The organism is Pseudomonas sp. PA-5-4B (assembly GCF_021606215.1).
In the GTDB taxonomy this organism is placed as follows: domain Bacteria; phylum Pseudomonadota; class Gammaproteobacteria; order Pseudomonadales; family Pseudomonadaceae; genus Aquipseudomonas; species Aquipseudomonas edaphica.
Genome location: NZ_WKDB01000028.1, coordinates 1 through 53,813, shown reverse-complemented (window position 1 = coordinate 53,813; position 53,813 = coordinate 1). Strand labels below are relative to the sequence as shown.

The following is a 53,813-nucleotide window of genomic DNA, read 5'->3' as shown; positions in this document are numbered from 1 at the left end:
GTGGTGAAGGGCGCCCACGCCTGTGGCCATGAAATTCCCGGCAGTTACGTCGAGCAAATGCTCACCATGACCGACACCATGGCTGACTACCTGCCCAGCATGTACCACGACCACGTGCACAAACGCCCGCTGGAACTGGCGGCGATCTACGCCCGGCCATTGGCCGCTGCCAAAGCGGCGGGCTGTGAATTGCCACGCATGCAGGCGCTCTACCAGGCCTTGAGTTTTATTGATCGGCGCAATCGCTGAATTGGGGAGAAACACTATGGCGAAAGGATTGGGCGACAAACTGGTGCTGGCGATTTCGTCGCGGGCACTGTTCGACCTGAGCGACAGCCACAAGATCTACCTGAACGAAGGGGTGGAGGCGTATCGCAAATACCAGATCGAACACGAGGAAGAAACCCTCGAACCCGGCGACGCCTTCCCGCTGGTCAAAAAGCTCCTTAGCCTTAACGCCAGCCTCGGGCGTGCCCGCGTCGAAGTGGTGTTGGTGTCACGCAACAGCGCCGACACCGGATTGCGCGTGTTCAATTCGATCCAGCATTACGGCCTGGATATTTCCCGCGCCGCTTTCGTAGGAGGGCGTAGTCCATATCCTTATTTGGCCGCGTTTGGTTGCCATTTGTTTTTGTCGACCCATGCTGAAGATGTGCGCAGCGCCCTGGATGCTGGTTTCGCTGCGGCGACGATTCTGTCCGGCGGCGCGCGCCGGGCATCGAGTGAAGAACTGCGCATTGCATTCGACGGCGATGCGGTGCTGTTTTCCGATGAGTCGGAGCGCGTGTATCAGGTCGGTGGGATAGAGGCGTTTCATGCCAGCGAGCGCGAGTCGGCACGCGAGCCTTTGCACGGCGGTCCGTTCAAGGGCTTCCTGGCGGCGCTCAACCTGTTGCAGCGCGAGTTCGCGGACGACGCCTGCCCGATCCGCACCGCCCTGGTCACCGCGCGTTCGGCACCGTCCCATGAGCGGGTGATTCGCACCTTGCGCGAATGGGACATCCGCCTGGATGAGTCACTGTTCCTTGGCGGCCTGGAGAAATCCGCGTTTTTGGAGGCGTTCGCCGCCGATGTGTTTTTCGATGACCAGGCCGGTCATTGTGAGAAAGCCAGGGAGGTGGTGACCACCGGGCATGTGCCCCATGGCATCAGCAATGAGTTGAAAATCCAGACCGAGAGCTAGCTGCTAAGCTCAATCAATCCCCGCCATCCTGGCAGTCCAGGAGGTTCTATGATTCGTTCGATGTTGTATGCCACGGACCTCGGTCTGTATGCGCCGTATGTCATGCAACATGCGCTGGCGCTGGCCCGGACGTTCAAGGCGGATTTGTATGTGATTCATGTGGTCGAGCCGATCGGGTTGTTCGCCGAATCGGTGTTGCAAAGCTACCTTGATGAGAAGGCTCTGAGTGAATGGCAGAGCCAGGGCCTGAACACGGTGATGGCGACCATCGAGCAACGGGTGCTCGACAGTTTTCGCGAGGAGTTGGGGGAGGGCGAGCAAGACCTGCAGTTGATTCGCTCGGTGCGCGTGATCCAGGGGGACCCGTGCGAGGTGATTCTCGACCAACTGCGTAAACTTTCCGTTGACCTGTTGATCGTAGGTAGTCATAGCCACACAACCGCGACCGCCACACCGCTTGGGCGCACGGCGGCGCGGGTACTGCAACTGGCCACAGTGCCGGTTTACATGGTGCCGTCGCTACAGCGTCGACGCACTGATGACACGTGATGGGTAAAAACGATAAAAAGTTCTAGATTTATCTGTCTGACCTTTAATATAGTTATATACCGTCGCTGATACCCGTGGCGTCTATCCGCTTTGAGGGACATATATGAAGCTTCAACAACTGCGCTACATCTGGGAAGTGGCGCACCACGACCTCAACGTTTCCGCTACCGCTCAAAGCCTTTACACCTCGCAACCCGGTATCAGCAAGCAGATCCGCCTGCTCGAAGACGAGCTGGGCGTCGAAGTATTCGCGCGCAGCGGCAAACACCTGACCCGTGTGACCCCGGCCGGTGAGCGCATTATCACCACCGCCGGCGAGATCCTGCGCAAAGTCGAAAGCATCAAGCAGATCGCCCAGGAATTCTCCAACGAGAAGAAAGGCACCCTGTCGATCGCCACCACCCACACCCAGGCGCGTTATGCCTTGCCGCCGGTGATCCGCGATTTCATCAAGCAATACCCCGATGTGGCCCTGCACATGCACCAGGGTTCGCCGATGCAGATCGCCGAGATGGCTGCTGACGGCACCGTCGATTTTGCCATCGCCACCGAAGCCCTTGAGCTGTTCGGCGACCTGGTGATGATGCCGTGCTACCGCTGGAACCGTTGCGTGGTCGTGCCCCAGGGCCACCCGTTGGCCAAGCTGCCGAAGCTGACCCTCGAAGCCCTGGCTGAATACCCGATCGTCACTTACGTATTCGGCTTTACCGGCCGTTCCAAGCTCGATGAAGCCTTCAGCCATCGCGGCCTCACGCCGAAAGTGGTGTTCACCGCCGCTGACGCCGACGTGATCAAGACCTACGTGCGCCTGGGCCTGGGTGTGGGTATCGTCGCCAAAATGGCGGTCGACACCAACCTCGATAAAGACCTGGTCGTGCTCGACGCCAGCGAATTGTTCGAGTCCAGCGTGACCAAGATCGGCTTCCGCCGTGGCACCTTCCTGCGTGGTTTCATGTGCGACTTCATCGAGAAGTTTGCACCGCACCTGACCCGTGAAGTCATGGCCAAGGCGATCCAGTGCCATAACAAGCAGGAACTGGAAGAGCTGTTTGACGGCGTTGAATTGCCCGTCCACTGATATTGATTATTGCAGGTGTGGCGAGGGAGCTTGCTCCCGCTGGGCTGCGTAGCGGCCCCAAAAAGCTTGCGGGCGCTGCGCACCCGAGCGGGAGCAAGCTCCCTCGCCACGGTAAGCCCCTGTGCTTAGAGTGGTTTACTTGGCCTCGGTAACCGTGAAGTGTTGCCGGGCGCCCGCCACCAGAATCTCCACCTCATCACCCTCGAACTTGCCCAGCAGGCTTTTGCCCAGGGGCGAGCGCGGGGTGATGACGGTCACCGGCTGGCCCACCACATCGACTTTCAAGCCTGCCGCATCCGGCGCCAGGAACAGCCACTGCTGGCGGCTGTTCTCGTCCTCCAGGCCTAGTAGCGTGCCGACCTCAATCCCGCGTTGATCATCGTAGGCGCGTAGTTGCAGGTTCTGGCACAACGCCAGCGCTTGCTTGATCTCTTCGACGCGTTTGGCTTGCCCGGCCGCGAGGTAGGAAGCTTCCAGCCCCAAGGTGTCGTACTTGTTCTCCGCGATGTTTTCTTCGTGGGTCGCGGTTTCGTAGGCGGTCTGTGCGGCACGCTGAGCGATGTCGAGGTCGACGCTGAGTTTTTCCAGGATCAACTGGTGAACGGCATGTTTATTCATGAGTGTGCTGGGTCATTCGCAAAATTGCAGGACATTCGCCTTGCTCTTTTCATTGGGCGCGTTCTGGTCTTGTTGCAGCCAGAACTGGCATTTGGGGTTAGACAGGTTGCGCGCATTGTTGCGCGCCTGGTCCAGGGTTTGTTGTTGTTCCTGCTTGCGCAGGTTCTCGGTGTATTGCTCGAACATACGGTTCGGCGGCTCCGGCGCCACAGCGGCCGGTTTGCCCATCTGTTGAACGGCTTGTTGAACCGCTTGAGCCACGGGTGCGAGGCTTTGCGGGAACAGGTAGCGCGAGGCCAGCCAGGCGGTCAGCACAATGGCGATAAACCCCAGCCACAGGCCAAAGGCCACGGCAGCACTGAGCTTGAACAGCGACAACGGACGTTCGGACATGTTGGCCTCCTGGCAGGCATTGACGGCGTGGCGGCGATTGTCGCACAGCCACTGTGCAGAATAATCGCGATCAAGCCTTCTGCATCGGCGCATTTATGCGGACAATCGAGCCTTTGAATGTTGGAGCCCGGAATGAAAGCCCGCTGGGATATTTTTTGCAGCGTCGTCGACAACTACGGCGACATCGGCGTGACCTGGCGCCTGGCCCGGCAGTTGGTGGTTGAGCATGCGTGCGAAGTGCGCTTATGGGTCGACGACCTGCGCGCCTTCGAACGCATGTGCCCCGAAATCGAGGTGCAGCGCGATCAGCAATGGCAGGAAGGCGTTGAAGTGCGTCACTGGTCGGCCGACTGGCCGCAGACGCCACCCGCCGACGTTGTGATCGCCGCCTTCGCTTGCCAGTTGCCGCCCGATTATATGGAGGCCATGGCCGCGCGCGAACGCACGCCGTTGTGGATGAACCTGGATTACCTCAGCGCCGAAGACTGGGTGGTGGGTTGCCACCGTCTGCCGTCGGTGAAGTTCAAGGGCGTGCAAAAGTACTTCTTCTTTCCGGGGTTTCGTCCGGGCACGGGCGGGCTTTTGCGTGAAGGCGGGCTGTTGGAGCAGCGTCAGGCATTTCAGCATGACGGCGCAGCGCGACAACAATTCCTGCAGTCGATAGGCGTCGTTCCGGCAGCCGGTGCGCGGCTGATGTCGTTGTTTGCCTATGAAAATGCCGGGCTCGCCAGCTGGCTGGACGTGTTGGCGACGGATGGGCATGCCACTCATCTGTTGGTGCCGGAAGGCCGCATCCTCGGCGACGTGCAGCGCTGGCTCGGTGTCGAGGCGCTGGCGGTGGGCGATGTGCATCAACGCGAGGCGCTGACCGTGCAGGTGCTGCCGTTCGTGCGCCAGGAACAATATGACCGCCTGCTGTGGTGCTGCGACTTCAACGCCGTGCGCGGCGAAGACTCGTTCGTGCGTGCCCAATGGGCGGGGCGGCCGTTGCTGTGGCACATCTACCGCCAGGACGAAGACATCCACCTGGACAAGCTCGACGCCTTTCTGGCGCTGTACACCGCCGCGTTGTCGCCCGCCGCCAAGGTCGCTGTGGTGACCCTGTGGCAAGCCTGGAACGCTGATGGCGATATGGCACAAGCGTGGAAAATGCTCATGGAACACTGGCCGGAGGTACACCTGCACGCGCAAACCTGGTGTCTGGAACAAGGCTTGCAGGCCGATCTTGCGACGGCGCTGGTACAGTTTTATGAAAGTTGGATATGATACGCCACCTTGAATTTTGTAAATCCCATCCAAATTTCGGATATATGCAATGAAAACTGGTAAAGAACTGAAACCCGGTACAGTGATCCGTCTCGAAAACGACCCTTGGCTGGTTCAGAAAGCTGAGTTCACCAAGTCTGGTCGTAACAGCGCAATCATGAAGACCAAGCTGAAGAACCTGCTGACCGGTTACAAGACCGAGATCGTCTACAGCGCCGATGACAAACTGGACGACGTGATCCTCGACCGCAAAGAAGCGACCCTGTCCTTCATCAGCGGCGACACCTACACGTTCATGGACACCACCGACTACACCATGTACGAGCTGAACGCTGAAGATATCGAAGCCGTTCTGCCGTTCGTGGAAGAAGGCATGGAAGACGTCTGCGAAGCGATCTTCTTCGAAGACCGTCTGGTTTCCGTAGAGCTGCCGACCACCATCGTGCGTAAAGTTGCCTACACCGAAGGTTCCGCTCGCGGCGACACTTCGGGCAAGGTGATGAAGCCTGCCAAACTGGCTAACGGTACCGAGCTGCAGGTTGCTGATTTCATCGAAATCGACGACATGATCGAGATCGACACCCGTGAAGGTGGTTCGTACAAAGGTCGCGCCAAGAAGTAATTCTGGCCAAACCGTACGACAAAAAAAGCCCGACCTGGTGTCGGGCTTTTTTGTGCGCGCTTGTAAATCAGACCGTCACGTGCAGGCGCACATCGACGTTGCCACGGGTGGCGTTGGAGTACGGGCAGACCTGGTGCGCGGCGTCGACCAGGCTTTGCGCCTCGTCTTGTGCCAGGCCCGGCAGGCTGATGTGCAGGTCGATGTCCAGGCCGAAACCGCCGGGGATTTGGCCGATGCCGACGTGGGCGGTGATCGAGGCGTCATCCGGGATTTTGCGTTTTGTCTGGCTGGCGACGAATTTCAGCGCGCCGATAAAGCAGGCCGAATAGCCGGCGGCGAACAGTTGCTCGGGGTTGGTGGCCTGGCCGCCAGCGCCGCCCAATTCTTTTGGGGTGGAGAGTTTGACGTCGAGGATGTTGTCGCTGGAAACAGCGCGACCATCACGGCCGCCGGTGGCGGTGGCTACTGCGGTATAGAGCGTTTGCATGGTGTCGTCCTCTTGTGGTTTAGCGCTAAATGTTTGCGCGCTAAGTAGTTGGTGAGGCGAATATATAGCGCTAATATTTAGCGCGCAAGATAAATATAAAAAATGTTTTGTTGAGTACAAAGATCCCAAAATGTGGGAGCGGGCTTGCCCGCGATGGCGGTGAATCAGTTAGCACATCTGGCGACTGACACAACGCTATCGCGGGCAAGCCCGCTCCCACATTCAGATTTTTAGTGTTTGGAAAATCGCGTCAGACAGCACCCTGCAAATTACTACGCAACGCAATCAGATCCGCCTGCAGCTTGCGCAACTGCTCAAGCTGCATACCGCTCGCCCCCAGAATGCACTGCGGAATCCCCATCGCCTTTTCCTGCAAGGCACGTCCCGCTTCGGTCAGTTCCACCACCACCACCCGCTCATCTTCACGCTTGCGGGTGCGGCTGAGCAGGCCTTCGGCTTCCAGGCGTTTGAGCAATGGCGTGAGGGAGCCCGGGTCGGTGAGCAAGCGGTGGCTGATTTCGCCGACGGTCAAGCCATCCTCTTCCCACAGCACCATCATGGCCAAGTACTGCGGGTAGGTCAGGCCGAGGGCTTGTAGCAGCGGCTTGTAGACTTTGGTCATCAGCAACGAGGTGGAGTGCAGGGCGAAACACAGCTGGTTGTCCAGCATCAGGTTTTCGCACGGGTTGGGATTTTTACTCATGGTGCTGCCTTAAAAAGCGTGTATGCCCAGGAATCTAGCGGGCAAACCTTTAATGCGCCAGATAATTCTGGCGCAGCGGTCAGACCAGGCCGCTTTGCAGCGCCAGATCCCATGGCGGCACAGGGCTGAAACGCGATTTGAGGTATTCCAACAGCAAACGGCTGCGCGCATTCGGTTGCTGTTCCAGGCGCAACGCGTAGATGCCAGCGGTTTCCGGGCTGGGCAGGCCGTTTTCGCAAAACAGCGGCAGCAACTCGCCGCGCACCAGGTATTCGCTGGCCAGCCACGTGGGCAGGTGGGCGATACCCAGCCCGGCAAGGGCGCCAGACAGTAGGGCTTCGGCGTTGTTGGCGCTCATGCGGATACGCCGCGGTCGGTAGAGGGTGCGGCGCCCATCCAGTTCGAAGCGCCACGCGAACATCGGCGCCAGGCCGTCCCAGTCCAGGCCATCGTGCTCGCTCAGCTCGCGTGGGTGGCTGGGCGTGCCATGGCTTTTGAGGTATGCCGGGCTGGCACAGGCGATGCGCACAATGCTCGCCAGGGGCGTGGCCACCAGGCGAGTGTCAACGATATGCCCGGCGCGCAGCACCAAATCGACTTTGCCCAGGTGCGCGCCCTGCATATCGACAAAGCTGTCGATCAAGTGCAGGTGCACATCGAGCCCAGGGTACACATTCAAAAAGTCGGCAATTACCGGCGCCAAGTGCCGTCGACCAAAGGCGGCCGGGGCGTCCACCCGGATCAAGCCTTCCGGCGCATGGCTCAAGGACACGGCTTCGGCACGGGCCAGCTGCAATTCGCTGACGATCCGCCGCGCCCGCTCGGCGAAGGCCAGGCCGGCCGGCGTGGGCAGCACCGCGTGGGTGCTGCGCTGGAACAGGCGGCTGCCCACCGAGCTTTCCAGGCTGTCGATGCGGCGCGCCACCGCCGAGGGTGTCAGCGGATGGCGGCGTGCGGCGGCGGAAAAACTGCCGGTCTCCAATACGTCCAGAAACAGGCTCAGTTGATCAGTCAGGGCATTGGGGTTCATGGGTGTACGCTTATGCGAGATTGGCATAGCCATTGTGCGTTGCTGTGCGTTTCCACGCTAGAGCCGACTGCGTAGCATGCAAGGCTTGGGTTTGTGGAGTGGCGAGCGTGGTGGATTTGGTAATGTATCTGGTACTGGGCGCAGCGCTCGGTACGGTCGGCGGCTTGTTCGGCATTGGTGGCGGGTTGATCGCAATCCCGGTGCTGGGGGTGCTGTTTGGCCTGGATCAACAGATTGCCCAAGGCACGGCCTTGGTGATGGTCGTGCCCAACGTGATGCTGGCCTTGTGGCGTTACCACCAACGCAACCGGATTGAATTGCGTCACGCGCTGCCGCTGGGGGTCATGGGCTTCAGCTTTGCCTGGCTGGGTTCGATCTGGGCGGTGGGCCTGGACGCCGGGGCCATGCGCATCGGCTTCATCGCGTTCTTGCTGACGCTGGCGGCGTACAACCTGCTGCGCCTGTTCACCCGCAACGCACCGCCGTCTGCGCAAATGCGTTATTCCTGGCCATGGCTTGGCGTGCTGGGTGCTGCGTCCGGTTCCATGGGCGGCTTGTTCGGCGTGGGCGGCGCGGTGGTTGCCACGCCGGTACTGACCAGCCTGTTCGGCACCACCCAAGTGGTTGCGCAAGGCTTGTCGCTGGCCCTGGCATTGCCCAGCACCAGTGTGACGCTGGTCACCTACGCCTGGCACCATGAGGTGGACTGGATGATCGGCGTGCCGCTGGCGGTGGGTGGCCTGCTGAGCATCAGTTGGGGCGTGAAAGTCGCCCATGCGTTGCCGGAGCGTGTGTTGCGCGGGCTGTTCTGCGCTTTCCTGGCGGTGTGCGCGGTGATGTTGACCTTTAAAGTCTGAAGCCTTCGACGATGTATTGCGCCAGGCATTCGGTGATCGGCGAGGTCATTGCCGGGTTGCGTAACAAGTGCAGGTTCATCGAGGGCAGTGGCGGGAAGCCGTCGTCGCTGCTCAGGATTCGCAAGTCGTCGGTCACCAGGCTTTCCATGCACACCATCACTGCCAGGCCAGCGTTAACCACCGCCTGGATCGCCGCCACATTAGAGCTGTGGTAGGCCATGCGATAATCACGCCCGGCCGCATCCAGCGCTGCACGGGTCCACTGGTAGTAAAGGCAGTCAGTACCGGAACCGGCCAGGGGCAATGCATCGTGCTCGTCCACGCAGAAGCAGGGCGCGGCCGCCCACACCATGCGCTCGGTGCGCAACAACTCGCCGATTTCCTTGCCGGGTTCACGGCTGATGACGGTCAGCGCCAAGTCTCTGCGCTGCATCAACACCGATGACGACTCACAGTGCATCTCGATCTGGATCAGCGGGTAGGCCTTGGAAAACTGTTTGAGAATGCCCGGCAGAAAGCGCATCACGTAGTCATCCGGCGTGCCGATGCGCACCAATCCCACCATATGTGGCTCGCGCAAGGTGTTGAACACTTCACTGTGCAGTTTCAGGATGCGCCGTGCATAACCCAGTAATACCTCGCCTTCCGGCGTGAGCCTTACTTGGCGGCCATCGCGCTCGAACAACTTGCGTTGCAGCACGTCTTCTTCCAGCCGCTTCATCTGCATGCTCACCGCCGATTGCGTGCGGTTGACCAACTCGCCGGCGCGGGTAAAACCGCCCTGGTCGGCGATGGCGACGAAGGTGCGCAGTACGTCGGTGTCAATGCTTGGGTAGCTGGACAATTGATCAATCTCAGAGATGTATTGCATAAGAAACATTCGTTGGATTGATCATAAGGCCAGGCACACACTTGCGCCATCCCCACTGGAGGGCGAGAAGATGAAAGGTCAGAAAGGTTTTGTGTTGCTGGGCAAGCGCCCGTTTTCCGTGCTGCTTCGCAGCATTGCCCGCTGGCAGGCGCTGCATGAGGAGCGCCATGCCCTGGCAAGCTTGAGCGATGAAGCGCTTAAGGATATTGGGCTTAACCGCAGCGATGTCGAGCAGGAGCGTCATCTGCATTTCTGGCAAGACCCGCTGCGAAAATAAGCCAGGATGCAGTAGGGTGGTCGGCGAGCTCACACGGAGAGACCCATGCCCGTCGACCTGTCGTTTTCCCTCAAGCAAGCACGCCGCATGGCGCTGGTGGCCCAGGGATTTTCCGGGCGCCAAGCGCCAGCATTGATCAAGGCTGCGCACCTCAACCGTTTGATTGAGCGGTTGGGGGTATTGCAGATCGATTCGGTCAACGCCGTGGTGCGTTCGCATTACCTGCCGCTGTTTTCGCGCTTGGGCCATTACTCCCCGTTGATCCTTGAACACGTTGCCTGGAGCCAGGGCCGGCGCCGCTCGTTGTTTGAGTATTGGGGCCATGAGGCCTCCTTGCTGCCCATGGCGCTGTACCCGTTGATGCGCTGGCGCATGGAGCGGGCAAAGTTAGGGCAGGGCATCTATTCGCAGATGGCGCGCTTTGGGCGTGAGCAGCAGGCCACCATTCAGCGCGTGCTGCACACCGTCGAGCAGCAAGGCGCATTGGGCGCGGGCAGCTTGTCGACCCGCGAGGAGCGTGCCGGCCCCTGGTGGGATTGGAGTGAGGAAAAACACGCACTGGAATGGCTGTTCGCCGCCGGTTTGGTCACCGTCGCGGGCCGGCGCGGTTTTGAGCGGCTCTATGATTTGCCGGAACGGGTCATTCCCGCCGACATTCTTCAAGCGTCTGTGAGCGAAGCCGAAGCTCAGCGCGGTTTGCTGCTGCACAGCGCGACTGCATTGGGCGTCGCCACCGAAAAAGACCTGCGCGACTATTTCCGCCTGGACCCCGCCGACAGCCGTGGCCGCCTGGCCGAGTTGGTCGAGGATGGGCAGTTGCAGGTGTGCCAGGTGCAGGGCTGGAAGCAGGCGGCTTACTGCCTGCCTGAACCCAAAGTGCCACGCAAAGTGCCCGCAAGCGCCTTGCTCTCGCCGTTCGATTCATTGATCTGGGAGCGCAGCCGCACCGAGCGTCTGTTCGATTTTCGTTACCGGCTGGAGATCTACACCCCGCAACACAAACGGGTGTATGGCTACTACGTGCTGCCGTTTTTGCACAATGAGCGGATTGCCGCGCGGGTTGACCTGCGCGCCGAACGCGCCAATGGGCGCCTGGCAGTGCACGCGGTGCACGAGGAAGAACCGGGGCTGGATGAGGAAGGGATGCAGGCGTTGGCCCTGAATCTGCGGCAGATGGCGGGCTGGCTTGGGTTGGAGCAGGTGCAGCTCAACTGCCAGCGGCCGAGTGCGGCGCGGCTTCGGGTGGCGATGCTCAGCTTGGGTGTTGAACTTTAGGACGCCATCGCGGGCAAGCCCGCCTCCCACATAAAAATTGCATTCCCCTGTTGGAATGCATTCCCCTGTGGGAGCGGGCTTGCCCGCGATGGCGTCGGCCCAGGCAACCCAAACCTCAGCGTTTGACTTGCTTCAACGTCTCGGCAATCAGAAACGCCAATTCCAGCGACTGATCGGCATTCATCCGTGGGTCGCAATGCGTGTGATAACGGTCAGACAAGCCATCTTCGGTAATCGGCCGCGCGCCGCCAATGCATTCGGTGACGTTCTGCCCGGTCATCTCGATATGGATCCCGCCGGCATAGCTGCCCTCGGCCTGGTGGACCTGGAAGAACTCCTTCACCTCGCCAAGAATCTGCGCAAAGTCGCGGGTCTTGTAGCCGCTGCTGGCCTTGATGGTGTTGCCGTGCATCGGGTCCGAACTCCACAGCACCTGCTTGCCCTCGCGCTGTACCGCACGAATCAGGTTGGGCAGGTGGTCGCCGACCTTGCCGGCGCCCATGCGCGCAATCAGGTTGAGGCGGCCTGGGTCGTTGTCCGGGTTGAGGATGTCGATCAGGCGGATCAGGTCCTCAGGCTTCATGCTCGGGCCGACCTTGACCCCGATCGGGTTGTTGACCCCGCGCAGGAACTCGACGTGGGCACCGTCCAGCTGACGGGTGCGGTCGCCGATCCAAAGCATATGGGCCGAGCAGTCGTAGTAGTCGTTGGTCAGGCTGTCGCGGCGCACGAAGGCCTGTTCATAGTTCAGCAGCAGCGCTTCGTGGGCGGTGAAGAAGCTGGTTTCGCGCAATTGCGGCGAGCTGTCCATACCGCAGGCGCGCATGAACGCCAGGGTTTCGTCGATGCGATCGGCCAGTTGGCTGTATTTTTCGGCCAGCGCGGAGTTGGCGATAAAGTCCAGGTTCCACTTGTGCACCTGGTGCAGGTCGGCAAACCCGCCCTGGGCAAACGCGCGCAGCAAATTCAGGGTGGCAGTGGACTGGTGGTAAGACTGCAGCAGTCGGTCCGGGTCTGGCACGCGGCTTTTTTCGTCGAAGCCGATGCCGTTGACGATGTCGCCACGGTAGGCGGGCAGGGTGACGCCGTCGATGGTTTCATCGTTGGCCGAACGCGGCTTGGCAAACTGGCCGGCCATGCGTCCAACCTTGACCACCGGGCAACCGGCGGCGAAGGTCATCACGATCGCCATCTGCAACAGTACTTTGAAGGTGTCGCGGATTTTTGCAGCAGAAAACTCGGCAAAGCTTTCGGCGCAATCACCACCTTGCAACAGGAAGGCGCGGCCCTGGGTCACTTCGGCAAACTGACGGCGCAATTCGCGTGCTTCCCCGGCAAATACCAGTGGCGGGTAGCTGGCCAGGCTTTGCTCCACTTGCAGCAAGTGCGCAGCGTCCGGGTACTGGGGTTGTTGCTGGATCGGCAGGGCGCGCCAGCTGTCGGGGCTCCAGGGTTGGCTCATCATGAACTCGATAGGTTGATTGACGGTCGGGCGCCAATGTTAGCAGCAATTAGTGCGTGACCTGTTGCCGCCGCTTGGCCGACAATCGCGCCTTTGCCGTGCGGTAAACCCTTTAGGAGTAGTGATGAGCGAGGAGCGTGTCGAGCGCCTGCTGGCTGAAGTCCATGATGATTTCGGCATGATTCGTGTGCTCGAAGTGGCTGATTACCGTTTTCTCGAGTTTGGCGATGCCATCGAGCAAAGCTGCGTGTTTACCGCCGACCCGAGCTGGCTCGAGTACGACTACACCCGCGCGATGTTGATTGGCGCGTTGTGCCATGAGCAACCGGAAAGCGCGCTGTTCCTCGGCCTGGGCGCCGGTACGCTGACCCAGGCGTGCCTCAAGTTTCTGCCGCTGGAAGACGTCGAGGCCATCGAGCTGCGCCCGGATGTGCCGCGCCTGGCCATCGAGTACCTGGGGCTGGATGACGACCCGCGCTTGTACATCCGTATTGGTGACGCGTTGCAATTGCTCGATACCGCCGAGTCGGCCGACCTGATTTTCGTCGACTTGTATACGGATGTTGGCCCAGGCGTCGGGCACCTGGCCTGGACCTTTCTGGAAAACTGCCAGAAAAAACTCAACCCGGGTGGCTGGCTGGTGATCAACCAGTGGGCGACCGATGACGGTAAACCATTGGGCGCGGCGTTGTTGCGCGGGTTGTATCACCGGCATTACTGGGAACTGCCGGTGAAGGAGGGCAATGTGATTTTGCTGGTGCCTTCGGAGCTGGATCAGGAACTGGATATGGCAGCGTTGTCGGACCGCGCCGAGGCGTTGGCGCCGCGGTTGGGGTATTCGTTGCAGGCGTTGATCAAGGCGATTCGGCCGGCGACTTAGTTGCCCGTACTGACGCCATCGCGGGCAAGCCCGGCTCCCACAGTTGAATAGCATTTTCCGGTTGAAATGCATTCCACCTGTGGGAGCGGGCTTGCCCGCGATGAGGCCCGCACAGCCTACTCAAATCCCCTTGAACACCCCCGGCCGCTTCTCAACCATCGCCCGCACACCTTCTTTGGCATCTTCACTGTTCAACAGTTTCTCCACCACCACCTGCAACCCGGCCGCCGCCACGGCTTCACCTTCCATGCGTGCCTGGCGCGCCGACATCAACGTCGCCTGCACGCCCAGCGGTGCCTGGCGGGCAATGCGGCTGGCCAGTTCGATGGCGCGCGGCAGCAGGTCTTCACTGGCCATCACTTCCTGCACCAACCCCAGACGCAGCGCCTCATGGGCGTCGAACTCATCGCCGGTCAGCAGCCAGCGCATCGCGTTGCCCCAGCCGGCGATCTGATGAAAGCGCAGGGTCGCGCCGCCAAACGGGAAAATCCCGCGCTGCACTTCCATCTGCGCAAAGCGCGTATTGCTGGCACAGAGGTTGATATCCGCCGCCAGCATCAATTCGATGCCGATGGTCAGGCAGTAACCCTGGGCCGCGACGATCACCGGTTTATTGACGCGGGGGCCGGCAAACACGCCCCACGGATCGCAGCCGCCCAACGGTGGTTGCCAGCCTCCCGACATCACGCCACTGACATTGGCCAGGTCCAGCCCGGCAGTAAAATGTTCGCCGTGGGCGAATACCACGGCCACGCGAGCGTCGTCGTTTCGATCAAATTCGCCATAGGCCAGGCTCAGCTCATTGAGCAGGTCCAGGTCAAAGGCATTGCGCTTGGCCACTCGATCCAGTCCCAACAGCAGGACATGACCCTGTAATTCACGGCTGACGCGACTGCTGCTGGCTTGATTCATCGGGGGTGGCCTCGGGGGCTTGGGTAGGGTTTTAGACCAGTGGGCCTTAATGGGCAGGTGAACCGTTTAAGTGTTGTGACCAACAGGGCCGGGCCTTTGAAAAATAGACCTTGGCGCGGGTATACGCAAAGAAGGTGACGCAGCGCGGTATATCGGCACTTTCGGATAAAAAAAGCTCCCTTTTTCAGCTATTTCCGGTATAGTGCGCGCCGGCCTTTAACCGGGCCGCGTTTAGGTAGCGCAATTCCCCGAAGTCAGCTTCGGCTGCACGTCCGCACAGCGGACTCTCCCTTGACGAATCTTTTTCATTCATTCGTTTTCGCAAATCCCCGCCGACAAAGCAGCCAGGGCGACTCTTGAGTCTCAACACGGCATGCGCAGCTTTGGAGCATGGGTCTTTGCGGATGCACTTAGAGGCAGACCCATGACCCAGGAAACCGGCGGCTTCGCCGCTTTTAATCTTAACCCGAACATTCTCGCTGCCGTCATCGCGACCGGCTACGAAGAACCTTCGGCTATTCAGCAGCAATCGATCCCGATCATCATGGCCGGCCAGGACATGATTGGCCAGGCGCAAACCGGTACCGGTAAAACCGCCGCGTTCGCCCTGCCTATCCTGCACTGCATCGATCCTGCCAAGCGCGAGCCGCAAGCCCTGATCCTGGCGCCAACCCGTGAGTTGGCGCTGCAAGTAGCAACCGCTTTTGAAACCTACGCCAAGCAAATGCCTGGCGTAACCGTTGTGGCCGTTTACGGCGGCGCGCCTATGGGCCCACAACTTAAAGCAATCCGTAACGGCGCACAGATCGTTGTCGCCACGCCGGGCCGTCTGTGCGACCACCTGCGTCGTGACGAGAAAGTGCTGTCGACCGTGAACCACCTGGTTCTGGACGAAGCTGACGAAATGTTGAAGCTGGGTTTCATGGATGACCTGGAAGTCATCTTTAAAGCGCTGCCACCGACCCGTCAGACCGTACTGTTCTCGGCCACCCTGCCACAGTCGATCCGTGCCATTGCCGAACGCCACCTGCGCGATCCGCAACACGTGAAGATCCAGACCAAGACTCAGACCGTTACCGCGATCGAACAGGCTCACCTGTTGGTTCACGCTGACCAGAAGACCTCGGCTGTATTGAGCCTGCTGGAAGTCGAAGACTTCGACGCCCTGATCATGTTCGTGCGCACCAAGCAAGCGACCCTGGACCTGGCCAGTGCCCTGGAAGCCAAAGGCTACAAAGCCGCTGCGCTGAACGGTGACATTGCCCAGAACCAACGTGAGCGCGTGATCGACTCCCTCAAGGATGGCCGTCTGGACATCGTTGTGGCGACCGACGTTGCCGCCCGTGGCCTCGACGTTCCACGTATCACTCACGTGTTCAACGTTGACATGCCTTACGATCCAGAGTCCTACGTTCACCGTATCGGCCGTACCGGCCGTGCGGGTCGCGAAGGTCGTGCACTGCTGCTGGTGACTCCGCGTGAGCGCCGCATGCTGCAAGTGATCGAGCGTGTAACCGGTCAGAAAGTTGCCGAAGTCCGCCTGCCGGATGCCCAGGCCGTTCTCGATGCTCGCATCAAGAAACTGACCAACAGCTTGTCGCCGCTGGTGGCTGACGCTGAATCGACCCACGGCGACCTGCTGGACCGCCTGACTGCCGATATCGGTTGCACCCCACGTGCCCTGGCTGCAGCTCTGCTGCGCAAAGCCACCAACGGTCAGGCCCTGACCCTGGCAGCGATCGAGAAAGAACGCCCACTGGTACCGAACAACGCGCCACGCGGTGATCGTCCAGAGCGTACCGGTGACCGTCCAGACCGTGGTGATCGTGAGCGTCGCGCTCCGGTTCCATTGGCTGAAGGTCGTGCTCGCTGCCGTACCGCGCTGGGCGCGCGTGATGGCATCGCCGCCAAGAACCTGCTGGGCGCTATCCTCAATGAGGGTGGCCTGGCACGTGAAGCCATCGGTCGCATCCAGGTTCGTGACAGCTTCTCCCTGGTGGAGCTGCCGGAAGACGGTCTGGAAAAACTGCTGGCCAAGCTCAAAGACACTCGCGTTGCCGGTAAGCAGCTGAAGCTGCGTCGCTACCGCGAAGATTGATCCGCCTTTGGGCTGATTGATCGCATATAAAAAATCCCCGACTGGTTCGGGGATTTTTTATGCCTGGCATTTCTTTCGGATCAGCACCCGATCAAATGTGGGAGCTGGCTTGCCTGCGATAGCGGTGTATCAGTGGCAAATAGGCTAACTGAACCACCGCTATCGCAGGCAAGCCAGCTCCCACCTTTAGATCTCTGTTAGCCGAAACGGTAGATGTCCATCCCCAGCGCGCCCAAGGTGAACCCCTGATGCGCCACACTGAAATCCCCTCCGGCGCCCCGTGCAAAGTACAACGGCAACAAATGCTCATCGCTGGGATGGCTGCGCACGGCATGCGGCGCCTGGCGGCGGTAGTCGTGCAGGGCCGCTTCATCGTTGGCGGCAAGTTTTTCCACCACCCAATCGCGAAAATCCCGCGCCCACGGCTCGATGCTCTCAGGGCCGGCGCGCCAGTTCAGCTCACCCAGGTTATGGGTGATGCTGCCGGAGCCGATCAACAGCACAGCCTGTTCGCGCAGGCTCGCCAGGGCATGCCCGACTCGGGTTTGCAACGCCGGGCCCATGCGGCTAGGCAAGGAAACCTGCACCACTGGAATATCCGCCGCCGGGTACATCAGTGACAGCGGCACCCAGGTGCCGTGGTCGAAGGGGCGGCGTTCATCGAGTTGCGCGCCGAGGCCATCGGCTTGCAGCAGCCCGACGATTTGCGCGGCCAACTGCGGGTTGCCCGGCGCCGGGTACTGCACGGCAAACAGTTCGGGAGGGAACCCACCGAAGTCGTGCCAGGTTTGCGGGGCGGCGCTGCCAGTGACGAGTAATTGGTCGCTTTCCCAATGCGCCGATACCACCACAATAGCCTTTGGCCGTGGCAGTTCAGCCGCCAAACGGCGCAGCGCCGGGCCACTGGCACCGGGTTGCAGGGCGAGCATGGGCGAACCGTGGGAGATAAACAGGCTGGGGAGCATAAGTCGGGTCCTGAGGGTTAACATAGGCCCATCTTCAATCAGATCATTGATCTAAATCTAATATAAGTTTTAGCGCCTTTTGATCGATTTTTCAGGGTGATTTATGGAGCCTAAGTTTTGGCAAGAGCGCTGGGCGCGCAATCAGATTGGCTTTCACCTGCCTGACGTCAACCCTTACCTGCAACGGCATTGGCCGAAACTGGCATTGCCGGATGCTGGGAAAGTGCTGGTGCCGTTGTGTGGCAAGAGCCTGGATTTGATCTGGCTTGAAAGCCTTGGGTATCGCGTAATGGGCGTCGAACTGTCGGAGCAGGCGGTTGAAGCCTTCTTCAATGAGCAATCGTTGACGCCGCATATCCGCCAGCAGGGTGCGTTCAAGGTGTATGCGTGCGGCTTGATCGAGGTGTGGTGCGGCGACTTCTTCGCCATCGACGCCGATGCGGTGAGCGATTGCACTGCACTCTATGATCGCGCGGCGTTGATCGCTCTGCCGCCGCTGATGCGGGCGCAATATGCTGAGCATCTGAATACGCTTCTGCGCCCTGGTTGCAAGGGGCTGCTGATCACCCTGGACTATGATCAGACGCAGAAGGCTGGGCCGCCATTTGCGGTGGCTGACGAGGAAGTCAGGGTGTTGCTGGGCTTGCGTTGGAGCCTGACTGTACTTGAAGAGCAAGACATCCTGGGCGAGAGCTGGAAGTTTGTGCAGGACGGCGTTACGCGGCTGGAGGAGCGTGTGTATCAACTGACTCTGCGTTGACTATTGCATCGCCATCGCGGGCAAGCCCAGCTCCCACAGTGAATGCGTTCCAATGTGGGAGCCGGGCTTGCCCGCGATGGCGTTATCAGCACCTACAAAAAAGGGGCGATCAAATCGCCCCTTTCTGTGTCGCATCAGCCCCGACGACGCAGCGCGTCGATACGCTCCTCCAGTGGCGGGTGGCTCATGAAGAAGCGGGCAAAGCCTTGCTTGATGCCACCGTTGATGCCAAACGCGGTCAGGCTGTCGGGCATGTGTACCGGCAGGCCCTGTTCGGAGCGCAGGTGTTGCAGCGCTGCGATCATTGCACCGGTGCCGGCCAGGCGGGCGCCGGCTTCGTCTGCGCGGAACTCGCGTTTGCGTGAGAACCACATGGTGATCGCACTGGCCAGGAAGCCCAGCACCACTTCAGCAAAGATGGTCGCCACGAAGTAAGCGATACCACGGCCTTCTTCGTTCTTGAAGATCACCTTGTCGACAAAGTTGCCGATGATCCGTGCGAAGAACATCACGAAGGTGTTCACCACGCCTTGTACCAGCGCCAGGGTGACCATGTCGCCATTGGCTACGTGGCCGATCTCGTGGGCCAGCACGGCCTTCACTTCGTCGTAGGAGAAGCGTTCGAGCATGCCCTGGCTCACCGCAACGAGCGCGTCGTTCTTGTTCCAGCCGGTGGCGAAGGCGTTGGCTTCATAGGCGGGGAAGATCCCGACCTCAGGCATCTTGATGCCGGCCTCGCGGGACAGTTGCTCAACGGTTTGCAGCAACCATTGTTCATGCCGGGTGCGTGGCTGGGTGATGACCTGGGTGCTGGTGCTCATCTTCGCCATCCATTTGGAGATGAACAGCGAAAACAGCGAGCCGGCAAAACCAAAGACCGCACAGAAAACCAGCAGCTGATTGAGGTTCAGATCAACCCCGTTGGCCGCCATGAACCCGTTGAAGCCGAAAAGGCTCAGGGTGATGCTGGCAATCAGCACGACCGCCAGGTTAGTGGCCAAGAACAGCAGGATGCGCATCATGGTTGTAGAGTTCTCCTCATGCTTAATATGTCGCGTACTGCGGGGTATATAAGGTGCGGCCTAAGGTGATTCAACCGAGCGACTATTTCAAACTGTGTCCTACAGCATCAATGTAGAGCCTTGAAGGGAATTTCTGACCTGGAAAGTGACGGGTGATCACCCCGCTCATGGCTTGGCGCCCTGTAATTACAAGGGGTTGACCGGTGCGTGGTGTGCAGCGGCGAGCGAGGAGGGAAGGCAGGGTAGAGAAGTGTTGCCAGATACTCGCTGTACGACCGAATGGCGGTCGTACAGCGACTTTTAGATTACTGGCGATAGGACTTGAGGAAGTTGCCGATGCGACCAATGGCCATGTCCAGGTCATCCACACGCGGCAAGGTCACCACGCGGAAGTGATCCGGCCACGGCCAGTTGAACGCCGTTCCCTGCACCACCAGCAGCTTTTCCGACAGCAGCAGGTCGAGCACGAATTTCTCGTCGTTGAGGATCGGGCAGACTTTCGGGTCGATGCGTGGGAAGGCATACAACGCGCCCATGGGTTTCACGCAGCTGACGCCCGGGATCGCGTTGAGCAGTTCCCAGGTGCGGTTGCGTTGCTCCAATAGACGGCCCTGGGGCAAGACCAGGTCGTTGATGCTCTGGTAGCCGCCGAGAGCGGTTTGGATCGCATGTTGGCTCGGCACGTTGGCGCACAGGCGCATATTGGCGAGCATGTCGATGCCTTCGATGTAGCTCTGGGCATTGTGCTTGGGGCCCGAGATGGCGATCCAGCCGGAGCGGAAACCCGCCACCCGGTAGGACTTGGACAGGCCATTGAAGGTCAGGCACAGCAGGTCCGGTGCCAGGGAGCCGGTGCAGATGTGCACGGCGTCGTCGTAGAGAATCTTGTCGTAGATCTCGTCGGAGAACACCACCAGGTTGTGCTGGCGCGCCAGTTCGAGCATGCCCAGCAACACTTCTTTGGAATACACGGCGCCGGTGGGGTTGTTCGGGTTGATGATCACCAGGGCCTTGGTGTTCGGGGTGATCTTGGCCTTGATGTCGGCCAGGTCCGGGAACCAGTCCGCGCCTTCATCGCACAGGTAGTGCACCGGGTGGCCGCCGGCGAGGGTCACGGCAGCGGTCCACAGCGGGTAGTCGGGCGCCGGCACCAGCACTTCATCGCCATTGTTGAGCAAGGCCTGCATGGACATCACGATCAGCTCGGACACGCCATTACCCAGGTAGATGTCTTCGATGCCGACACCTTCGACCTGCTTTTGTTGGTAGTACTGCATCACGGCTTTACGCGCGCTGAACAGGCCCTTGGAGTCGCTGTAGCCCTGGGCTGTCGGCAGGTTGCGGATCACGTCCTGGAGGATTTCGTCCGGCGCTTCGAAACCAAAAGGCGCCGGGTTGCCAATGTTCAGCTTGAGGATGCGATGGCCTTCCTCTTCCAGGCGTTTGGCGTGCTTGAGCACTGGGCCGCGAATGTCGTAGCAGACGTTGGCGAGCTTGTTCGATTTGCTGACCTGCATGGCGATGTGATCCTGAAAATGAACGATCCAGACGGCGTGGACACTACCGTACTGCGAAACCTGCGGGGCTCGCACCCATAAATACGTTTGAATGCCGGTAGCGCGGGTGCCAGACTGGCGTTTTGAAGAGGCGCAATCATACGTGCCGCCTGATCCATGGAAAAGACACAGATCAGGGTTTTTCAGTTGCCGAGGTGTATCGATGGATAAGTTGCAGAAAACCGTTGAAGAATGGAAGGCGATGCTCGATCCGGAGCAGTACAACGTGTGCCGTCTCAAAGGCACCGAGCGACCTTTCAGCGGCAAATACAATGCCACCAAGACTGATGGCGTGTACCACTGCATTTGCTGCAATGAGCCGCTGTTCGATTCCACCACCAAGTTTGATTCCGGCTGCGGCTGGCCGAGTTTCTACGCGCCGATTGCCGACAGCGCGATGATCGAGATCCGTGACATCAGCCACGGCATGATCCGCACCGAAGTCACCTGTGCCAAGTGCGACGCGCACCTGGGGCATGTGTTCCCGGACGGTCCGCCGCCCACCGGCCTGCGTTACTGCATCAACTCGGTGTGCCTGGACCTCGTTCCACGCTGACTGATCGTTCCCACGCTCCGCGTGGGAACGCCTCCTGTGACGCTCCGCGTCACGACTTTAGAAGCGAACGCAGAGCGTTCTGGGCTGCATTCCCACGCGGAGCGTGGGAACGATCTATGTGCAGGCATCACTGCGGTCAATTAAATTGCACGCAATTGAATTGCCTACTACCTTTATAGCTCTTTTTTCCGTATCCGAGGCGCTGCCATGAGCGACAACCTGCTGAGCATCCCGTGCACCACCATCAAGGGTGAGCAAAAGACCTTGGCCGATTTTGCCGGCAAGGCCATTTTGGTGGTCAACACTGCCAGCAAATGTGGTTTCACCCCACAATACAAAGGCCTGGAGCAGGTTTGGCAGCAGTACAAGGACCAGGGTCTGGTGGTGCTGGGCTTTCCCTGCAATCAGTTCGGCAAACAGGAGCCAGGCAACGAAGGGGCGATTTCCGAGTTCTGCGAGCTGAACTTCGGCGTCAGCTTCCCGCTGTTCAAGAAGATCGACGTGAATGGCAGCGACGCCCACCCACTGTTCGTGCAACTTAAAAAACAAGCGCCGGGGCTGCTGGGCTCCAAAGGTATCAAGTGGAACTTCACCAAATTTCTGATCGGCCGTGATGGCAAGGTGGTCAAGCGTTTTGCCCCGACCACCAAGCCCGAAGCCCTGACCCAAGAGATTGAAGCCCTGCTCAAATGACCGACTTGCCCCGCGTGTCCCTCGCGCTGGACGACCAGCTGTGTTTCAAGCTCTATGCCGCGTCCCGAGCGGTGACGCGGGCTTACAAGCCCATGCTCGATCAGTTGGGCCTGACCTACCCGCAATACCTGGCGATGCTGGTGTTGTGGGAATGGCACTGCGCGACCCCAACGCAACCCACGGTCAAGGCCCTGGGCGAGCGCCTGATGCTGGACTCTGGCACGCTGACGCCGCTGCTTAAGCGCCTGGAACAGCTGGCGCTGGTGCAGCGCCGGCGCAGCGCGCTGGATGAGCGCGAGGTGCATCTGAGCCTGAGCCCCGCGGGCGTACAGTTGCGCGACCAGGCCCATGCCCTGAAAACCCGGCTGCTGTGCGACAGCGGTGTCGACCTGAACCAGGCCGACGTCTTGCGCAATGGTCTGGACGAGCTGCTGGCGCAGATCAAAAACTTGTCGAGTTCGGCACCCACAGGTCCAGCAGGGCTTTGAGCTCTTCGCGGCGAAACGGTTTGGCCAGGTAGTCATCCATTCCCGCCGCCCGGCAGCGCTCGCGTTCTTCCGCCAGGGCGTTGGCGGTCAGGGCGACGATAGGCAGCTCCGGCCAGCGCCCGCTGCGGCGAATCTGCCGGCTGGCCTCGTAGCCGTCCATCACCGGCATATTGCAGTCCATCAACACCATGTCGAAGCGCTGCTCCTCCAGCAACTTGAGCGCCTCGCCGCCATGGGCAGCCACGATCACTTCGCAGCCGAGCTTGCTGAGCATGCCCTTGGCTACCAATTGATTGACCGGGTTGTCCTCCACCAGCAGGATGCGCGCGCGATGTGCCAGGGGCACGGCTTCCATCTGGACAGGGTCGAGGATCAGTTGCGCCTCGCTGCGCAGGTTGCGCTGCAGAATCTGATACAGCGCGTTGCGGCTCAACGGGCGTGCCTGTTGCTGCAGCGGCATCAGAGCCGCGACTTCTTCGCTGGGCATGAAGTTGCCATAGGCCGTCACCAGCAGGATCGGCGCGCTGATGCCAGGGCGCAGGCGGAACAGGCACTCCGGGCAATCGGTGATCAGCAGGTCGGGGGCCAGCCCGGTCAGGTCGTCATCCTGGGAGTAGCAGCGCAGCGCCAGCCCCCAAGCCGGCAGCAAGGTGCCGAGCAATTCCGCCAGGCCACTCCCGGTGTTGGTGATGGCGATGACTTCGCCCAACAGCGGCGCTTGTCGTGCGGCCGGAAAATGTGTGGGCAGCGGCAGGTCGGCGCAGAACTGGCTGCCAAAACCGACTTCCGAGCTGATGCTCAAGCGGCCCTTCATCGCTTCACACAGGTTATGCGTCAACGCCAGCCCCAGCCCGGTGCCGCCGAACTGGCGTGTGATACCCGCACCGGCCTGGGTAAACGGCTGGAATATTTTCACCTGCGCTTCCTGGGCAATGCCGATGCCGGTGTCACAGACTTCGATTTTTACCCGGCCACCCTCGGCACTGAGGCGCACGTCCACACGCCCGAAGCGGGTGAACTTCAAGGCATTGGAAAGCAGGTTGCTGACGATTTGCCGCACCCGTGTCGGGTCGCCAATGACTTGCGCAGGAAACAGCGGGTCGATCAGGCAGGTCAACTCGACACTCGGCGCCGCGTTCTGCGACAGCAGGTTGGCGGTGTCTTCCACCAATGAGCCGAGGTCGAACGGGATGCGTTCGAGCTCCAACTGGCCGGCGTCGAATTTCGACAGGTCGAGGATATCGTTGAGCAGTTCCACCAGCACCTTGCCCGAATCGTGGGCGATGGACAGTTGCTGGCGTTGTTCGGCGTTCAGCGGGCTGTCGAGCGACAGCGCGATCATGCCCAGCAAGCCATTGAGCGGCGTGCGGATCTCATGGCTCATATTGGCCAGGAACGCGGCGCGCGCCTGGGCCATGGCCAGGGCGGTCAATTTGGCGGCTTCGAGTTCATCGTTGGATTGGCTCAAGCGCTGGTTGCTGGCCTTAAGCTCCAGAGTGCGTGCCGAGACGATATCTTCCAGTTGGCCCAGGTACTCGGTGAGGCGGTCCTCGGCATGGCGCCGTTGCTGGATTTCGGTCTGCATGTTTTCGAATTGCTGGTTGGCGACGTTCACCAGCACGCCGATTTCATCGTTTTCGTGACCCGGCGGGCAATCCAGGCGGGCCTGCTTGCTGGTGCTCAGGGCACGGATGATGCGCACCAGTGGCTGAGTCAGCATCACGTAGAACAGGCCCAGCAGAATGCCTGTCAGCAGCAGGCTGCGGGCGAACCCGTTGAGCAAGGTTATCTCGGCGCGGTGCAGGAAACGGCTGCCAAAGGCGTAGGTGTCGACGTCCAGGCGCAGCACGCCGAGGGAATCTTCGGGCATGTGGCTCAGGAACAGTCGATCTTCAAACAAGCGGTTGGCGCCAAACAGGAAGTCACTGATGGGCCGGTAGGCGCTCTCTTTGCGCGGCCGGTTCACGTCGGCCAGTACCACGCCATTGTTATCGACCAGTTGCGCGTGGGTGATGGCCGGCGAGTGCAACAGGCCCAGGGTCAGTTCCTGGGCAAGTTCGGCATCAATGTTGTAGGCGATACGTGAGGCAGGGTTATGGCTGATTTCGATCAGTGAGCGTATTTCACGGTTGATCGAGGCGTCTTCGCTGGCATAATCAATGCCGATTTGGATCAGGCTGAGCAAGGTTCCCAAGACGAAACCGACCAGCACAGTCAATCGAGCTTGTTTATAAGACAAGCGGTGGGCGAACTTGATATCCATCGGGTGTTGAACCACTTCACGTTTCCCTTCGCCCGGCAAGCATAGCTGAACATCCACAGGCTTTGGCTTGGCCGGCATGAATCGTTTTATACGCAGCCTCGTGGGGTCTGCCACAGGGTTGCCAATACGCCATCTTTTGCAAGAACTTGCCAGAGGAATAATCGTGGATTCTCGATTGAATGCCTTTCTTGAGCGGGCCGATGCGGTCCTTGCGCGCCTGGAACCGCTGTTACCTGCACCGCGCCAAGCCATCGATTGGAATAACTGCCTCGCCGCCCGTTGGCAGCGCGAAGGCCGTACTGGCTTTTTGCTCCCGCTGGAAGTGAGCCTGGACATGCGCCTGTCCGACCTTATCGGCGTGGACAAGCAACGTGAGCAACTGGCTCGCAACACTCAGCAATTTCTCGATGGCCTGCCCGCCAACCATGCGTTGCTGTGGGGCTCGCGTGGCACCGGCAAATCCTCCATGGTGCGTGCTTTGCTGGCCCAGCATGCCAAGGCCGGTTTGCGCCTGATTGAAATCGAGCGCGATCACCTGGCTGACCTGCCGCGCGTGGTCGAGCAACTGCTCAAGCTGCCGCAACGGTTCATCCTGTTCTGTGACGACCTGTCTTTCGAAGCGGGTGAGGGCGATTATCGCGTACTCAAGAGCGTACTGGACGGCTCCCTTGAGCAAGCGCCGGAAAATGTGTTGCTGTATGCCACCTCCAACCGTCGTCACCTGGTGCCGGAAAACCAGAGCGACAACGACAATTGGAAGCGCGTGGACGGTGAGTTGCACCCCAGCGAGGCGGTGGAAGACAAGATCGCCTTGTCCGACCGTTTTGGCCTGTGGCTGTCGTTCTATCCGTTCAGCCAGGAACACTTCCTGGATGTGGTCGAACACTGGATCGGCGAACTGGCCAGCAAGGCTGGCTTGCAGTGGCAGCGTGATGAAGCCCTCGACATCCTGGCCGTGCGCTGGGCCACCGGGCGTGGCAACCGCAACGGCCGTTGCGCGTATCAATTCGCCCGTTACTGGGTGGGTCTCAAGTTGTTGGAGCGTCAACCATGATCGATTTACAACAGGCCGGCACCGGCCTGGATGGCTACGCCATGCTCTGCGCGCAGCTGGAATCGCTGCTCGCCGATGAGCGTGACTTTATCGCCAACAGTGCGCAGTTCTCGGCGTTCCTGTTCAACCAGTTGGACGACTTGAACTGGGCGGGCTTCTACCTCAATCGCAATGAAGAACTGGTGCTTGGCCCGTTCCAGGGCCAGATCGCTTGCGTGCGTATTCCCTTCGGTCGTGGCGTCTGCGGTGCGGCGGCGGCATCCCGGCAAACCCAGCGGGTAGAAGATGTGCATGCGTTCCCAGGCCATATTGCCTGTGACAGCGCCTCCAACAGCGAACTGGTGGTGCCATTGGTCAAGGATGGCCTACTGGTGGGTGTCCTGGATCTGGACAGCCCGTCGCTGGCCCGTTTTACCGCGCAGGACCAGGCGGGCATCGAGCAGTTGGCGGCGATTTTCCTGCGGTTGACCGACTGCTGATCCCGCAGGAGAGGGTCGGCCGCCGTTATTGGCTGTCCAGCTTATGCAGCTGCACTTGCAGCGTCCTCTCCAGCTCCAGCATGAGTTTTTCCAGGGCCTTGACCCCCATGTCTATCGTGGGGCGCTCCTCGTTGCGGGCGCAGGCCAGCTCCAGTGCTTCGCATTGCGCGGCCAATGCACTTGCCTGGACGATGCGCGCGGCGCCCTTGATCTTGTGGGCTTGCTCAATGATCGCCTGGGGCGCTGCCTGGCGGGCCATCAAGGCCACCAGGTCCTCGCGGTCCTGACGGCTGCTGCTTAACAGTTGCGCAAGCAAACGCCGGCTCAACTGCGGGTCGCCTCCGGTCAGTGCGTCCAGGCAATCGAGTTCCAGCCGCTGGCCGCTGGATCGGGGTTTGATCTGCGCCAGTTGCTGCTCCAGTGCAGTGAGGCTGATGGGCTTGAACAGGCAGTCATTCATGCCCGCCTGCGCACAGCGAAGTTTCTCCTCGGGTTGGGCATTGGCGGTGAAACCGAGGATTACGCAGGGCACCTGCTGTTCTCGCTGCTCGTATTCACGGATCGAACGGCTCAGCTCATAGCCATTCATGATGGGCATGTTGCAATCGGCAATCACCAGGTCGAAGTGCTCCTGGCGCCAGGCCTGAAACCCTGCGGCGCCATGTTGGGCTGCCGTGAACTGGTGCCCGAGGTAACCTAATTGCTGGCACATCAGCAAACGGTTCGCCGGGTGGTCGTCCACTACCAGCACATTGAGCACCGCCGCGGCTGTTGGCGCCTGAGACTTGAGCTCGTCCAGCGCTTCAATGGGCTTGAGGCAGGTCATCTTCAGGCTGACCTGCACTTGAGTGCCCACCATTGGCACGCTGCTCAGGCTCAGTTGCCCACCCATCATCTCGCACAGGCTGCGACAGATCACCAGCCCCAGGCCCGCTCCGCTCCTGGCCAGGTGCCCGGAGTTGTCCGCCTGGGCAAAGGGTTCGAACAGGCGCAATTGGTCGTCCCGGCTGATGCCGATGCCTGTGTCCTCGACCACCAGCTTCATCTGCACCTCTTGGGGCTGCTCGGTGGCTTGCACCTGCACCTTGATCTTCACCTGCCCGCGCTCGGTGAACTTGATCGCGTTGCTGACCAGGTTGGACAGCACCTGCTTGAAGCGCAGCGGGTCTATCAGCACGGCGGTGTTGTCGAGGTTGGGGTCGAATTCGAGTAACAGGCTGAGGGTTTTCTGGCGGGCCAGACCATCGAAGACGCGCACCACCGATTCGATCACTTCGCGCAGGTTCACGCGCTCGGGAGCCAGGCTCAGGCGGCCGGATTCGATACGTGCAATGTCGAGGATATCGCCGATCAGCTCCAGCAGGTCCTTGGCCGAGTTGTAGGCCACTTCGATAGCCGGACGGTCGAGATGGCCCTGATCGGCGCGCTTGAGCGTCAGTTCCAGCATCCCGATCACGGCATTCATCGGCGTGCGGATTTCATGGCTCATGGTGGCGAGGAAGGTGCTTTTGGCGCGGTTCGCCTCGTCGGCGCGTTCCTTGGCAGTGCGCAACTCGTCGAACAGTTGGCGCCGGTCACTGATATCGATCCAGCCACCGATGATGCCCTGGACTTCGCCGTCCGAGTCGCGATAGGGCAGGATCCAGTGGTAGATCGTGAGTTTTTTGCCGTGAATGTGCAGGGTGCGATCGAGGATCAATGGCGTGCCTTCCACCACCACCCGTTGGTAGTCGGCATGGTACTGCGCAGCCTCAGGCGCCAGGGCCATGTCCATTTGCACCACACTCTTGCCGATCACCTCTTCGCGCTTGACCCCGAACACTTGCAGGTAGCTGTCATTGCAGGTCTGCAACAGGCCCTTGCGATCACGCACATAGATTGGGTGCGGTGTTTCATTGACCAGTGCGCGCATGAACTCGAACTGGTCATTGAGGGCGCGCTCGGCCATTTTGCGGTGCTTGATCTGGCGGCGCATGTAGGCGTTCCAGGTCAGGGAAATCAGCAGCAGCAACCCGGTGCCAATGATGATTTGCGCAATCAGTTGGTGGTAATTGCGCCAGTAACTGTCCGAGGCTGGCGTGTAACCGCGCCAGCGGCTGTTGATCACGCCCATTTCGTCCGGGGCAATGCTCAGCAGCGCCTTGTCCAGGATTGAGCTCAGTTCGACGGCACCGCGCGGCGTGGCCAGGGCGAAGGTGGCGGGCAGCGTGCCAATGCTGGCGCTGATCTGCAGTTTGTCCTGGAACACCTGGGAGGCCAGGAAATAGTTGGCGATGACCAGTGAGTTCACTGCCCCGTCCACGCTTCCCTGAGCCAGCATTTCCGAGGCCTTGAAGGTATCGCTGACTTCCACCAGGCGAATCTGTGGGAAGTTCTCTTGCAAGGTTTTTTCCAGGGGGTTACCGAGGGTGATTGCCAGGCGCTTGCCTGCCATCTGCTCCAGGTTTGTGGCCGCGTCGGGCTCCTTGCGGGTCAGCAGGACGTAGGAGTTTTCCAGGTACGGGCGGCTGAAGCTGAGCTGAACCTCGCGTTCGGTGCTGGGGACGATGGCCCCGATGATATCGGCTTTACCCGTGGTGAGCTGCTCGATCATCGTGCTGACTTCGCGACTGCGCTGTATTTCAAAACGCAGGCCGGTGCGCAGGCGGATCAGTTCCAGCAGGTCGGCGGTAATACCGCGAAAGTTGCCGTCGGCATCGAAGAACGTCAGCGGCGCGAACGTCTCATTGACCACGACTTTTACCACCGGGTGATCTTTGAGCCAGCGCTCTTCACGCTGGGTCAGTTGCAGTTTCTTGTCGGTCAGCAAGATGTCGCTGCCGGCGCTCCAGCGCTTGGCAATGCTGTCTCGTTCATTAACGGGGACGGCCGTCAGCACCGCGTCGACGATGCTCTGTAGAACCTCCTGATCGTGACGCAAGGCGAAGCTGAACCCATAGGCTTCATGCTTGCCGAAGTTGGCCATGTGGATATTTTTGAGGTAGCCCTTGTTGATCATGTAATGGGTGGAAATAGTGTCCCCCAGAAACACATCCGCCTGATCGAACGCCACGGCATTGAGCGCGTTTTGATAGGAAGGAAAGGCGCGGATATCCGCCTGCGGGTATAACTTTTCCACTTCGTTCAGCGGCAGGTAGTGATAAACAAGGCTCAAGCGCAGGCCGGCCAGGCCATCGCTTAAACTGCGCGTTTCACCTTCGCGGGTCACCAGTACGGGCTGGTCCACCGCATACGGCTGCGACAGGATGAGTTTCGGGTTGGCGGCCTCAAAGCCATTGGATGAGCCCAGCAGGTCGATTTCCCCGGTTTCCAGCGCATGGATCGCGGCGTCTCGTGTCGGATAACGCAATACCTTGACGGGCAGGGCCATGGCTTTGGCCAGCAGCCCTGCGTAATCGGCGGTCAGGCCTTCATAGTCGCGACCGCTGGAGGTGAGGTCGAAGGGCGGATAGTCGGGTGCCGAGGTGCCCAGTACCAGCTCACGTTTGTACATTAGCCACTGGCGCTGGGTCTTATCCAGCTGAATATCGAGTTGAACGGTACCCGCGCGGCTCAATAAGGTGAAGTGTTCCGGTCCGATTTGAGGGGCCGCGGGCACGGTAGTGCTCAAGCACAGGCCGGCCAATAATATAATCAGATAGTCCTTTATACGCCTTGGCATCCGCTTTCTCACACTAGCGCGTTTCGTTTTGCCATCTCGATAAGTTCTACCAAGGACTTGGCTTTAAGTTTTTGCATCAGCCTTTTTTTGTAGGTACTTACTGTCTTGTTACTTAGAAACATACCTTTGGCGATTTCTTTGTTTGTACGACCTTGTGCAAAAAGTTGCAGCACCATCAGTTCCCGGTCGTTCACGGCCTTGAATAATTCAAGTTCCAGTGCGTCCTTGCTGTCGGCGCCATTGGAATTGAGTGCCTGGCTGGGGAAGTAGTTGTAGCCAGACAGTACCGCACGAATGGCACTCAGCAGTTCGCTCAGGTCGCCTTCCTTGCACACATAGCCGTCTGCGCCCGAGCGCATGCAGCGGGTGGCAAACAACGTCGGGCTCTGGGCCGTCAGGATCAGGGTTTTCATCGAGGTGTTCATCGCGTTGAATCGGCAGAGCACTTCGAGGCCGTCGAGTTTTGGAATACTGATGTCCAGGATGATCAGGTCGGGCAGGCATTCGCGAACCATTTGTATCGCGTCACAACCGTTGTCCGTTTCGCCAACGATTTTATAACCTTCGTGTTCCAGCAACATGCGAATCGCCAGCCTGATAACCGGGTGATCATCAATGATAAAAACCGTGTTCATAATCATATTCCATGCAAGTGCAAATAAAGCGGGCACATTAGCTCAGAAGAAGAGGGAGGAGGACGAGCGTTGGGGGGAGTAGATATAAAACAGGAGAATTCCTACATAATAAAAGGTAACGACCTACGGTTCGATAAGGCTTTGCGTCGTCGGATGTAAGTAATAGTTGGATCAGTAAGCCTTGGAGCCGTGCCAGGGATTCGGCGATGGTTTTGCGGCGATTGTTTACCGGTGAACGGTGTTTATAGTCCTACAGTTATAACGAGAGCAGTGGCTCAATCAACTCTGTCAGTGCATCTTTATTCAGGGGCTTCAATAAATAACCAAGCAGGGGCAGCCCGCGCCGCCGGGCCTGGAGTGTCAGGTTGGACAACTCTGTTGCGGGCAGCCCGCTCAACAGGATTGCGCCGGTGATGAAGTGTTGGCGGCTGGCAATGTCTACCAGTTCCAGCCCAGGCAGGTCAGGCAGGCATTGATCGCACAGCATCAAGTCAAAGGGGCGGGTGGCGCAAGACATCGAGCGGATCGCCTGCTCGGCATTTTCCGCAAGGGTCAGTTGTTCGAAACCGAAGCTTTTGAGCAGGCACTGCGTGGCCAGGAGTTGAAAGGGATGATCCTCCACCAATAGGATTCGAAGACGGGGTATGGGCATAGAAGGCACATGGCTCAGTCAGAGGGGCGTGACGTAGGAATTGCGTGTCAGGTTCGCAAGAAGCGTGCGCGATTATTCCTCGAGCCGATGTGCGAATTCGATCAGGCCGCTCTGTTCCCGTCGTAGGTAAAGTCTGTACGGGACGCAGGCGGCATAACCTAAGGTTTTACTGTGGGCTTGAACGCCCGGTCATCTCCCGTGCCATTTCGGTGGCGTAGCTGTCGGTCATGCCGGCGATAAAGTCGATCATGCGCAGAAACGAAGCGTGCAGCGACCAGGCTGGGTTCGGCGCGCTGTTGCCCAGCAAGTCAAGGATGCGTCGGTTCTTGAACGACGGCGTACGCCCGCCATGCTGCTCCAGGGCGGCACCGCAAAACGCGTTCAACAGGATTTCCAGGGTGGTGTAGGCGCCGATCTCGTGCAGGGTCTTGCGTTTGTCCTGGAAGATTTTTTTGCGCGCCATGTCCTTGGCGTCCAGTACACAGCGCTTGGCCGGGCCGTGCATGTGTTCCACCAGGTCGCCTGGCAGCGTGCCGGCGAGCAATGCGTCCTGCTGCTCGACGAAGGCGCGTGCCGCCGCATTGGTCAGGTGCTCGATGGCCTTGCCGCGCAGGATCGCCAGCTTGCGCCGGCGTGAATCCTGCGGGCCCAGTTGCCGGTAGGTCTGGGGCAAATCATCACCCACCAGATCGAGCAGCAGCGACTCGACTTCGGCATATTCGAGCAGCTCCATTTCCAGGCCGTCTTCGAGGTCGATCAAGGCGTAGCAGATATCATCGGCCGCCTCCATCAGGTAGACCAGCGGGTGACGGGCCCAGCGTTGCTCTTCCAGCTGGGGCAGGCCGAGCTTGTGGGCGATCTGTTCAAGGATCGGCAACTCGCTCTGATAACAACCGAACTTATGCTTCTTGTAGCCCAACGAATCCGCGTGACGGGCGGTCCAGGGGTACTTCAGGTAGGTGCCGAGGGTGGCGTAGGTCAGGCGTGTGCCGCCGTCGAACTGATGGTATTCCAGCTGGGTGAGCACCCGGAAACCTTGGGCGTTACCTTCGAAATTGAGGAAGTCATTGCGCTCGGCCGTGCTCATGTCATCCAGCCAGCCGCGTCCGGCTGCCTGTTGGAACCAATGGCGAATAGCATCTTCACCCGAGTGACCGAACGGCGGGTTGCCGATGTCATGGGCCAGGCAAGCCGATTGCACCACCATGCCCAGGTCGCTTGGCTCGCACCAGTCGGGCAGGGCGCTGCGCAAGGTTTCGCCGACACGCATGCCAAGGGAGCGGCCGACGCAGCTGACTTCCAGGGAGTGGGTCAGACGTGTATGGATATGGTCGTTACTGGACACCGGGTGCACTTGAGTCTTGCGGCCCAGGCGGCGGAACGCGCCGGAGAAAATAATCCGATCGTGGTCTTTGTGGAACGGGCTACGGCCGAGTTCTTCCGGGCTGTGCAGGGGTTTTCCAAGACGTTCGCGGGTAAGCAGGGTGGGCCAATCCAAGGCGGTTACTCTCCGTGCGGTGAATGACCCTCCCAGCTTCCCGGTTCAGCGCGGCATCGGCAAGCAAAAATCTACAGGCCCGCCGCATCGATATCGATTAACAGCAAGCGCTGACCGTTATCGAAGAATTGTCCGGCGGTGAGGCAGTACTGGTTGGTGGTGGCATCGCGGTAGGTCGACGACAGCGTCAGGCGCCGCTCCTCCCAGCCTTCAGCGAGCAAGTAATAGAAATACGGCCGCCATGACCAGTTGTGGCCCAGGTAGCGGCTGTCGGCTTGCCAGGCATCCTGGCGCCACTCGAAGTTGGGCGTCAGTTGGGTGCCATGGCGGTCGCACTGGTAAAAGCGCAGCAGCCACGGGAAGTCCGGCAATTGGGGCAGTTGATCGAGCGGCGCGCGGGCCTGTGCCCAGCTTTGCAGGATGTTCATCAGCTCGGCCAATTGCACGCGCAACTGCATCACACGGCCACGCTCGGCGAGTTTGTGTTGCACGTAAACCCCGCGCAGTTGGGCAAAGCGCGCGACGAACGCATCGGCCGCAAACCAGTCCAGTTGGGCCTGGGCAAACAGATAGCCCTGCACATAACGTGCGCCGCACTCCAGGGCAAAACTCAGTTGCGCCTCGGTTTCCACGCCCTCGGCGATGATCCAGCAGCCGGTTTTTTCGGCCATTTGCGCCAGTGCCCGCACCACGTCACTGCTCGGCCCGCCTTTGGCGGCTTCCTGGAACAGGCGCATGTCGAGCTTGAGAATATCCGGCTGCAGCGCCAGTACGCGGTCGAGTTGCGAATAGCCGGCACCGAAGTCATCGATGGCGATGCGTGCGCCAGCGTCGCGATAGCGTGCGACCACCTCGGCCAGGCGCTGGATGTCGCCGCCCAGCTCGGTGATTTCAAACACAATGCGCCGCGGATCGACATTGTGCGCCTGCACTTGTTTCAGGCTGGGCAAGGCTTGGCCAGGGCGCAGGCGGTTGATCCAGCGCGGTGAGATGTTCAGGCTCAGAAACCAGTCGGCGGGGGCTTCATGCAGGCGGCTCAAGGCATTCTCGCGGATCTGCCGGTCCAGACGGCGCAGGGCCACACCCGGTGTGCGTGGGTCGGCAAACAGCGGGCCTACCGACTGCAAGTGACCATCGGCCTGACGCAAGCGGCCCAGGGCCTCGACGCCGGCAATGCGCCCGGTGGCGGTGTCGATGAATGGCTGGAAACAGGCGAGCGGTTGCCCGTCGATCACGGGGCCTCCTTAAGAGAGCTGGCGAAAAAAAGGCCCGGCCCTCAGTGACGAGGGCCGGGCCGATTCTGTTTGCAAGAATGCAGCCAGCCAGCTTCAGCCTTTACGCTGCATGGCCAATTTGATCAGCGGGATCAAACCGGCACCCAGCCGCACCAGGCGCGTCAGGCTGCTGATGCCGCCGCCCTTGGCGCCCTTGCCGGTGAAAAAGCCCATCAGGGTCACCGCCGCCACGCCCCACAGCGGCGCGTGCTTGATGCCCAGGCTGTCTTGCCAGTTGTGGCGCATGTCGCGCATTTTGTTCAACGGCGCCATCAGTTGCTGGGACTCGTGACGGATCTCCTGGCGATGCATTTCCATGCGCAGGCGAATCAACGCCTTGCGCATTTCCCGGCGCGAGGTGTTTTGCGGGATTTCAATCATGCTCATGGCAGCATCCGCTCCCGATCATTGGCCAACTCTTCAAGGGTGGCGTGGAAGGGCGTGGACTCATCGAACACCGCCGCTTTCAAGCGCACCCCGCAGAAGGCCGCGGCCAGGCTGTAGAACACGCAAAGGCAGATAATCCCGGTGAGACGATAGCCGGTGTCCCACACCAGAATCATCACCAACGTCGACAACCCCACCAGCAATAACAGCGCAAACACCAGCGCCAAGCCTGCAAACAGCAGCAGGCTCACGGTGCGGGCCTTCTGTTCCTGCAACTCGATGCCAAATAATTCGACGTGGCTGTGCAGCAAGCCCAGAACGGCTGCGCCCAGGCGTCGTGAAGTGGAACTGGTGCCCGTGGACGAGCCGGTTTCGCCGATAGACATGATAGTTAGCGCCTTGTAGCCAGCAGACCGATCAAAAAGCCCACGCCGGCGGCAATGCCTACAGACTGCCAAGGGTTGGCCTGCACGTAATCTTCGGTGGCCGTGACCGCCGCCTGGCCGCGTTCACGCAGGGAATCTTCGGTCAGTTGCAGGGTTTCACGGGCTTTGAGCAGGCTCTCGTGAATCTTGCTGCGCAGCTCATCGGCCTGGTCACCGGCCAGCACGGCGGTGTCGTCGAGCAACTTTTCGGTGTCACTGACCAGGGTTTGGAAATCCGCCATCAGTATTTCTTGAGCAGTCTTTGCAGTTCTTCTGGCCATGGGTATCTCCGTGATTGGCTGATCTGGTTTGGTACGTGTGGTTTCGAGTCACCGGTTTCGGTGAAGGTTCACTTCAATTGTCTGGTACAGCTTTTGCTTTGCCTTGGTGCGCAGGCCCTGGGGCTTGCGCCGAGTCGGGGCGGATCGAGGCCGATGCCTGGAAAAACCTTACCCTAAATCACACAAACTCGCGGAAAAACCCTGTCGGCAACGGCCCATTGTGTTGATCGCTGCGCTAAAGCGGTTCACGCCCTCTCAAGAGGGGCGGTGCCGGTGGTGCCAATTTAGTGCGCGCAACCCTGGCTTGAACCGCTTTGGTGCTTTTTGCCTTGAATGCAGGCCTGCCAACCTCCATGGAAAATTTGCAAAGCGCAGTGGACACCCTCGTCCACAGCTCCAATACCCTGTTTATCCTGATCGGTGCGGTCATGGTCCTGGCCATGCACGCCGGCTTCGCGTTCCTCGAAGTCGGCACCGTGCGCCAGAAAAACCAGGTCAACGCCCTGTCGAAAATCCTCAGTGACTTCGCCATCTCGACCCTGGCTTATTTCTTTATAGGCTATTGGATCTCCTATGGCGTGAGCTTTATGCAGCCGGCGGCGGTGATCAGCGCCGATCACGGCTATGGCCTGGTGAAGTTCTTCTTTCTGTTGACCTTCGCGGCAGCGATCCCGGCGATCATTTCCGGCGGCATTGCCGAACGCGCCAAGTTCGCCCCGCAGCTGTGTGCCACCGCGCTGATCGTGGCGTTTATCTACCCGTTTTTCGAAGGCATGGTGTGGAACGGCAATTTTGGCCTGCAAGCCTGGTTGCTCGCGCGCTTTGGCGCCAGCTTCCATGACTTTGCCGGCTCCGTGGTGGTGCACGCCATGGGCGGCTGGCTGGCGCTGGCGGCGGTGCTGCTGTTGGGCCCGCGCAACGGGCGCTACAGGGAAGGGCGGCTGGTCGCGTTTGCGCCTTCGAGCATTCCGTTCCTGGCGTTGGGTTCGTGGATTCTGATCGTCGGCTGGTTCGGCTTTAACGTGATGAGCGCGCAAACCCTCAACGGCGTCAGCGGCCTTGTCGCCGTCAACTCACTGATGGCGATGGTCGGCGGTACGGTCGCAGCCTTGGTGATCGGCCGCAATGACCCTGGCTTCCTGCACAACGGCCCGCTGGCAGGGCTGGTGGCGATTTGCGCCGGCTCCGACCTGATGCACCCGGTGGGCGCGCTGGTCACGGGCGTGGTCGCGGGTGGGCTGTTCGTGTGGTGCTTTATCGCCGCCCAGGATCGCTGGAAGATCGACGACGTGCTGGGCGTATGGCCGCTGCATGGCCTGTGTGGTGTGTGGGGCGGCATTGCCTGCGGGATCTTTGGCCAGACCGCATTCGGTGGCCTGGGCGGCGTCAGCCTGATCAGCCAGTTGATCGGCACCGCGCTGGGCGTGGCCGTGGCATTGGGCGGCGGCTTGCTGGTATACGGCGTGATCAAGCGCGTGCACGGGCTGCGTCTGAGTCAGGAGCAGGAGTATTACGGCGCGGATCTGTCGATTCACAAAATTGGTGCGGTCAGCCAGGATTGATCGACTGTCTGGCAACAGGCTGGCCCGCTCGCCACAGTCAGGTGGGTGGGCTTAGAATGGTTGCCTGTTTTTGATCGGGTCCATTCGCCATGCTTCCTGAATGCCAGTTGTTCGGCACCCTGGGTTGCCATCTCTGTGAGCTTGCTGAAGCCGAAATCATGCCGCTCGTCGAGGGCGGGTTGCTGGTGGAGTTGGTGGATATCACTGACCCCTATGACCTCACTGAAGTTTACGGGCTGCGCATCCCGGTGCTTCGGCGCGCCGATACAGGCGCGGAGCTGGATTGGCCATTCGAGGCCGAACAGGTGGTCAACTTCCTTAAATAGCGCGAGCCCGGTGGCTTGCCGACCACCAGGCTTTGGCTGTTCAAGCGTTTTAAGTGTTCTCCAGACCGCAGCGCTCATGCGCGATCAAGTCATCGTGGGTTTCGCGCCGCCGTATCAATTTGGCGTGTGCTCCCTCCACCAGCACTTCTGGTGGGCGGCCTCGGGAGTTGTATTGGCTGGCCATGCTCATCCCATAAGCACCACATGAGAAAATCGCCAACAAGCTTGCGTCCTCCAGTACGGGCAAGGGCCGGCCTAATGCGAAGTGATCGCCGGTTTCACAAATGGGGCCAACAATGTCGACCTCTTCCAGAGGCGCGGCTCCCGCCTCACGGACGCTCTCGCTCAACGCCGTCCAATGGCCGGAAAAGTCGCCAAATCGGGTTGGCCAGATGACGTGATTCGCGCCGTATAAAGTGGGGCGCAGCAGGACGTTCATACCCGCATCAACAATCGCAATCTTGCGATCCCAGCCTTGTTTGATGTACTCGACCGTGGTGAGTAAAACGCCCGCGTTCGCGCTGATCGAACGGCCCGGCTCAATGATGAAGCGCAGACCACGACGTTTCAGTTCTTGCAGACGCTCACAAATATGCGCTCCCGTTTCAGTCAGTGAACAGACGGGATTGCTTTCGTTGCCGTATTGCGCTGGAAACCCACCGCCGATATTGATGAACTCAATCGGGCAGTCAGCGGCCTGAAGCCGGTTGACCATTTCTTCAATCTTGTCGATGGCAGACAAGTAGGTGTGGGCCGATGGGATCGGGGACCCGAGATGTATATGGATGCCAACGACATCGACGCTCGCGTAACGCTTTGGGGCAAACAGTTCATAGGCGCGTTCAATCGGTATGCCAAATTTCGTCTGGCGGCCGCCAGTGGCCGTTTTCTCATGGGTACCGGCATCCACCACATCCGGATTGACCCGAATGGCCACCTTTACACGCTTGCCGGCCGCCGACGCTACCGCATCCAGGCGCAGCAGCTCTGCCTCGGACTCCACATTGAAAAGGAATACGCCCACGTCAACGGCATAGCTGATTTCTTCTTGGGACTTGCCGACACCCGCGAACACTATCTTGTCTGCGGTCACGCCTGCCATCAGTGCCCGGTACAGTTCACCGCCACTGACCACATCGAGGCCGGATCCTTGGTCGACCAAGAGCTTGAGGACGCTGAGATTGCTGCAGCTTTTAACCGAGAAGCAAATCAAAGGCGCCAGTGCAGAAAATGCGTTTTGTAGTACGGCATAGTGATTTTTCAGCGTCTGTGCTGAATAGAGATAAACAGGGCTGCCGTGCTGTTCGACAATGGCACTTACATCCACTTGCTCTACATGTAAATGGCCGTTGATAAAATTAAAATGGTCCATCTTCCTACCTCGATTGGATGACTCCGACTAAACGCACTGACAACTTTCTCGGCGCAGACGATGCAAGTGTGCATGGCGAAAAAATAAAGAAAAATATCAAAATGATGGCCATCTATTCATTTCTGATATGGTTCGCCCCCTTCAATTCAACGCGTGGGTGTGCTCATGAATTTCAGTTTTCGCCATGTGGAAGTGTTCTGGGCGGTCATGACCACCGGCAGTGCGACCGCTGCCGCGGCATTGCTGCATACCTCGCAGCCCACTATCAGCCGCGAGCTGAGTCGTTTTGAAACTTTGACTCAGTTGACCTTGTTCAAACGCGCGGGCGCGAAACTGATTCCCACCGAGCATGGCCTGATGCTCTTCGATGAAGTTCAGCGCAGCTATGTGGGCCTGGCTCGCGTCAAGAACGCCGCTGAGGCCATCCGGCACTTTCGCCATGGGCAAATTTCGCTGACCTGCCAGCCTGCGTTTTCGAATGCCTTGCTGCCACAGGTCTGCCAGGATTTTTGTATTAAATTCCCGGGTGTCAGCATCAATGTCACGCCGCAGGAATCTCCCGCCCTGGAAGAGTCACTGACGGCTCAGCGTTATCATTTGGGGCTGACTGAAACCCTTGAGACACCACCTGGAACCCACAGCGAAACCTTGTTAAACCTTGATGTGGTGTGTGTATTGCCTTCTCATCATGTGCTTAATGCAAAAGCAGTCCTCACGCCAGAGGACTTCAATGGGCAAAACTTTGTTTACCTTGCGGCGGATGACCCCTACAGGATCAAAACCGACGCGATCTTTCAGCAGGCGGGCATTGAGAGACGGCTGGTGGTCGAAACGCATAACGCCAGCGCTGTGTGTGCGACCGTAAACCTGGGTGTGGGCGTAGCAATCGTCAATCCGCTCACCGCTCTGGACTATGTAGGCAGAGGTTTGCAGATCCGGCGTTTTTCCCATTCGATTTCTTACTGTGTGAGTGTCGTGCGGCCGTTGCACCGCCCTGAATCGTCCAGCGTCATTCACTTTGTGGATGTGCTGCGCAGCCATTGTCAGCGCATAAGTGCTCAGTTGCAGAACCTCTGAGCAGGCCCACTGGTCGCGCACGGGTGGTCTTGATTGCACAGGCGCGTTTTCGCGATGGCGAGTTTCCGAATATTAAGTTACTGTATGTTTGTACAGCGATTGAATAGAGGGAACGCCCGTGGTGAATGTTGAACAACTGAAAAGCAGCGTCAATCGCATGTCCGCCGACGTCGTGCGCGATGCGGTGAATGAGCTGCGCCTCGACGGCCTGGTCACGGAAGGCAAGACGCCGTTTAACAAAGTGCATTTCAATACCTGCTTTGCCGAGATCGAGGCGTTGTTCCAGCGCGCCGGTTACCACAAGCAGTTGGACGTGGTGGGTTACCAGGGCTTGTTGTACGCGCTCTACGATCCCGGCCGCTGGGAAGCGGTGGACGTGTTGCGCTGGCTCAAGGAATTTACCGAGGCGGCCAGCGCCTCGCCGGTGTTGCGAGCGCAATTGGCCAAGGCCTGAGATCCGACCTAGGCCCAATCGCGTTCCATGCGGGATAATGCCTGCCGGTTTATCCAGGTTTCGAGCATTGCATGTCCACATCCGCTTTCTCTGCGTCCCAGCATCAAGCCAGCACCTTGTATCTGCCACCCGGCCCGTGGGCGACAGTGCTCGATTGCCTGTGCGAGCACTTTCCGGCGATCAGCCGTGAACACTGGCTGGACCGCGTCGCCCGTGGCCGCGTCTTGGACATCAATGGCCTGCCAATCAGCCTGGACCTCGCCTACAAGGAAGGCCTGTGCATTTATTATTTTCGCGAAGTGCCGAATGAGAAGGTGATCCCGGTTCAGGAAAGCATCCTGTATGCCGATGAGCACTTGGTGGTGGCCGACAAACCACACTTTCTGCCGGTGACCCCGGCCGGCGAATACGTCGAACAAACCCTGTTGCGCCGCCTGATTCGTCGCCTGGATAACCCCGCGCTGGTGCCCCTGCATCGCATTGATCGGCACACGGCGGGGCTGGTGCTGTTCTCGGCCAACCCGCAAACCCGGTCGGCGTATCAACAGCTGTTTCCCACACGGCGCATCGATAAATTCTACGAAGCCATTGCCCCGGCCTTACCCGACCTGACCTTCCCGCTGGTGCATAAAAGTCGCCTGGTCGATGGCCAGCCGTTCTTTCGCATGCAGGAAGGGCCGGGCGCCAGCAACACCGAAACGGCGGTGCAAGTGCGCGAGAAAAATGGCGATCTGTGGCGCTACGGCCTGTTCCCCGTGACCGGCAAGAAGCACCAGCTGCGGGTGCACATGACGGCGCTGGGGGCGAGTATCTGCAACGACCCGTTCTACCCCGATGTGCTCAAGGATGCCGAGGACGACTACGCCAACCCACTCAAACTGCTGGCCCAGGGCGTGCGCTTTATTGACCCGGTGACCGGTGAACAACGCCATTTTCGCAGCCGCATCACCCTCGACTGGTAACCGCCAGAAACGACAAGGCCCGCACATGGCGGGCCTTGTGGGCAAACGCTTAAGACTTACAGGTCTTTAACGGTGCGAACCTGATCCTTGTTGATACGGGTCTGCTTGCCGTCAAGTTGTTCGAACTCGTAGAAGCCCGAAGCCTTGTCGTATTTAGGGGTGTCGACGGCCTGGATTTCGCGACCGTCATTCAGGGTGATCACTGTAGGCGAAGCGCAACCGGCGAGAGTGGCGAGGCCCAGTGCAAGCATGAGAGCGGCGATGGTCCGTTGAGTCATGAGTTTGTCTCCAAGAGAATTCTTTTAAATAGCTGACCTTGTGACGCGCATGGCGTCGACAAAGTTCCTTGTGCGAGGTTCATTCTGACACGCCAGACCCAGGGTGCAACAGCTCGGGTGTATTCAGATTGGCCAGGCGTGGGTCGTCAGCTTGGCATTCCAGGCCCACACCGCCCAACTGCAGGAATATCTTGCGCGGGCTGCGCTCACCGGCGTCCCATGCCTGTTGTACCTGGGTTTTGAGGTGGGTGGGGATGATGCAGATCAAGGGTTCCCAGAACTCGCCATGGCGTACCATTACCGGCACCTGCGGGTTGCGGTGTGCCGTCTCACACAAATCGGCCAACAGTCTCACGTCGATGTTGGGTACGTCACACGGCAGTATCAGCACATGCGCATGGCGCGCGGCGGCCAGGCCCGCGCGGATGCCCGCCAGCGGGCCGGGGAAGTCCGGGCTGTCGTCGCTCACCAACTGGTCGGCATAGGGTGCGTACTGCTCATGGTTGCGGTTGCACGAGATGATCAGGTCATCGGTCAGCGGTCGGGTCAGGCGCTGCAAATGTGCAACCAATGGCTGGCCGTGCCAGGGCAGCAGGCCTTTGTCCTGGCCGCCCATGCGTTGGCCACGGCCGCCGGCCAGCAGCAGGATCGAACAAGGCAGGGGCGAAGAATCAAGCGACATGGTGGTTCCGCAGCGGCAGGCAAATAGGGGCCTGTGATATAACATCGGGCTGTTCATTCGACAACCGGACCAAGCCATGAAAGCCAAGGCTGATGCGCCCTTCGTACCCCTCAATATCGCTGTGCTGACTGTCAGCGACACCCGCACCCTGGACACCGACACCTCCGGCCAGGTCTTCGTCGATCGCCTGGCCGCCGCCGGCCACAACCTGGCCGAGCGCGTACTGCTCAAGGACGACCTGTACAAAATCCGCGCCCAGGTCGCCCACTGGATCGCCGAAGACGTGGTGCAAGTGGTGCTGATCACCGGCGGCACCGGCTTCACCGGCCGCGACAGCACGCCCGAAGCCGTCAGCTGCCTGCTGGACAAGCAGGTCGATGGTTTTGGCGAACTGTTCCGCCAGATCTCCGTGGCTGATATCGGCACCTCCACCGTCCAATCACGCGCCCTGGCCGGCCTGGCCAATGGCACGCTGGTCTGCTGCCTGCCGGGTTCGACCAACGCGGTGCGCACCGGTTGGGATGGCATCCTTGCCGAGCAACTGGATAACCGCCACCGCCCGTGCAACTTTGTGCCGCACCTGAAGCAGGCCGAACCCTGCGAATCCCGTGGATAAGCCTGGCAAGTCCGGTGCACTGATGCCGGTGGAACAAGCGCTGCAGCAACTACTGGACATGGCTGAAGCAACGCCGATTCGCGAGCACGACGTGCAGCCCTTGGCCGAGTGTGATGGCCGCGTATTGGCGCAAGATTTGGTCTCCACCCTCGACCTGCCGCCTTGGCCCAACAGCGCCATGGACGGTTACGCCCTGCGCCTGTCGGACTGGACCGGCGAGCCGCTGCCCGTGAGCCAGCGCATCTTCGCCGGCCAGGCACCGCAGCCACTGGCGGCCGGCACTTGCGCGCGCATCTTTACCGGCGCGCCGGTGCCCGAAGGCGCCGATTGTGTGCAGATGCAGGAAAACGCCGTGGTCCACGCCGACGACCGCGTGAGCTTCACCGAGCGCTTGCGGGCCGGCCAGAACATCCGCCCCCAAGGCCAGGAAACCACGGTCGGCGAGTTGGTGCTTAACGCAGGCACCCGGCTTGGCCCGATAGAGCTGGGCCTGGCTGCTTCCCTCGGGCATGACTGTTTAAGTGTGGTGCGCCGGGTACGCGTGGCCGTGCTGTCCACCGGCGATGAACTGATCGAACCCGGCCTGCCGCTGGGGCCGGGGCAGATCTACAACAGCAACCGGCGTGTGTTGTGCAGCTGGCTTGTGCGCATGGGCTGTGAAGTGATCGATGCCGGGATTCTTCCGGATGACCTGGAAAAGACCCGCACACGCCTGGCAAGCCTGGGCAGTGTCGACCTGATCCTGTCCACCGGCGGTGTCTCGGTCGGCGAGGCGGACTTTCTCGGCATCGCCCTGCGCGAAGAGGGCGAACTGGCCCTGTGGAAACTTGCGATCAAACCAGGCAAACCGCTGACCTTCGGGCACTTTCGCGGTGTGCCGGTGATTGGCCTGCCTGGCAACCCGGCGTCGACTTTGGTGACCTTTGCGCTGCTGGCCCGGCCCTATCTGCTGCGCCGCCAAGGCGTGCAGGACGTGGCGCCGCTGCGCTTCGAAGTGCCGGTGGGGTTCGTGTGGCCTCAGCCGGGCAACCGCCGCGAGTACCTGCGCGGGCGTATCGAGCAGGGCCGGGCGATTATCTACCGCAACCAGAGCTCCGGCGTGCTACGCAGCGCGGCGTGGGCCGAAGGGTTTGTGGAGGTGTTGGAGGGGACGACACTCGATATTGGCGACCGCGTCAATTTCATTCCCTTGAGTGAAGTCCTGAACTGACAATAGAGACCGACTGTGGGAGCTGGCTTGCCTGCGATGCAGACACCTCGGAGTGTCAGGTACACCCGGTTGATGCCATCGCAGGCAAGCCAGCTCCCACATTTGGATTTGCGTGTAGCTAGTAATCATCCCCACGCGCAGTCACATCCCGCTCCATCGGCTCGGCATTCGGGTCATAGCCCACCGGGAATTTGCCCTTGAGCGTCCACGCAAACGCAATAATCTCGGCCACCGTGCGGTACAGCTCCTCCGGGATGCTGTCGCCCAATTCCATGCGCGCCAGCAGTTTCACCAGCTCGGCATTCTCATAGATCGGCACTTCATTTTCCCGCGCCAACTTCAAAATGGCTTCGGCCAGGGCATCGTCGCCCTTGGCCGTCAGGGTCGGCGCTTGCTGGCCGTCGTACTTGAGGGCAATCGCCTGGCGTGGCGGAAGGGAGTTTTTCATGCGGTTTCATCCACCCAGCGTTGCTCCAATCCGGTTCGTGGCCCACGTGGCGGCGTACCGAGGTGGCAGTCCAGGTCGCCGACATTGATGCCCGAGGTCACCAGGCGCTCGCGCAAGCTGCCCAAATGGCTTTCGATCAGGCTGGCGGTAAACGGGCGCGAGGCCCACAGCTGGCTGGACAATTTGCCCTGGGTCAGTTGCGCCTGCACCTGCAACGGCCCCAGCGGCTCCATGTCGAAGGCCAGCTCGACGCGCCAGAGCATTTGCTTGGGGTCTTTCTTGTCCTTGCGCTCCGGTTGGTCCTTGTCCGGCGGCGGTTCTTCACGCTGGAACTTGACCTGCAACGGCACAATGTCCTGCAAGGTGCGCATGGGGATTTCCAACTGCCAAGTGGTTTGCAGGCGGCCATCGGCGGTAGTGCCGGTTTGCTCCAGGCTCGATAACTGGTGGCTTTGCAGCCGGGAAATGGCCCCGGCGGCCAGGCGCAGCAGGTTTTCCAGGTCGCCTTCGCCTGCAAGTTTGGCCATCAGCCGGTCCGGCAGCGGAAAGCCCGCCGGGGCTTGTCGTGCGCCGATCTGGCCGAGGGTGCTGAGCGGGTTGCGCACGAAGTTGGGCAGTACCTGGGCCAGGGTATTGGCGGCGAGGATGGCGTTCAGATTAGTGGCGGCGGGCAGCGCCGGCAGCAGTTCGGCGACCAGCCGCAGCAGGCTGCCTTTCATGTCCAGCGGTGGCACTTGCGGGTCTTGCCCGGCCAGCAGTTTGGCTTCAAGAAACACGCCGCTACTTTGTACCAACTGCGCCAGCACCTTGGGGTTGCTGACTTGCGCCAGGTCGGGCAGGGCGTTGAGCAAGCGCGCGGCGGCGGCGCGCAGGTCGCTGGAGGTGGTGTCATCGGCAGGCAGGCTTTGCAGCGCGGTAAACAGCACATCCAGCGAGCCTTGGCGACTTTGCTGGGTCGACAACTGTTGCGCCACGGCCAGTTGATCCTTGAGACCGCTCAACGGCACGAAATTCAGGGTCTGCGCGTTCTGCACCACCGCACTGAGCAAGCTGCCGACCCGCAGCGGCTGCGGGCTTTCCAGACTCAACGTGGTGCCGGCCAGGGCGTTATTGAGTACGCTGACCAATGAGCGATAGATCGCCGGTTGCGCGGTGCCTTGCGGCAGCATCTGGGTGGTCAGCACCTTGGCCTGCAACAGCGTGCCCACCGGCAGTTGCGTGGTGTCGATGCGGGTCAGGGCGGCCACATTGGCGCTCAGGGCTTGCTGCAAGGTGATGGTCAGGTTGCCGGTCGGCGTCTGGCTCACCGCCACGTTGCTGCCCAGCGGCAACGGCTGGGCGCTGCTGGCCTGTACCAATGTCTGGCGGCCGCCTTCGAGGGTCAACTTGAGCAACAGCTGAAACGCATCGCCGCCTTGTTTAAGCGCTATCACCTCGGCGTTCGCGGTTTTGCCAGGGTCGATCAGGCCGGTCTGCGGCTCCAGCAGTTTCAACAACTCGCCGGTCGGCGGCAGCGGGGCAGGCCCGGGCGTCGGTGCTGGCGGCAGCGTAGGAAGGTTGATCTCACCGGTCATCGTGCGCGTCGTCTCTGGGGAAATTGCCCTCTTTAGAGTAGGGCATCACATGTATAATGCCGCCCGTCTGCAAAGAGAGCGGTAAAAACCTCACAACTATTTGATCCAGCTCTCTAAAATCGGTCGCCAAAGCCGTTATTGTGCACTTCTCTATAACGGCCGCTGCACCGCCGACTTGAACCGTAAAGGCCCGCGATCTTTTGACCAGCCCTCTTCTAGAAGCCGTAGCGCTTGCCTGTGAACGCGACCTGCGCCTGCTGTTCGAGCACCTCGAACTGCGGCTGGCGGGCGGCGACATGGTGCAGATCAGCGGCCCCAATGGCAGCGGCAAGACCAGTTTGTTGCGCCTGCTGGCCGGGTTGATGCAGCCGACGGCCGGTGAGGTTCGACTCAACGGCAAGCCCCTCAACGAACAACGCACCGAGCTTGCGCGCAACCTGATCTGGATCGGCCACGCCGCCGGCATCAAGGACGTGCTCACGCCGGAAGAAAACCTCAGCTGGCTCAGCGCCCTGCATCATCCGGCGCCCCGCGATGCCATCTGGCAAGCCTTGGCCGCTGTTGGCCTTAAAGGCTTCGAAGATGTCCCTTGCCACACCTTGTCCGCCGGCCAGCAGCGCCGCGTGGGGCTGGCACGTTTGTATCTGCCTGGCCCGCCGCTGTGGATTCTCGACGAACCCTTCACCGCCCTCGACAAGCAGGGCGTCGCCCAACTCGAAGAACACCTGGCACAGCACTGTGAACAGGGTGGCCTGGTGCTGCTCACCACCCACCACACGCTGGCGCGCAGGCCCGCCGGTTACCGCGACCTGGATTTAGGGCGGTGGTCGGCATGAGTGTGTTCGCGCTGTTAGTCGCCCGTGAAGCCCGCCTGTTGTGCCGTCGCCCGGCTGAATTGGCCAATCCCTTGGTATTCTTCGCCATCGTTATCGCGCTGTTCCCGCTGGCAGTCGGCCCCGAGACTAAACTGTTGCAAACCTTGTCCCCGGGACTGGTGTGGGTGGCCGCGCTTTTATCGGTGCTGCTCTCGCTGGACGGGCTGTTTCGCAGTGATTTTGAAGACGGTTCCCTCGAGCAGTGGGTCCTTTCGTCGCACCCCTTGCCACTTCTGGTACTGGCCAAGGTGCTGGCACACTGGGTTTTTTCCGGCTTGGCGCTAGTATTGCTCTCGCCGCTGCTGGCGATGATGCTCGGCTTGCCCGTTGAGTGCCTGCCGGTGTTGCTCCTGTCCTTGTTACTCGGTACGCCGGTGCTCAGCCTGTTGGGGGCGGTGGGCGCAGCGTTGACCGTCGGTTTGAAGCGGGGTGGCCTGTTGCTGGCCCTGCTGATTCTGCCTTTGTACATCCCGGTGTTGATCCTGGGCAGCGGCGCCTTGCAGGCCGCGCTCATGGGCATGCCGGCGACCGGTTACCTCCTGTGGCTTGGCAGCCTGACCGCCCTGGCGGTAACCCTGACACCCTTTGCTATAGCGGCTGGCCTGAAGATCAGCGTCGGCGAATAATGAGGTCTGGCCAAGTGTTATGCCTTGGCCAGTAAAGACCCTGAGCTTTGCGCAATGACGCACAGCCACCGTGATGGAAACAGTAATGAACTGGACCTGGTTTCACAAGCTCGGCTCGCCCAAATGGTTTTACGGCATCAGCGGCAAATTGCTGCCGTGGTTGAGCATCGCCGCCATTTTGCTGATCGGCATCGGCCTGGTCTGGGGCCTGGCCTTCGCGCCGCCGGACTACCAGCAAGGCAACAGCTTTCGCATCATCTATATCCACGTGCCCGCCGCCATGCTGGCGCAGTCCTGCTATGTGATGCTGGCGGTGTGCGGCATCGTCGGGCTGGTGTGGAAGATGAAACTGGCCGACGTGGCCCTGCAATGCGCCGCGCCCATCGGCGCCTGGATGACCGCCGTGGCGCTGGTCACCGGCGCGATCTGGGGCAAACCCACCTGGGGTTCGTGGTGGGTGTGGGATGCGCGACTGACCTCCATGCTGATCCTGCTGTTCCTGTACTTCGGCCTCATCGCCCTGGGCAATGCCATCAGCAACCGCGACAGCGCGGCCAAGGCCTGTGCGGTGCTGGCGATTGTCGGCGTAATCAACATTCCGATCATCAAATACTCGGTGGAGTGGTGGAACACTCTGCACCAGGGCGCCACCTTCACCCTCACCGAAAAACCGGCGATGCCCGTGGAAATGTGGGCGCCGCTGCTGCTGATGGTGCTGGGGTTCTACTGCTTCTTCGGCGCCGTGCTGCTGATGCGCATGCGCCTCGAAGTGCTCAAGCGTGAAGCCCGCACCAGTTGGGTCAAGACCGAAGTGCAAAACAGCCTGGAAGCGCGCGGATGAACTTCAACTCGTTCAGTGAATTTCTCGCCATGGGCCATCACGGCCTGTATGTCTGGACGGCCTATGGCATCTGCCTGGCAGTGCTGGCCCTCAACGTTGCCGCGCCGATCCTGGCCCGCAAGCGTTACCTGCAACAAGAGGCGCGTCGTTTGCGCCGGGAGACCGATAAGTGAATCCGCTGCGTAGAAAGCGTCTGTTGATCATCCTCGCCATCATGGCCGGCGTCGGCATTGCCGTGACCCTGGCCCTGAGCGCCTTGCAGCAGAACATCAACCTGTTCTACACCCCGACCCAGATCGCCAATGGCGAAGCGCCTGTCGACACGCGCATCCGCGCCGGCGGCATGGTCGAGAAGGGCTCCTTGAAGCGTTCCGGTGATTCCCTTGACGTGACCTTTGTGGTCACCGACTTCAACAAAGCCGTGACCATCACCTATCGCGGCATCCTCCCGGACCTGTTCCGTGAAGGCCAGGGCATCGTCGCCCTGGGCAAGCTCAACGCCGACGGCGTGGTGGTGGCCGATGAAGTACTCGCCAAGCACGATGAGAAGTACATGCCGCCGGAAGTGACCAAGGCGTTGAAAGACAGCGGCCAATCGGCCCCAGCACCTGCCAAGGAGGGCTAAGCCATGACGTCCGCACTGTTTATTCCGGAGCTGGGCCAGTTGGCGATGATCCTCGCCCTGTGCTTCGCCATCGTCCAGGCCGTGGTGCCGTTGCTCGGCGCCTGGCGCGGCGACCGCCTGTGGATGAGCCTGGCGCAGCCGGCCGCCTGGGGCCAGTTTGCCTTTTTGGTGTTCGCGTTTGGCTGCCTGACCTACGCCTTTATGACCGACGACTTTTCCGTCGCCTATGTCGCCAATAACTCCAACAGCGCGCTGCCGTGGTACTACAAGTTCAGCGCCGTGTGGGGCGCCCACGAAGGTTCGTTGCTGCTGTGGGCCTTGATCCTTGGCGGCTGGACCTTTGCCGTATCGGTGTTCTCGCGCCAACTGCCGCAGGTCATGCTGGCCCGCGTGTTGGCGGTGATGGGCATGATCAGCATCGGCTTCCTGCTGTTTTTGATCATGACCTCCAACCCGTTCACGCGCATCCTGCCGCAGATCCCGATGGATGGGCATGACCTCAACCCGTTGTTGCAAGACATCGGCCTGATCGTGCACCCGCCGATGCTCTACATGGGCTACGTCGGTTTCTCCGTGGCCTTTGCGTTTGCCATCGCCGCCTTGCTCGGCGGGCGCCTCGATGCGGCCTGGGCGCGCTGGTCGCGGCCATGGACCATTGTGGCCTGGGCGTTCCTCGGTATCGGTATCACCCTCGGTTCGTGGTGGGCCTACTACGAACTCGGCTGGGGCGGCTGGTGGTTCTGGGACCCGGTGGAAAACGCCTCGTTCATGCCCTGGCTGGTGGGCACCGCGCTGATTCACTCGCTGGCCGTCACCGAAAAACGCGGCGTGTTCAAAAGCTGGACCGTGTTGCTGGCCATCGCCGCGTTTTCCCTCAGCCTGCTGGGTACTTTCCTGGTGCGTTCGGGCGTGTTGACCTCGGTGCATGCGTTTGCGTCCGACCCGGAGCGCGGCGTGTTCATCCTGATCTTCCTGCTGTTTGTAGTCGGTGGCTCGCTGACCCTGTTTGCGTTGCGCGCACCCGTGGTCAAGAGCCAGGTCGGCTTTAACCTGTGGTCGCGGGAAACCCTGCTGCTGGGCAATAACCTGGTGCTGGTGGTGGCCGCGTCGATGATCCTGCTCGGCACCCTGTACCCCTTGGTGCTGGACGCTTTGAGCGGCGCCAAGCTGTCCGTCGGGCCGCCGTACTTCAACGCGTTGTTTATCCCGTTGATGGGCCTGTTGATGGTGGTCATGGCCGTTGGTGTGCTGGTGCGCTGGAAAGACACGCCGGTCAAATGGCTGGCCGGCATGCTGATGCCGGTGCTGCTGGGCAGCGTGGCCCTGGCAGTGATCGCCGGGTTCGCCTACGGCGATTTCAATTGGGCGGTGCTTGCCACTTTCCTGCTGGCTGCCTGGGTATTGCTGGCCGGCGTTCGCGATATTTTCGACAAGACCCGTCACAAAGGCCTGATCAAAGGCTTGCCGACGTTGACCCGCAGCTACTGGGGCATGCAAGTCGCCCACATCGGCATCGCCGTGTGCGCCCTCGGCGTGGTGCTGTCCAGCCAGAACAGCGCTGAGCGCGACCTGCGCCTGGCGCCGGGTGAGTCCATGGACCTGGCCGGTTACCACTTCATTTTCGAAGGCGCCAAGCACTTCGAAGGCCCGAACTTCACGTCCGACAAAGGCACTGTTCGTGTCGTGCGCAACGGCAAGGAAGTGGCGGTGCTGCACCCGGAGAAACGCCTGTACACCGTGCAAAGCTCGATGATGACCGAAGCGGGTATCGACGCCGGTTTCACCCGTGACCTCTATGTGGCATTGGGTGAGCCGCTGGGCGACGGCGCCTGGGCGGTGCGCGTGCACGTCAAACCGTTTGTGCGCTGGATCTGGTTCGGCGGTTTGCTCACCGGTTTCGGCGGGTTGCTGGCCGCGCTGGACCGGCGTTATCGCGTCAAGGTCAAAAGCCGTGTGCGTGAAGCCCTCGGCCTGCAAGGAGCGGCGGCATGAAGCGTTGGTTGATGGTGTTGCCGCTGGCGGCCTTTCTGGTGATGGCAGTGTTCTTGTATCGCGGCTTGTACCTCGATCCGGCCGAGTTGCCCTCGGCGATGATCGGTAAACCCTTCCCTGCGTTCAGCCTGAAGACCGTGCAGGGCGACAAAACCCTGACCCAGGCCGACCTGCTGGGTAAACCGGCGCTGGTCAATGTGTGGGGCACCTGGTGCATTTCCTGCCGCGTTGAACACCCGGTACTGAACAAACTGGCCGAGCAGGGCGTGGTGATCTACGGCATCAACTACAAGGACGACAATGCTGCCGCCTTGAAGTGGCTGGCCGAGTTCCATAACCCCTACCAGTTGGATATCCGCGATGAGGACGGCAACCTCGGTCTCAACCTCGGTGTATACGGCGCGCCGGAAACCTTCTTCATCGATGCCAAAGGCGTGATCCGCGACAAGTATGTTGGCGTGATCGACGAAGTGGTCTGGCGCGAGCAACTGGCCGCCAAGTACCAGGCACTGGTCGATGAGGCCAAGCCATGAAGCGTCTGTTAGCCGCTGCGGTTCTTGCACTTGGACTGGTTGGCGTCGCCCATGCGGCCATCGACACCTACGAGTTCGCGAAGGACGGTGACCGTGAGCGTTTTCGCGAATTGACCAAGGAACTGCGCTGCCCCAAGTGCCAGAACCAGGACATCGCCGACTCCAACGCCCCGATCGCCGCCGACCTGCGCAAAGAGATTTTCCGCATGCTGGGGGAGGGCAAGGACAACCAGCAGATCATCGACTTCATGGTCGACCGCTACGGTGATTTCGTGCGCTACAAACCGGCCCTTACCGGCAAGACTGCGTTGCTCTGGTTCGGCCCCGCTGGGCTGTTGCTGGCCGGCGTGGTGGTGATGGCCGTGATCGTGCGCCGTCGCCGCGCTGCGCCTACTGATGGTTCCGATGCGCTCTCCCCGGATGAACGCAAACGCCTCGACCAATTGCTGGACACCAAGACTGATGATTGATTTTTGGCTCGCAGCAGGGTTGCTGCTCCTGATTGCCCTGAGTTTTCTGTTGATCCCTGTACTGCGCGGCCGCCGTGCCCAGCGTGAAGAGGACCGCACCGCACTGAACGTGGCGCTCTACCAGGAACGCGTAGCCGAGCTGCAAGTGCAGCAGGACGAAGGCGTGCTGAATGCCGCCCAGCTCGACACCGGCCGCGCCGAGGCTGCGCGTGAGTTGCTGGCTGATACCGAAGGCGTGGAAAAGCCGCGTGAATCGCGCCTGGGCAAACCACTGCCGTTGTTGGCGGCGTTTCTCGTGCCGGTCCTGGGCGTTGCGCTGTACCTGCATTACGGGGCGAGCGACAAGGTCGAGCTGACCCGCGAATTCTCCCAGCCGCCGGTGTCGATGCAAGACATGACCCGCCGCCTGGAGCGCGCCGCCGCCGCCCAGCCGGACTCGGCGGAAGGCTTGTACTTCCTCGGTCGCGCTTACATGGCTCAGGACCGTTCCGCCGATGCCGCGAAAATCTTCGAGCGCACCGTCGCTCTCGCCGGTCGCCAGCCCGAACTGCTCGGCCAATGGGCCCAGGCGCAGTACTTTGCCGACAACAAACAATGGTCGCCCAAGGTGCAGGCGCTGACCGATGAAGCCTTGAAGCTCGACCCCAAAGAAGTCACCAGCCTTGGCCTGCTGGGTATCGCCGCCTTTGAAGGCCAGCGTTATCAGGAAGCCATCGATTACTGGAACCGCCTGTTGGCCCAGTTGCCAGCGCAAGACAACTCCCGTGTCGCGCTGCAAGGCGGTATCGACCGCGCGGCCGAGAAGCTCAAGGAAAGCGGTGGCACCGTCGCGGCAAAAACCGTGATGAAAGTCCGTGTGGACCTGGCACCTGATGTGAAGGCCAAAGCCCTGCCCACCGACAGCGTGTTCATCTTCGCCCGCGCCGTGAATGGCCCTCCGGCACCGTTGGCGGCCAAGCGTGTCACCGTGGCTGAACTGCCGGTTACCGTCGAACTGGGCGATGCGGACGCAATGATGCCGCAGTTGAAACTGTCGAACTTCCCCGAAGTCCAACTGGTTGCGCGCATATCCCGGGCCGGTCAGCCGACCACTGGCGAGTGGATCGGCCGCAGCCAACCTTTGGCCAGCACTACCACTGCGCTGCAGCAACTGACCATTGACACTCCGGACAAGTAAATCGAGGAAACGCCTATGACCGCATTTGCACGTATCACCTTGCTCAGCCTGGTATTGGGGCTGAGCGCTTGTGCGGTCCATCGGCCTCCCGCACCCACCGGCCCGACCATCCCACCGTCTGGCCCGTCGACCCAACCGAGCACCAAGCCTTCCGGCCCGGTAACACCGCCGCCGAAACCTGTGCCAAGCAAATCGCCGACCTTCGCCCCTCCACCGGGCGCCGCCAGCCACTGGGACGGCAAGATGCAGGTGTATGTATTGGACGAACAGCCCGACACCTTCTACCGCCAGCGCACCTACTACCGCTGGAGCAACGGCTGGAGCCGCTCCATCAGCCCGAACGGGCCGTGGGAAGACACCGATGTGCACGGCGTGCCGCCGGGGTTGAGCAAGCAATACGCGCAATAACAAAAGGCGACCTTTGAAAGGTCGCCTTTTTTATTACTCAACTTGAAATGCAATCCACTGTGGGAGTTGGCTTGCCTGCGATAGCGGTGTATCAGCTACCCATCTGCCAACTGACCCACGGCTATCGCAGGCAAGCCAGCTCCCACAGTGGATCCCCTTTGATCGTTCGAATTTGATCGTTCCCACGCGCAGCAAAGGAATGCATGCGGTGACGCTCTGCGTCAGGCCCACTTGGGGACGCAGAGCGTCCCAGGCGGCATTCCCACGCAGAGCGTGGGAACGAGCATTACCTGACTTGAAACGCAATCCCCTGTGGGAGCTGGCTTGCCTGCGATAGCGGTACACCTGCTGGCTAGGTATTGCCTGGTCCACCGCTATCGCGGGCAAGCCCGCTCCCACAGTTTTGATCTCCATTTGATCTGAGATTTACGCCAGTTCTTGAATGCGGCGCGGCGCTCCGAGCCAGTGAATCACCCCAGCCACCACCCCCAACAC

At 60.5% G+C, this 53,813-nt stretch carries 59 protein-coding genes (1 of these 59 running past the window's edge); 34 read left to right on the top strand and 25 right to left on the bottom strand.

The features are described 5' to 3' along the window. The 4 genes from GIW28_RS15745 to cysB all read left to right on the top strand — a co-directional run. Positions 1-249 carry the end of a putative 2-dehydropantoate 2-reductase gene (locus tag GIW28_RS15745; protein ID WP_099549073.1) on the top strand. Its footprint begins 705 nt before the window's first position, so only the last 249 of its 954 coding nucleotides appear in the window; the start codon falls outside the window, past its left edge; its stop codon occupies positions 247-249. A gap of 16 nt (positions 250-265) precedes the next feature. Further along, on the top strand, positions 266-1,183 hold the full coding sequence (locus GIW28_RS15740; protein ID WP_017136148.1) for a 5'-nucleotidase: 918 nt from the start codon (positions 266-268) through the stop codon (positions 1,181-1,183). 48 nt (positions 1,184-1,231) lie between these two features. Then, complete coding sequence (locus tag GIW28_RS15735) at positions 1,232-1,732, top strand: universal stress protein (RefSeq protein ID WP_017136149.1); 501 nt, start codon at positions 1,232-1,234, stop codon at positions 1,730-1,732. 103 nt (positions 1,733-1,835) lie between these two features. Then, positions 1,836-2,810, top strand: a complete 975-nt coding sequence (gene cysB, locus GIW28_RS15730; protein WP_003189876.1) for an HTH-type transcriptional regulator CysB — start codon at positions 1,836-1,838, stop codon at positions 2,808-2,810. Between the two features lie 135 nt (positions 2,811-2,945). On the opposite strand, the gene GIW28_RS15725 is transcribed toward cysB, so the two are convergent. Beyond that, the gene (locus tag GIW28_RS15725) at positions 2,946-3,428 is read right to left on the bottom strand and encodes a GreA/GreB family elongation factor (protein ID WP_069788694.1); all 483 of its coding nucleotides are present in this window, start codon (positions 3,426-3,428) and stop codon (positions 2,946-2,948) included. 12 nt (positions 3,429-3,440) lie between these two features. Then, positions 3,441-3,821 carry a hypothetical protein gene (locus GIW28_RS15720; RefSeq protein ID WP_069788695.1) on the bottom strand — a complete coding sequence of 127 codons (381 nt, stop codon included), beginning with the start codon at positions 3,819-3,821 and terminating at the stop codon, positions 3,441-3,443. 132 nt (positions 3,822-3,953) lie between these two features. On the opposite strand from GIW28_RS15720, the gene earP reads away from it, so the two are divergent. Both earP and GIW28_RS15710 read left to right on the top strand, forming a co-directional pair. Next, positions 3,954-5,087, top strand: coding sequence for an elongation factor P maturation arginine rhamnosyltransferase EarP (gene earP / locus GIW28_RS15715; RefSeq protein WP_138452415.1), 1,134 nt, complete (start codon positions 3,954-3,956; stop codon positions 5,085-5,087). 49 nt (positions 5,088-5,136) lie between these two features. Continuing rightward, on the top strand, positions 5,137-5,709 hold the full coding sequence (locus GIW28_RS15710; RefSeq protein ID WP_017136152.1) for an elongation factor P: 573 nt from the start codon (positions 5,137-5,139) through the stop codon (positions 5,707-5,709). Positions 5,710-5,776: 67 nt separating this feature from the next. Here GIW28_RS15710 and GIW28_RS15705 read toward each other — a convergent pair whose 3' ends face one another. From GIW28_RS15705 to GIW28_RS15695, 3 genes are all read right to left on the bottom strand, one after another. Next, positions 5,777-6,196 carry an organic hydroperoxide resistance protein gene (locus tag GIW28_RS15705; RefSeq protein WP_056857183.1) on the bottom strand — a complete coding sequence of 140 codons (420 nt, stop codon included), beginning with the start codon at positions 6,194-6,196 and terminating at the stop codon, positions 5,777-5,779. Between the two features lie 250 nt (positions 6,197-6,446). Further along, a complete protein-coding gene (locus GIW28_RS15700) occupies positions 6,447-6,899 on the bottom strand; it encodes a MarR family winged helix-turn-helix transcriptional regulator (protein ID WP_017136154.1) in 453 nt (150 codons plus the stop codon). Between the two features lie 79 nt (positions 6,900-6,978). Beyond that, positions 6,979-7,929, bottom strand: a complete 951-nt coding sequence (locus tag GIW28_RS15695) for a LysR family transcriptional regulator (protein WP_236447942.1) — start codon at positions 7,927-7,929, stop codon at positions 6,979-6,981. A 107-nt stretch (positions 7,930-8,036) separates the two neighbouring features. On the opposite strand from GIW28_RS15695, the gene GIW28_RS15690 reads away from it, so the two are divergent. Then, on the top strand, positions 8,037-8,786 hold the full coding sequence (locus tag GIW28_RS15690; RefSeq protein WP_236447943.1) for a sulfite exporter TauE/SafE family protein: 750 nt from the start codon (positions 8,037-8,039) through the stop codon (positions 8,784-8,786). Here GIW28_RS15690 and GIW28_RS15685 read toward each other — a convergent pair. Further along, positions 8,776-9,657, bottom strand: a complete 882-nt coding sequence (locus tag GIW28_RS15685) for a LysR family transcriptional regulator (RefSeq protein WP_032865497.1) — start codon at positions 9,655-9,657, stop codon at positions 8,776-8,778. The two genes, GIW28_RS15690 and GIW28_RS15685, sit on opposite strands and share 11 nt — an antisense overlap. 70 nt (positions 9,658-9,727) lie before the next feature. Between GIW28_RS15685 and GIW28_RS15680 the strand changes: the two genes are divergently transcribed. Then, complete coding sequence (locus GIW28_RS15680; protein WP_026013616.1) at positions 9,728-9,934, top strand: DUF1127 domain-containing protein; 207 nt, start codon at positions 9,728-9,730, stop codon at positions 9,932-9,934. Between the two features lie 45 nt (positions 9,935-9,979). Next, a complete protein-coding gene (locus GIW28_RS15675; RefSeq protein WP_236458934.1) occupies positions 9,980-11,209 on the top strand; it encodes a winged helix-turn-helix domain-containing protein in 1,230 nt (409 codons plus the stop codon). A gap of 115 nt (positions 11,210-11,324) precedes the next feature. Here GIW28_RS15675 and GIW28_RS15670 read toward each other — a convergent pair whose 3' ends face one another. Further along, positions 11,325-12,671, bottom strand: a complete 1,347-nt coding sequence (locus GIW28_RS15670; RefSeq protein ID WP_017136160.1) for a class II 3-deoxy-7-phosphoheptulonate synthase — start codon at positions 12,669-12,671, stop codon at positions 11,325-11,327. Positions 12,672-12,795: 124 nt separating this feature from the next. Here GIW28_RS15670 and GIW28_RS15665 point away from each other — a divergent pair, with 124 nt between their 5' ends. Continuing rightward, positions 12,796-13,551, top strand: a complete 756-nt coding sequence (locus tag GIW28_RS15665) for a spermidine synthase (protein ID WP_017136161.1) — start codon at positions 12,796-12,798, stop codon at positions 13,549-13,551. Between the two features lie 120 nt (positions 13,552-13,671). Here GIW28_RS15665 and GIW28_RS15660 read toward each other — a convergent pair whose 3' ends face one another. Further along, positions 13,672-14,463 carry a crotonase/enoyl-CoA hydratase family protein gene (locus GIW28_RS15660; protein ID WP_017136162.1) on the bottom strand — a complete coding sequence of 264 codons (792 nt, stop codon included), beginning with the start codon at positions 14,461-14,463 and terminating at the stop codon, positions 13,672-13,674. Positions 14,464-14,887: 424 nt separating this feature from the next. On the opposite strand from GIW28_RS15660, the gene GIW28_RS15655 reads away from it, so the two are divergent. Beyond that, positions 14,888-16,561, top strand: coding sequence for a DEAD/DEAH box helicase (locus GIW28_RS15655; RefSeq protein ID WP_017136163.1), 1,674 nt, complete (start codon positions 14,888-14,890; stop codon positions 16,559-16,561). Positions 16,562-16,758: 197 nt separating this feature from the next. Here the strand turns inward: GIW28_RS15655 and GIW28_RS15650 are convergent, their stop codons facing one another. Next, positions 16,759-17,526 carry a DODA-type extradiol aromatic ring-opening family dioxygenase gene (locus GIW28_RS15650; protein ID WP_236447152.1) on the bottom strand — a complete coding sequence of 256 codons (768 nt, stop codon included), beginning with the start codon at positions 17,524-17,526 and terminating at the stop codon, positions 16,759-16,761. A 103-nt stretch (positions 17,527-17,629) separates the two neighbouring features. On the opposite strand from GIW28_RS15650, the gene GIW28_RS15645 reads away from it, so the two are divergent. Beyond that, entirely contained in the window at positions 17,630-18,286 is a 657-nt protein-coding gene (locus GIW28_RS15645) for a thiopurine S-methyltransferase (RefSeq protein ID WP_236447151.1), read from the top strand. Positions 18,287-18,420: 134 nt separating this feature from the next. On the opposite strand, the gene htpX is transcribed toward GIW28_RS15645, so the two are convergent. Both htpX and GIW28_RS15635 read right to left on the bottom strand, forming a co-directional pair. Further along, entirely contained in the window at positions 18,421-19,308 is an 888-nt protein-coding gene (htpX, locus tag GIW28_RS15640) for a protease HtpX (protein ID WP_017136167.1), read from the bottom strand. 305 nt (positions 19,309-19,613) lie between these two features. Then, a complete protein-coding gene (locus GIW28_RS15635; RefSeq protein WP_017136168.1) occupies positions 19,614-20,825 on the bottom strand; it encodes a pyridoxal phosphate-dependent aminotransferase in 1,212 nt (403 codons plus the stop codon). Between the two features lie 202 nt (positions 20,826-21,027). On the opposite strand from GIW28_RS15635, the gene msrB reads away from it, so the two are divergent. The 3 genes from msrB to GIW28_RS15620 all read left to right on the top strand — a co-directional run bounded on the left by msrB (position 21,028) and on the right by GIW28_RS15620 (position 22,601). Next, positions 21,028-21,420, top strand: a complete 393-nt coding sequence (gene msrB / locus GIW28_RS15630) for a peptide-methionine (R)-S-oxide reductase MsrB (RefSeq protein WP_017136169.1) — start codon at positions 21,028-21,030, stop codon at positions 21,418-21,420. Positions 21,421-21,627: 207 nt separating this feature from the next. After that, positions 21,628-22,113, top strand: a complete 486-nt coding sequence (locus tag GIW28_RS15625) for a glutathione peroxidase (RefSeq protein ID WP_099549066.1) — start codon at positions 21,628-21,630, stop codon at positions 22,111-22,113. Then, positions 22,110-22,601: a MarR family winged helix-turn-helix transcriptional regulator gene (locus GIW28_RS15620; protein WP_017136171.1), complete on the top strand. Its 492-nt coding sequence runs from the start codon at positions 22,110-22,112 to the stop codon at positions 22,599-22,601. Before GIW28_RS15625 ends, GIW28_RS15620 begins: the two co-directional genes overlap by 4 nt. On the opposite strand, the gene GIW28_RS15615 is transcribed toward GIW28_RS15620, so the two are convergent. Beyond that, entirely contained in the window at positions 22,555-24,864 is a 2,310-nt protein-coding gene (locus tag GIW28_RS15615) for a hybrid sensor histidine kinase/response regulator (RefSeq protein WP_236447150.1), read from the bottom strand. The genes GIW28_RS15620 and GIW28_RS15615 overlap by 47 nt on opposite strands. A 163-nt stretch (positions 24,865-25,027) precedes the next feature. On the opposite strand from GIW28_RS15615, the gene GIW28_RS15610 reads away from it, so the two are divergent. Then, a complete protein-coding gene (locus GIW28_RS15610) occupies positions 25,028-25,918 on the top strand; it encodes an ATP-binding protein (protein ID WP_017136173.1) in 891 nt (296 codons plus the stop codon). Continuing rightward, positions 25,915-26,397, top strand: a complete 483-nt coding sequence (locus GIW28_RS15605) for a GAF domain-containing protein (protein WP_017136174.1) — start codon at positions 25,915-25,917, stop codon at positions 26,395-26,397. Before GIW28_RS15610 ends, GIW28_RS15605 begins: the two co-directional genes overlap by 4 nt. Positions 26,398-26,422: 25 nt before the next feature. Here GIW28_RS15605 and GIW28_RS15600 read toward each other — a convergent pair whose 3' ends face one another. From GIW28_RS15600 to GIW28_RS15565, 8 genes are all read right to left on the bottom strand, one after another. Continuing rightward, positions 26,423-30,058: a transporter substrate-binding domain-containing protein gene (locus tag GIW28_RS15600; protein ID WP_138450034.1), complete on the bottom strand. Its 3,636-nt coding sequence runs from the start codon at positions 30,056-30,058 to the stop codon at positions 26,423-26,425. An 8-nt stretch (positions 30,059-30,066) separates the two neighbouring features. Next, entirely contained in the window at positions 30,067-30,693 is a 627-nt protein-coding gene (locus GIW28_RS15595) for a response regulator transcription factor (RefSeq protein ID WP_017136176.1), read from the bottom strand. 256 nt (positions 30,694-30,949) lie between these two features. Beyond that, a complete protein-coding gene (locus GIW28_RS15590) occupies positions 30,950-31,345 on the bottom strand; it encodes a response regulator (protein ID WP_138450038.1) in 396 nt (131 codons plus the stop codon). 166 nt (positions 31,346-31,511) lie between these two features. Then, on the bottom strand, positions 31,512-32,843 hold the full coding sequence (locus tag GIW28_RS15585) for a deoxyguanosinetriphosphate triphosphohydrolase (protein ID WP_138450032.1): 1,332 nt from the start codon (positions 32,841-32,843) through the stop codon (positions 31,512-31,514). A 71-nt stretch (positions 32,844-32,914) separates the two neighbouring features. Further along, positions 32,915-34,078, bottom strand: coding sequence for an EAL domain-containing protein (locus tag GIW28_RS15580; RefSeq protein ID WP_236447149.1), 1,164 nt, complete (start codon positions 34,076-34,078; stop codon positions 32,915-32,917). A 93-nt stretch (positions 34,079-34,171) separates the two neighbouring features. Then, complete coding sequence (locus GIW28_RS15575) at positions 34,172-34,504, bottom strand: hypothetical protein (protein WP_236447148.1); 333 nt, start codon at positions 34,502-34,504, stop codon at positions 34,172-34,174. Next, positions 34,501-34,890 carry a phage holin family protein gene (locus GIW28_RS15570; RefSeq protein WP_236447147.1) on the bottom strand — a complete coding sequence of 130 codons (390 nt, stop codon included), beginning with the start codon at positions 34,888-34,890 and terminating at the stop codon, positions 34,501-34,503. The genes GIW28_RS15575 and GIW28_RS15570 overlap by 4 nt, the downstream gene beginning before the upstream one ends. 5 nt (positions 34,891-34,895) lie before the next feature. Next, positions 34,896-35,210, bottom strand: coding sequence for a DUF883 family protein (locus GIW28_RS15565; RefSeq protein WP_017136182.1), 315 nt, complete (start codon positions 35,208-35,210; stop codon positions 34,896-34,898). A 353-nt stretch (positions 35,211-35,563) separates the two neighbouring features. Between GIW28_RS15565 and GIW28_RS15560 the strand changes: the two genes are divergently transcribed. Beyond that, positions 35,564-36,772, top strand: a complete 1,209-nt coding sequence (locus tag GIW28_RS15560; RefSeq protein ID WP_138450029.1) for an ammonium transporter — start codon at positions 35,564-35,566, stop codon at positions 36,770-36,772. Positions 36,773-36,861: 89 nt separating this feature from the next. Next, positions 36,862-37,098, top strand: a complete 237-nt coding sequence (locus GIW28_RS15555; protein WP_236447146.1) for a glutaredoxin family protein — start codon at positions 36,862-36,864, stop codon at positions 37,096-37,098. 49 nt (positions 37,099-37,147) lie between these two features. Here GIW28_RS15555 and lysA read toward each other — a convergent pair whose 3' ends face one another. After that, positions 37,148-38,470, bottom strand: a complete 1,323-nt coding sequence (gene lysA, locus GIW28_RS15550) for a diaminopimelate decarboxylase (RefSeq protein ID WP_236447145.1) — start codon at positions 38,468-38,470, stop codon at positions 37,148-37,150. 165 nt (positions 38,471-38,635) lie between these two features. Here lysA and GIW28_RS15545 point away from each other — a divergent pair, with 165 nt between their 5' ends. The 3 genes from GIW28_RS15545 (at position 38,636) to GIW28_RS15535 (ending at position 40,963) form a co-directional block, all read left to right on the top strand. Then, positions 38,636-39,547: a LysR family transcriptional regulator gene (locus GIW28_RS15545; protein WP_099549060.1), complete on the top strand. Its 912-nt coding sequence runs from the start codon at positions 38,636-38,638 to the stop codon at positions 39,545-39,547. A 118-nt stretch (positions 39,548-39,665) separates the two neighbouring features. Further along, a complete protein-coding gene (locus GIW28_RS15540) occupies positions 39,666-40,001 on the top strand; it encodes a hypothetical protein (RefSeq protein ID WP_003189932.1) in 336 nt (111 codons plus the stop codon). A gap of 71 nt (positions 40,002-40,072) precedes the next feature. After that, complete coding sequence (locus GIW28_RS15535) at positions 40,073-40,963, top strand: pseudouridine synthase (protein WP_099549059.1); 891 nt, start codon at positions 40,073-40,075, stop codon at positions 40,961-40,963. Positions 40,964-41,019: 56 nt separating this feature from the next. Here GIW28_RS15535 and GIW28_RS15530 read toward each other — a convergent pair whose 3' ends face one another. Further along, entirely contained in the window at positions 41,020-41,241 is a 222-nt protein-coding gene (locus GIW28_RS15530; protein ID WP_017136187.1) for a YgdI/YgdR family lipoprotein, read from the bottom strand. Positions 41,242-41,320: 79 nt separating this feature from the next. Further along, positions 41,321-41,923 (bottom strand): molybdenum cofactor guanylyltransferase MobA, encoded by a 603-nt coding sequence (mobA, locus tag GIW28_RS15525; protein ID WP_099549058.1) that lies wholly within the window; start codon positions 41,921-41,923, stop codon positions 41,321-41,323. A gap of 76 nt (positions 41,924-41,999) precedes the next feature. On the opposite strand from mobA, the gene moaB reads away from it, so the two are divergent. Both moaB and GIW28_RS15515 read left to right on the top strand, forming a co-directional pair. Continuing rightward, positions 42,000-42,539: a molybdenum cofactor biosynthesis protein B gene (gene moaB, locus GIW28_RS15520; protein ID WP_017136189.1), complete on the top strand. Its 540-nt coding sequence runs from the start codon at positions 42,000-42,002 to the stop codon at positions 42,537-42,539. Between the two features lie 22 nt (positions 42,540-42,561). After that, entirely contained in the window at positions 42,562-43,749 is a 1,188-nt protein-coding gene (locus GIW28_RS15515; protein ID WP_170039029.1) for a molybdopterin molybdotransferase MoeA, read from the top strand. Between the two features lie 118 nt (positions 43,750-43,867). Here the strand turns inward: GIW28_RS15515 and GIW28_RS15510 are convergent, their stop codons facing one another. Both GIW28_RS15510 and fliK read right to left on the bottom strand, forming a co-directional pair. Beyond that, entirely contained in the window at positions 43,868-44,197 is a 330-nt protein-coding gene (locus GIW28_RS15510; protein WP_017136191.1) for an EscU/YscU/HrcU family type III secretion system export apparatus switch protein, read from the bottom strand. Further along, positions 44,194-45,771, bottom strand: a complete 1,578-nt coding sequence (gene fliK, locus GIW28_RS15505; protein ID WP_236458935.1) for a flagellar hook-length control protein FliK — start codon at positions 45,769-45,771, stop codon at positions 44,194-44,196. Before fliK ends, GIW28_RS15510 begins: the two co-directional genes overlap by 4 nt. Positions 45,772-45,971: 200 nt before the next feature. Between fliK and ccmA the strand changes: the two genes are divergently transcribed. The 10 genes from ccmA (at position 45,972) to GIW28_RS15455 (ending at position 53,318) form a co-directional block, all read left to right on the top strand. Continuing rightward, entirely contained in the window at positions 45,972-46,607 is a 636-nt protein-coding gene (ccmA, locus tag GIW28_RS15500) for a cytochrome c biogenesis heme-transporting ATPase CcmA (protein WP_017136193.1), read from the top strand. Next, a complete protein-coding gene (gene ccmB / locus GIW28_RS15495) occupies positions 46,604-47,272 on the top strand; it encodes a heme exporter protein CcmB (RefSeq protein WP_014717701.1) in 669 nt (222 codons plus the stop codon). The genes ccmA and ccmB overlap by 4 nt, the downstream gene beginning before the upstream one ends. Positions 47,273-47,357: 85 nt before the next feature. Beyond that, entirely contained in the window at positions 47,358-48,113 is a 756-nt protein-coding gene (locus GIW28_RS15490; protein WP_138451783.1) for a heme ABC transporter permease, read from the top strand. Next, a complete protein-coding gene (gene ccmD, locus GIW28_RS15485; RefSeq protein WP_017136196.1) occupies positions 48,110-48,286 on the top strand; it encodes a heme exporter protein CcmD in 177 nt (58 codons plus the stop codon). Before GIW28_RS15490 ends, ccmD begins: the two co-directional genes overlap by 4 nt. Next, positions 48,283-48,738 (top strand): cytochrome c maturation protein CcmE, encoded by a 456-nt coding sequence (ccmE, locus tag GIW28_RS15480; RefSeq protein ID WP_017136197.1) that lies wholly within the window; start codon positions 48,283-48,285, stop codon positions 48,736-48,738. Before ccmD ends, ccmE begins: the two co-directional genes overlap by 4 nt. 3 nt (positions 48,739-48,741) lie before the next feature. Continuing rightward, a complete protein-coding gene (locus GIW28_RS15475; protein WP_017136198.1) occupies positions 48,742-50,730 on the top strand; it encodes a heme lyase CcmF/NrfE family subunit in 1,989 nt (662 codons plus the stop codon). Continuing rightward, entirely contained in the window at positions 50,727-51,263 is a 537-nt protein-coding gene (locus tag GIW28_RS15470; protein ID WP_017136199.1) for a DsbE family thiol:disulfide interchange protein, read from the top strand. Before GIW28_RS15475 ends, GIW28_RS15470 begins: the two co-directional genes overlap by 4 nt. Beyond that, a complete protein-coding gene (locus GIW28_RS15465) occupies positions 51,260-51,733 on the top strand; it encodes a cytochrome c-type biogenesis protein (protein WP_017136200.1) in 474 nt (157 codons plus the stop codon). Before GIW28_RS15470 ends, GIW28_RS15465 begins: the two co-directional genes overlap by 4 nt. Beyond that, complete coding sequence (gene ccmI, locus GIW28_RS15460) at positions 51,726-52,910, top strand: c-type cytochrome biogenesis protein CcmI (RefSeq protein ID WP_017136201.1); 1,185 nt, start codon at positions 51,726-51,728, stop codon at positions 52,908-52,910. The genes GIW28_RS15465 and ccmI overlap by 8 nt, the downstream gene beginning before the upstream one ends. Before the next feature lie 15 nt (positions 52,911-52,925). After that, the gene (locus tag GIW28_RS15455; protein ID WP_138451785.1) at positions 52,926-53,318 is read left to right on the top strand and encodes a hypothetical protein; all 393 of its coding nucleotides are present in this window, start codon (positions 52,926-52,928) and stop codon (positions 53,316-53,318) included. The last annotated feature ends 495 nt before the right edge of the window (positions 53,319-53,813 follow it).

Excerpts from the sequence above, each read along its gene's own strand:
- GIW28_RS15555 (WP_236447146.1), top strand. The coding sequence starts at position 36,862 with ATGCTTCCTGAATGCCAGTTGTTCGGCACCCTGGGTTGCCATCTCTGT.
- GIW28_RS15465 (WP_017136200.1), top strand. The coding sequence starts at position 51,260 with ATGAAGCGTCTGTTAGCCGCTGCGGTTCTTGCACTTGGACTGGTTGGC.
- fliK (WP_236458935.1), bottom strand. The coding sequence starts at position 45,771 with ATGACCGGTGAGATCAACCTTCCTACGCTGCCGCCAGCACCGACGCCC.
- GIW28_RS15560 (WP_138450029.1), top strand. The coding sequence starts at position 35,564 with ATGGAAAATTTGCAAAGCGCAGTGGACACCCTCGTCCACAGCTCCAAT.
- GIW28_RS15700 (WP_017136154.1), bottom strand. The coding sequence starts at position 6,899 with ATGAGTAAAAATCCCAACCCGTGCGAAAACCTGATGCTGGACAACCAG.
- GIW28_RS15650 (WP_236447152.1), bottom strand. The coding sequence starts at position 17,526 with ATGCTCCCCAGCCTGTTTATCTCCCACGGTTCGCCCATGCTCGCCCTG.
- htpX (WP_017136167.1), bottom strand. The coding sequence starts at position 19,308 with ATGATGCGCATCCTGCTGTTCTTGGCCACTAACCTGGCGGTCGTGCTG.
- GIW28_RS15545 (WP_099549060.1), top strand. The coding sequence starts at position 38,636 with ATGAATTTCAGTTTTCGCCATGTGGAAGTGTTCTGGGCGGTCATGACC.
- cysB (WP_003189876.1), top strand. The coding sequence starts at position 1,836 with ATGAAGCTTCAACAACTGCGCTACATCTGGGAAGTGGCGCACCACGAC.
- GIW28_RS15590 (WP_138450038.1), bottom strand. The coding sequence starts at position 31,345 with ATGCCCATACCCCGTCTTCGAATCCTATTGGTGGAGGATCATCCCTTT.
- GIW28_RS15710 (WP_017136152.1), top strand. The coding sequence starts at position 5,137 with ATGAAAACTGGTAAAGAACTGAAACCCGGTACAGTGATCCGTCTCGAA.
- GIW28_RS15595 (WP_017136176.1), bottom strand. The coding sequence starts at position 30,693 with ATGAACACGGTTTTTATCATTGATGATCACCCGGTTATCAGGCTGGCG.
- ccmB (WP_014717701.1), top strand. The coding sequence starts at position 46,604 with ATGAGTGTGTTCGCGCTGTTAGTCGCCCGTGAAGCCCGCCTGTTGTGC.
- GIW28_RS15680 (WP_026013616.1), top strand. The coding sequence starts at position 9,728 with ATGAAAGGTCAGAAAGGTTTTGTGTTGCTGGGCAAGCGCCCGTTTTCC.
- GIW28_RS15530 (WP_017136187.1), bottom strand. The coding sequence starts at position 41,241 with ATGACTCAACGGACCATCGCCGCTCTCATGCTTGCACTGGGCCTCGCC.
- GIW28_RS15685 (WP_032865497.1), bottom strand. The coding sequence starts at position 9,657 with ATGCAATACATCTCTGAGATTGATCAATTGTCCAGCTACCCAAGCATT.
- GIW28_RS15475 (WP_017136198.1), top strand. The coding sequence starts at position 48,742 with ATGACGTCCGCACTGTTTATTCCGGAGCTGGGCCAGTTGGCGATGATC.
- mobA (WP_099549058.1), bottom strand. The coding sequence starts at position 41,923 with ATGTCGCTTGATTCTTCGCCCCTGCCTTGTTCGATCCTGCTGCTGGCC.
- GIW28_RS15645 (WP_236447151.1), top strand. The coding sequence starts at position 17,630 with ATGGAGCCTAAGTTTTGGCAAGAGCGCTGGGCGCGCAATCAGATTGGC.
- GIW28_RS15665 (WP_017136161.1), top strand. The coding sequence starts at position 12,796 with ATGAGCGAGGAGCGTGTCGAGCGCCTGCTGGCTGAAGTCCATGATGAT.
- GIW28_RS15740 (WP_017136148.1), top strand. The coding sequence starts at position 266 with ATGGCGAAAGGATTGGGCGACAAACTGGTGCTGGCGATTTCGTCGCGG.
- GIW28_RS15735 (WP_017136149.1), top strand. The coding sequence starts at position 1,232 with ATGATTCGTTCGATGTTGTATGCCACGGACCTCGGTCTGTATGCGCCG.
- GIW28_RS15575 (WP_236447148.1), bottom strand. The coding sequence starts at position 34,504 with ATGAGCATGATTGAAATCCCGCAAAACACCTCGCGCCGGGAAATGCGC.
- GIW28_RS15720 (WP_069788695.1), bottom strand. The coding sequence starts at position 3,821 with ATGTCCGAACGTCCGTTGTCGCTGTTCAAGCTCAGTGCTGCCGTGGCC.
- GIW28_RS15660 (WP_017136162.1), bottom strand. The coding sequence starts at position 14,463 with ATGAATCAAGCCAGCAGCAGTCGCGTCAGCCGTGAATTACAGGGTCAT.
- GIW28_RS15455 (WP_138451785.1), top strand. The coding sequence starts at position 52,926 with ATGACCGCATTTGCACGTATCACCTTGCTCAGCCTGGTATTGGGGCTG.
- GIW28_RS15600 (WP_138450034.1), bottom strand. The coding sequence starts at position 30,058 with ATGCCAAGGCGTATAAAGGACTATCTGATTATATTATTGGCCGGCCTG.
- GIW28_RS15615 (WP_236447150.1), bottom strand. The coding sequence starts at position 24,864 with ATGGATATCAAGTTCGCCCACCGCTTGTCTTATAAACAAGCTCGATTG.
- GIW28_RS15510 (WP_017136191.1), bottom strand. The coding sequence starts at position 44,197 with ATGAAAAACTCCCTTCCGCCACGCCAGGCGATTGCCCTCAAGTACGAC.
- GIW28_RS15565 (WP_017136182.1), bottom strand. The coding sequence starts at position 35,210 with ATGGCCAGAAGAACTGCAAAGACTGCTCAAGAAATACTGATGGCGGAT.
- msrB (WP_017136169.1), top strand. The coding sequence starts at position 21,028 with ATGGATAAGTTGCAGAAAACCGTTGAAGAATGGAAGGCGATGCTCGAT.
- GIW28_RS15705 (WP_056857183.1), bottom strand. The coding sequence starts at position 6,196 with ATGCAAACGCTCTATACCGCAGTAGCCACCGCCACCGGCGGCCGTGAT.
- GIW28_RS15535 (WP_099549059.1), top strand. The coding sequence starts at position 40,073 with ATGTCCACATCCGCTTTCTCTGCGTCCCAGCATCAAGCCAGCACCTTG.
- GIW28_RS15515 (WP_170039029.1), top strand. The coding sequence starts at position 42,562 with ATGCCGGTGGAACAAGCGCTGCAGCAACTACTGGACATGGCTGAAGCA.
- GIW28_RS15670 (WP_017136160.1), bottom strand. The coding sequence starts at position 12,671 with ATGAGCCAACCCTGGAGCCCCGACAGCTGGCGCGCCCTGCCGATCCAG.
- GIW28_RS15675 (WP_236458934.1), top strand. The coding sequence starts at position 9,980 with ATGCCCGTCGACCTGTCGTTTTCCCTCAAGCAAGCACGCCGCATGGCG.
- GIW28_RS15695 (WP_236447942.1), bottom strand. The coding sequence starts at position 7,929 with ATGAACCCCAATGCCCTGACTGATCAACTGAGCCTGTTTCTGGACGTA.
- GIW28_RS15655 (WP_017136163.1), top strand. The coding sequence starts at position 14,888 with ATGACCCAGGAAACCGGCGGCTTCGCCGCTTTTAATCTTAACCCGAAC.
- moaB (WP_017136189.1), top strand. The coding sequence starts at position 42,000 with ATGAAAGCCAAGGCTGATGCGCCCTTCGTACCCCTCAATATCGCTGTG.
- GIW28_RS15605 (WP_017136174.1), top strand. The coding sequence starts at position 25,915 with ATGATCGATTTACAACAGGCCGGCACCGGCCTGGATGGCTACGCCATG.
- ccmI (WP_017136201.1), top strand. The coding sequence starts at position 51,726 with ATGATTGATTTTTGGCTCGCAGCAGGGTTGCTGCTCCTGATTGCCCTG.
- lysA (WP_236447145.1), bottom strand. The coding sequence starts at position 38,470 with ATGGACCATTTTAATTTTATCAACGGCCATTTACATGTAGAGCAAGTG.
- GIW28_RS15470 (WP_017136199.1), top strand. The coding sequence starts at position 50,727 with ATGAAGCGTTGGTTGATGGTGTTGCCGCTGGCGGCCTTTCTGGTGATG.
- GIW28_RS15625 (WP_099549066.1), top strand. The coding sequence starts at position 21,628 with ATGAGCGACAACCTGCTGAGCATCCCGTGCACCACCATCAAGGGTGAG.
- ccmD (WP_017136196.1), top strand. The coding sequence starts at position 48,110 with ATGAACTTCAACTCGTTCAGTGAATTTCTCGCCATGGGCCATCACGGC.
- GIW28_RS15490 (WP_138451783.1), top strand. The coding sequence starts at position 47,358 with ATGAACTGGACCTGGTTTCACAAGCTCGGCTCGCCCAAATGGTTTTAC.
- GIW28_RS15635 (WP_017136168.1), bottom strand. The coding sequence starts at position 20,825 with ATGCAGGTCAGCAAATCGAACAAGCTCGCCAACGTCTGCTACGACATT.
- GIW28_RS15620 (WP_017136171.1), top strand. The coding sequence starts at position 22,110 with ATGACCGACTTGCCCCGCGTGTCCCTCGCGCTGGACGACCAGCTGTGT.
- earP (WP_138452415.1), top strand. The coding sequence starts at position 3,954 with ATGAAAGCCCGCTGGGATATTTTTTGCAGCGTCGTCGACAACTACGGC.
- GIW28_RS15570 (WP_236447147.1), bottom strand. The coding sequence starts at position 34,890 with ATGTCTATCGGCGAAACCGGCTCGTCCACGGGCACCAGTTCCACTTCA.
- GIW28_RS15725 (WP_069788694.1), bottom strand. The coding sequence starts at position 3,428 with ATGAATAAACATGCCGTTCACCAGTTGATCCTGGAAAAACTCAGCGTC.